The organism is Bacillus sp. SIMBA_154, assembly GCF_046536015.1.
Lineage (GTDB): Bacteria > Bacillota > Bacilli > Bacillales > Bacillaceae > Bacillus > Bacillus pumilus_P.
This window is the reverse complement of the sequence record NZ_JAWJBV010000002.1, coordinates 403,700-460,190: the sequence shown is the minus strand read 5'-3', so window position 1 is coordinate 460,190 and position 56,491 is coordinate 403,700. Positions and strand designations below refer to the sequence as shown.

Sequence of the window (56,491 nt, the reverse complement as noted above, 5' to 3'; positions counted from 1 at the left end):
CGTGTTGCTGTGTCAGATATAGATGAACAGGGACTTTCACTCTTAAAAAAACAGCATCCTCAGCTGCTGACGCTTCAAGCTGACGTTTCATCGTGGGAAAGTGTTCAGCAGATGATGTCAGCAGCTGCAAGGGAGCTAGGCGGCATTGATCATCTTGTGTATTCAGCAGGGATGACGAAATCACTTCCTTTTTTAGAAGTTGATTTTTCGCTTTGGAAAAAGACGCTGGCTGTAAATTTATATGGTCTTTTTTATTGCATTAAAGCCTCGGCACCCTATTTATGTGAGCGGCAAGAAGGCAGTATGGTCATTATTGGATCAGGATCTGCGATGACAGGATCTGGCGGCGGTATTCAGTACTACGCGTCCAAAGCAGGTGCTTTTGGCCTGATGCGTTCGCTCGTAAAGGAATTAGGCACACATCATGTGCGCATTAATGTGATTGCACCCCGCGTCATTGAATCTCAAATGCTTGATACCCTTTATCCTACTGAGGAGGAGAAAAGGCAGCTCCAATCGCTCATTCCTGTCGGGAGATTAGGAAAACCTGAGGATATCGCAGGACTCACTTTATTTCTCGCAAGTGACGAGGGAAGCTATTTGCACGGACAGATTATCCTGTTAGATGGCGGGAGAACGTATCAGCCGAAATATACCGAGGGAAAAAGAGCGGAGAGTTGATCGCTCTTTTTGTCATTTTCATAACAATTGTTCCAATTAGAAACGAATGTTTGGTATACTGGGAATCATAGTATATTAAAAGGATGATGTCACATGCTGAATTGGGAAGAAAGACGACAGCTCGTCAAGGTTGCTCATCTTTATTATACAGACGGGTGGACGCAGCAGGAAATTGCAAAAAAGCTAAATGTCTCAAGGCCAGTCATTTCAAAACTTCTACAAAAAGCAAAAGATGCGGGAATCGTTGAAGTGTACATTAAAGACGAAAGCATTCATACGGTGGAACTGGAAAAGCAGCTAGAAACGACCTTTCAATTAACAGATGCTGTCGTTGTCCCAAGTGTCGGGACAATGCCTGAGATGGTCAAGCGGGCAGTCGGTCAGGCAGGAGCCTATTATCTTTCTAAAAACATGAAAGATGCTGAGAAAATCGGCATTTCTTGGGGGACCACGCTTGCTGAGCTTGTGAAAGAATATCCGTTTGAACGAAGAAACGAAGTCAAAGTCATCCCTTTAGAGGGCGGGATGGGCAGGCAGGCAGTCGACATTCATGCCAATCAGCTGGCATATGAGCTGGCAAAGAAAATGAATGGCACGTGTTCCTATTTATATGCCCCGGCAATTTTAGAAACAGAAGAATTAAAAGAGCGGCTTATGGCAATGCAGGATATAGAAGCTGTGCTTGAAGAAGGCCGAAACGTGGATATTGCCCTCATCGGTATTGGTAACCCGCATAAAGGCTCTACTTTAAAAACAGTCGGTTATTTAAAAGAAGAGGATTTATCTGGTTTAAGACAATCAGGAGCTGTCGGTGATATTGGTTTTCGCTTCTTTGATGGTGAAGGTAAACCTGTCCAAGATGAACTGAACCAGAAAGTCATTGGATTATCGTTAGAACAATTAAAGAGCGTCGAAAAAGTCATTGCTGTAGTGGAAGGAACCCATAAAGCTGAAAGTATTTTAGGGGCTTTAAATGGCGGCTTCATTCAAGTGCTGGTGACAGACGAACAGACTGCGGCAGCCATTTTAAAGGAAGCATCAGTCCAATAAACGGCTGGCAGTGATCGTATTGTATAAAAAGAGCAACATCAAACGAGAAAGGAGCTGTGTATCTTGAAGCAAACCGAAATGGAAGCAAACCTACATTGTACTCGGTGCCAAGAAGAGACCCTCCACAGCATCGTTTATGTGAATGATCAGATGAAAAGCGTAGAGTGTACAGAGTGTCATCAGAAGATCAGTGTGAAAGTCGACATCATGAAGGAATTTTACAAAGAAGTTTACGAAAAAATTGCCACAAAGCCGAAGCGGGTGACGCAGGAATATAAGGCGAATCTGAATGGCTTTATCTCAAGGCTCCCAATTCGCGTTCTAAGTAAGCCATACCGGCTCATGAGATATTTAAACGAATCATACAAAGTGATCAAGCAATATAAAAAATAAAGCAGAGGCTATTTAGCGCTCTGCTTTATTTTTTGTCTTTTTCATATAATAATAAATAGGCAGTCCAGCCAATCCGATCAGCATGGAGAAAAGGCAGCTTTTCCAATCCGTGATCATCGTGCTGATTAAGACGAATAAAGAGCCAATAATCGCAATGATCGGTGTCAGCGGATAAAGTGGTACGCTATAAGCGCGCTTCATTCCGCTGTTTTGTTTTCTTAGCTTAAATACAGCGAAAAAGGCCATCACATAAAAGATATAAATCATGAAAATCGAAACCTCTGACAGCTTCTCAGGATTACTGACGATCATAAATACAATGGCGATCAAAATTTGCACAAATACAGCGACCCAAGGTGTTTGGAAGGTAGGATGTATACGTGAAATGGCTTTGGCGAAAGGAATTTGTTTTCGTTCTGCCATCGCAAAAATCACACGAGGGAATGAAAGAACCTTTCCGTTCAAGCAGCCAAAGATACTAATGATGATCCCAATGCTAATGATTTTACCGCCAATTGGACCAAAGAGCATCGTAGCAGCAGTACTTGTCGCATTTTCACCCAGCTGAACGATTTCATTAGCTGGTAATACGTGCAAAAGTGCCACATTAATAAAGAGATAACAGGCTGTGACAATTAAAATCCCGCCTGCCATCGCTCGAGGAAGCAGTTTCTCTGGGTTTTTCATTTCACCGCCAAGCGCTGCAAGCAAAATCCAGCCATCATAGGCAAACAACGTAGCCAAAACCGCTGCACCGAAGTTCATCTGAGCGATACTGTCGTTGACAGCCGTGAAGATGTTTTCATTTCCTTTCCATAAGCCAAACACAATAATAGCGGCAATCGGGACAAGCTTTCCGATCGTGGTTAGCCCTTGTACAAACCCACCGTATTTCGTTCCCATTATGTTGATGACACATAAAAATAGAACCGTAATAATGCCAATGGCTGTAGACCATAAAGAAGAAAGAGAAAATAAATTGGCTAATAATGAACCAAAATAAAGACCAAGAGCACCAATAATGGCAGGTCCGTAAATGATAATTTGCACCCAGCCGCATAAGTAGCCCCAAAATTCACCGTACACTTCTTCAAGATAAGCATACAAACCACCGGTTCGCGGGATTTGTGTACCAATTTCGGCGACAGTCAGTCCGCCTGCAAGGGTTAATATCCCGCCTAACAGCCAAGCAAATAATGCGATGTCGGAGCTTCCTGAATAGGAAAGGACGTTGCCTGGCTTCATAAAGACGCCTGACCCGATAATGGTCCCGATGACAAGAGATAGGGCAAAAAATAAGCCGATGTCTTGTTTTAACGCTGTTTGTTCTTTGTTCATTACACACGACCTCCTGCATCACTTTCGTACGTTACTGTGACATGTATTTTGTTCATTGTAATACGATTTTAGGAAAACAAGAATTAAAAAAATTTTCTGATTTTCGTATTTGTCTCTAAAAGTGTTTATTTATTGGAGATATTAGGGTGAATGTTGTGTTAAAAACGAACGATATAAGATTATTTTCGTTTTAATGTTAATTTAAAGGGCGAAAACCGAACATACAGTAAACGTGCAGCCAAACGGTGGACTTTTCTTGAAAAATGACCTATTTTATTCATAAGGATATTATCTTGAATTCGAGATATTTTGAAATAGGAGTGAAAATAATGAAAATAAATGGGATTCACCACGTATCTGCACTAACAGCCAATGCTCAGAAAAATGTTGATTTCTACCGCCGAATCCTTGGCTTGAAACTTGTGAAGAAAACAGTCAATCAGGATGACCCTTCTATGTATCACTTGTTTTATGGAGATGAGGTCGCCTCACCAGGAACGGAGCTCACATTCTTTGAAATTCCAATGCTGGCCAGACGTTTGGAAGGTACAAATGCCATCACACGCACAGGCCTTCTCGTTTCTTCTGAAGAAGCACTTTCATTTTGGGAAAAACGGTTTGAAGAAAAAGGCGTGCAGCAAGAAACAGCTTCCTTAAGAGGCGGCAGACCTGCCTTGCGATTTACAGATCCAGAAGGGCAGCAACTATTTTTGACAGTAGAACCGAACGGACATGAGGCAGGTTCACCGCCAGTACATGACGATATTCCTGCAGATTTTGCGATTAGAGGTTTAGGCCCAGTAGAATTAACAGTTGCAAAAGCAGAAAAAACGATCAGCGTCTTAACGGATATCCTTGGTTTCACTGAAAGGGCACGTGAACAATCAAATGACGGTGAGATCGTGACCATTTTTGAGTCAGGAAATGGCGGTGCTGGAACAGAAATTCATGTGATCGAAAAAACTGAAGGACCTTCTGAGCGTTCCGGCAGAGGAAGTGTGCATCACGTAGCCTTTCGCGCGGAGGATGCAGAGGAGCTGGAAAAATGGCATGACAAAATATCAAAAGCAGGCTTCACGAACTCTGGTGTTGTGGAACGCTTCTACTTCAAAGCACTTTACTTTAGAGAGCCAAATGGTATTTTGTTTGAAATTTCAACAGATGGCCCTGGGTTTACAGTAGATGAAGGAGTGGATGAGCTTGGTGATCAGCTAGCACTTCCACCATTTCTAGAGCACAAACGAGCAGAAATTGAACAACGATTAACCCCAATCCAGTCATGATCAAAAAGCAGCTCAAATTAATGGGCTGCTTTTTCGTTAGGAGCTTACTTCCTTTGATTCCGATTGCGTTAATGTGACCTGTTTTGTTTCTTCTTTTCCGTTTCGAATGAGTGTGATCTTCACCGCGTTTCCTACTTTTGCATTCGTGTAAAGCTCGTGTCGTAATTCACTGCCGGTTTTTACTTTCTTGCCATTGATGGCGGTAATGACATCCTCTGATTTTAATCCAGCTTTTGCAGCAGGTGAGCCGGCGGCGATATCTTTGACGTACACGCCTTTATCCAGCTGACTGCTTTTGAGTCCTAGTGTTTCTTTCTGATAAACATTTGGGACTTGTTCAAGATCCAGCATGCTAATGCCGATATAAGGACGCACAATTTTTCCTTTTGCGAGAAGCTGTTCGGCGATTGGTTTGACATCATTTATTGGGAGCGCGAATCCAATTCCTTCAACACCTGTTTCAGAGATTTTCATACTCGTGATTCCCACAACCTTTCCGTCTGTTGTTAAAAGCGGTCCGCCGCTGTTGCCGGGGTTAATGGCTGCATCTGTTTGAATGACATTAATGCTGCTCTCGCCAGCTGATGTATTCATAGAGACTGTTCGATCGACACCGCTGACAATTCCTTGCGTCACGGTTCTTGATAAATCTTCGCCAAGCGGGTTTCCGATCGCGATGACGGTTTCTCCAGCTCGAAGTGAAGAAGAATCGCCTAATGTCGCAGCCTTCATGACATTGCTGCTGCTAATTTCTACAACCGCTAGGTCAGTCAGCGGGTCTGCACCGACCAATTTTCCTTCAACGGTTTTGCCATCGTGCAAGGAGACCGTCAGTTTGTTTGCCCCTTCAATGACATGGTTGTTTGTTAAGACATAGGCTTTACTGCCAGATTTTTTAAAAATAACCCCAGAGCCTGTACCAGTCTCTTCCTCTTGACTGCTTTTGTTTTGATTTTGCTGTGATTCATCGAAAGGCGTATTGACATCGCCAAAACCCGCTGCCGTTTGACTTTGCGTTTGGTAGTTTGTTATGCCGACAATGGCTGGTGATACATTTTCGACCATGCTGGAGATGCTGCTTGATGAATTCGATGTTTGTACGGCTGTTGTTTTTGACGTATTGGCACTTGTAACATTAGTGGATACAGCTTCTGTTTTTGTGGACGATTCATTTGCTCTACTGCTTTCTGAGTGCTGAGCATATGGCGTGAGGACGTAGACACCTAATGCTAACGTGCCGCCTACAATGCCGCTTACGAACGGCTTAAACCAGCCACTCGGCTTCTTCTTCGGTTTTTGTGGTTGTTCGATTGTTTGTAATTCATAAGAAGGTTGTTTTTCATCTTTGTAATTTGTCATTCGGATCACTCTCTTTCATCAATTTTTACATGTATGTGTTCAAGGTGTTTTACGGTATGTGGTGGATACTGACTTTATCGTAAGAAAAAAATGTGGGATAAAAATGAAAACATTGTGGGAAATTGTTAAAATAAGTAGTGAATCTAAGCAAAATAGAGGAGATTAAACTGTGGAGACAATCGGAATCATTGGATATGGAAGCATGGCTGATATGATGGTACAAAAATGGCTGGAAAAAAGGGTGCTAGATGCCCGTCAGTTCATGATCCATACAAGAAGTGAAACGGAGCGGCTGCATCAGCTCAAAGAGAAGCACGATGATGTAAACATCTGCTCATTAGATGAACTCTCTGCGTCATGTGATGTTCTGTTTGTCTGTGTGCCGCCGCTTGCTGTACTTGACGTTCTGGATCAGCTGCACCCGGCAAAGAAAGCGATACATATTGTGTCAGTGGCAGCGGCTGTGACGTTAGATAAATTAACGCAGCATACGAATCAACCAGTATCCAGATACATCCCAACTTTGACTTCAGCCGTTGGGACGGGCGTATCGCTAGTTGCGCATGGTGTAACCGTAGGGGATGAAGAGAAAAAACGTTTGAACCGTCTGCTTTCAGCCTTTAGCATCGTCCGGGAAGTGGAGGAAGACCGGTTTGATGCGGCGAGTAATTTGACAAGCTCTTCTCCTGGTTTTATCGCTGCTATTTTTGAAGAAATGGCGAAAGCCGCTGTGAGAAATAGTGAGCTTTCCTTAGAGGAAGCATATGAATTTTTAACTTATGCGCTTTTAGGCACAGGCCAAGTCCTTGTAGAACACGGCCTCACATTCGCTGAAACGGTCAATAGGGTGGCGACAAAAGGCGGGATTACAGGAGAAGGCGCTGCGGTCATTCAAAAGCAGGCACCGCAGATGTTTGATGACTTATTTACACAAACCATGAAGAAATACGATCAGCTGAAATCGCAGATAGACGAAGCAAATAAACACCACTAAAGACATAGTTAGTGGTGTTTTATTTGTTAAAAAAATCCTTTACTTTCTATTCTTTTGACCTGTAGCAGATGAGTCTAAACTCCTTATTTTTAGAAAATGTATTGAAAAATCAAACAAGTTCTCATATAATTTTTTAGAAAATTTAGAAAAATATAAACAAATTTTAAGTTTAATTAAAGGGGGATGGGGATGAAGCTCTATGTATCTGTCGATATGGAGGGTATTACTGGTCTAGCTGATCATACATTTGTCGATGCCCGTCAGCACAATTATGAGCGGGGCAGAAAAATCATGACAGATGAAGTGAATGCCTGTGTAGAGGCTCTTCTTGGGCATGGTGCAACCGATATTTTGGTCAACGACAGTCATTCTAAAATGAATAATCTCTTGATCGAAGAACTGCATGAAGAGGCAGCCCTCATATCAGGCGATGTAAAACCTTATTCAATGGTTCAAGGATTAGATCAAACGTATGATGCAGCTGTTTTTTTAGGCTACCATGCGAGGGCATCAATGAAAGGTGTGATGTCCCACAGTATGATTTTTGGTGTCAGACATTTTTACATAAATGATCATCCAATTGGTGAAATGGGCTTTAATGCGTATGTCGCAGGCTATTATGGTGTTCCGGTGATCCTTGTATGCGGAGACGATCAAGCAGCACTTGAAGCAGAAAAGCTGTTGCCTGGCGTGAAAACAGTTGCAGTGAAAGAAACCATTTCAAGATCTGCTGTGAAATGCTTAACCCCAGCCAAAGTAAATAAACAAATCTCGCAGCAAGTGGAAGCTGCAATGAAACAGATTCATCAAATAAAGCCGCTGACGCCTCCTGATCAGCCGCTGCTCAAGATCGAGTTCGCCAATTATGGACAAGCCGAATGGGCGAATTTAATGCCGGGTACTGCCATCATAGAAGGGACGACGACGGTGACGTATCAAGCAAAAAATATATTAGAAGCCTACCAAGCGATGCTTGTCATGACAGAGCTTGCCGCACGTACAACATTTTGTTAAGCGAGGGGGAGACAGCAGATGGCCAGCTTTTTGCTCAGGCGTTTTATTGCAATGATTGCCACGATCTTAACCATTACGACTTTAACGTTTATTTTGATGAAGGTCATTCCAGGATCGCCCTTCAATGAAGAACGAAATACAAACGAAACCGTCCAGCGAAACCTCGAAAGCTACTATCACTTAGACGAACCACTTTATATTCAATATGTCATCTATTTAAAATCCATCGTTACCTTTGATTTTGGTCCTTCCATTAAAAAGCCCTCTGAAAGCGTCAATGATCTATTGGCGAGAGGCTTCCCAGTCTCATTAGAACTTGGTCTTATCTCAATTTTGATTGCTGTCATCTCTGGCATCTTGCTAGGGGTCATGGCTGCCCTCCGGCATAATGGTTTGATTGATTATATCGCCATGACCATTGCTGTTTTCGGAATATCCATTCCAAACTTTATCTTTGCTACCTTATTAATTCAGCAGCTTTCTGTGAATTTGAAGCTCTTCCCCACAGCGATGTGGACAAGTCCGATGCATATGGTGCTTCCTACAATCGCACTGGCTGTCGGTCCAATGGCTATTATTGCCCGGTTAACGAGATCGAGCATGATTGAAGTACTGACGCAGGACTATATTCGCACTGCCAAAGCGAAAGGACTTTCTCCTTTTAAAATTGTGTTTAAACATGCACTTCGGAATGCGCTTTTACCCGTTGTGACCATTCTTGGAACACTTGTCGCAAGTATTTTAACAGGAAGTTTTGTCATTGAAAAAATATTTGCCATTCCTGGAATGGGAAAATACTTTGTCGAGAGTATTAACAACCGTGATTATCCTGTGATCATGGGCACCACTGTTTTTTACAGCATCATCTTAATCACACTTCTTTTCATTGTAGATGTGGGGTATCGTCTGCTTGATCCAAGGATTCAGCTGCATCAGAAAGGAGGAAAGGCATGAGCGTACACCTTCAGCACGATCAACCAAACCGAAACCATGAAGTGCCGGATGAATGGTTTTCTCCTAGAGAGCAAAAGAAGACCGAAGCCCATGCCATTAAAAGACCCTCTCTTTCGTACTGGGCAGATACATGGAGACGGCTAAAGCAAAATAAGCTCGCGATGTTTAGTCTATCTGTGCTGATTTTTCTTTTTATGATGGCGGTCTTAGGTCCACTGCTTGCCCCAAATCATGTGACAGAGCAGCGGCTTTCGATGCAAAATCTACCGCCCTCGGCTGCTCACTGGTTTGGAACGGATGAGCTTGGACGAGATGTGTTCACGCGTACATGGTACGGAGCACGCATTTCGTTATTTGTGGGTGTGATGGCAGCCCTCATTGATTTTGCCATCGGCGTGATTTATGGCGGTATTGCTGGCTATAAGGGCGGGAGATATGACCATGTCATGATGCGAATCGTCGAGGTGCTTTATGGTCTTCCTTATTTACTCGTCGTCATTTTATTGATGGTGCTCATGGGGCCCGGGCTTGTCACCATTATTGTAGCGCTCACTGTCACAGGGTGGATTGGAATGGCGAGAATCGTGAGAGGTCAGGTTCTTCAGCTGAAAAGCCAGGAATATGTCCTTGCCTCGAAAACCTTTGGTGCAAAAAGCCTGCGAATCATCCGCCGGAACTTACTGCCGAATACGATGGGGCCGATTATCGTCCAGATGACTCTGACTGTGCCGACAGCGATATTTGCTGAAGCGTTCTTAAGCTTTCTCGGTTTAGGAATCCAGGCGCCATTTGCAAGCTGGGGCGTGATGGCCAATGATGCTCTGTCGACTGTCCTGTCAGATAATGGTCACTGGTGGCGTTTGTTCTTCCCTGCATTTTTTATTTCACTGACGATGTTTTGTTTTAACAATTTAGGTGATGGCTTGCAAGATGCGCTTGATCCAAAGATGAAGAGGTGATGGCGCTTTGAAAAAAGTTCTTCAAATGATCGATCTGCATGTCAGTTTTGGGACATATGGCGGATCGGTTCAAGCGGTACGCGGGGTGAATGTGGATGTGTATGAAAAAGAAACCCTTGCCATTGTTGGAGAATCAGGCTGCGGAAAAAGTGTGACGTCACAAAGTATCATGCGGCTTCTTCCGGCATACAGCGCTCATGTAGATCAGGGGGAAATTTGGTTTCGTGACCGTAACTTGCTTTCTTTATCTGAAAAAGAAATGTGCGCCATCCGTGGTGTCGATATCTCTATGATCTTCCAAGATCCGATGACCGCATTGAACCCGACTTTGACAATCGGTGATCAGCTGATGGAAGCAGCGAAGGAGCATCAGAAGCTGACAAAAAAAGAAGTGAAAGAAGCGGCTGTTCGAATGCTTGATTTGGTTGGCATTCCGCAGCCGAAGGAGAGACTAAAGCAATATCCACATCAGTTCAGCGGCGGAATGAGACAACGGCTCATGATTGCAATGGCACTGATTTGCGAGCCTAAGGTGCTGATCGCAGATGAACCGACAACCGCCCTAGATGTCACCATACAAGCGCAAATTTTAGAGCTATTTAAAGAGATTCAGAAGAAAACAGGTGTCACCATTATCTTAATCACACACGATTTAGGGGTTGTAGCTCAAGTCGCAGATCGAGTGGCTGTGATGTACGGAGGGAAAATCGTTGAGGTCGGCACAAGACGGGATATCTTTTACAGTCCGCAGCACCCGTACACAAAAGGACTGCTGCAATCCGTTCCAAGACTTGATATGAAAGATGAACTCATTCCAATTGAAGGAAGCCCGCCGGATTTATTTGCTCCACCGAAAGGCTGTCCGTATAAAGAGCGCTGCCCGGCAGCCATGAAAGTGTGTGATCATATCATGCCGCATGAAACGCAGCGTTCACCTACACATACAGTGCATTGCTGGCTCCAGGATGAACGAGCAAAACAAACGATTTTATCTGTAACACAAAGGGGGAGTTTCTCATGAGAAAAAAAGGTTGGATCGTCAGTGTATGTTTGTTAACAATCATGCTGCTCGCAGGATGTACAGCCAATGAGCAAGCAAGTAAAGGATCGTCAAGCAATAAGGGTGGAGAGAAAGTGTTAACCATAAATAACGAAAACGAACCGACGTCGTTTGATCCGCCGATTGGTTTTAATAATGTATCTTGGCAAGGGCTGAATAACTTAATGGAGGGGTTAACGAGACTGAATGAAAAGCACGAACCATCTCCTGCAATGGCAGAAAAATGGGAGATTTCAGAGAACGGGAAAACGTACACATTCCATTTAAGAGATGGTATCAAGTGGTCGAATGGTGATCCAGTCAAAGCGAGCGACTTTGAATATGCTTGGAAGCGGCTGTTAGATCCGAAAACAGGATCTTCTGCATCGTTCTTAGCATACATGATTGAAGGAGGCGAGGCATTTAACAGCGGCAAAGGAAAGAAAGAAGACGTGAAAGTCACCGCTGTAAATGACAAAACGCTTGAAGTCCAACTTGCGTACCCGCAGAAATCTTTCTTAAATATGACCGCAAATCCTGCCTTTTTCCCTGTGAATGAGAAGGTGGCAGGGAAAGATCCGAACTGGGCGAAGGATGCCAAAACCTTTGTCGGGAATGGACCGTTTAAGCTCACAGAGTGGAAGCATGACGAGAGCTTCACAATGGAAAAAAGTGAGACGTATTGGGACAAAAAAATGGTTAAGCTGGATCAAGTGAAATGGCTGATGATCAGTGATCGAAACACAGATTATCAAATGTATCAATCAGGAGATTTAGATACTGCCTTTGTCCCAGCAGAGCAAAGTGAAAATCTGCTGAAAAATAAAGATGTACAAATTGAAGATCAGGCCGGACTGTTCTTTTATCGTCTGAATGTGAATATGGAACCTTTTCAAAATAAGAACATTCGCAAAGCCTTTCAAATGGCGATCAACCCGCAAGATATCGTGGATTATGTGACGAAAAATGAAGAGAAGTCAGCACGCGCCTTCGTCTCGCCGGGGATTCTAGATTCAAAGGGTGAGGATTTCAGAGAAGCTGGCGGCGATCTTGTGAAAAATGATAAGAGTGAAGCTGCGAAGCTGTTAGAAAAAGGGCTGAAGGAAGAAAACTATTCGAAGCTGCCGCCCGTCACATTAACATATAGTACAAAGCCTGAGAACAAGAAAAAGGCGGAAGCCATTCAGCAGCAATTAAAAGAAGCGCTAGGTGTAGACGTGAAGCTTGCGAACATGGAAGCGAATGTGTTTGCAGAAGATCAAAAAGCACTGAAATTCCAATTCTCGCAAAGTTCATTTTTAGCAGATTATGCAGATCCGATCAATTTCCTAGAGAGCTTCCAAACAGGGAATGCGATGAACCGGACAGGGTGGTCAAATGACACCTATGATCAGCTGATCAAAAAGGCGAGCCAAGAAGCAAATGAACAAAAGAGAAACAGCATTCTGCATGATGCGGAGGCACTTCTCATTGAAGAAGCACCGATCATTCCGATACATTTTTATAACCAAGTACATCTACAAAAAGAAGGCGTGAAGGGCATTGTCCGTCACCCTGTTGGTTATATCGATTTGAAATGGGCGCAAGTAGATGGAGAGTAAAGTGTAGACAAACCCTCGCATTCGGTGCCGGTGCTCACGAATCTCAAATTCGTTCCGCTCCGGTACTCGTCCTTCCTAGACTTCAAGGGCTTTCTATCACGCTGAAAAGAAGACAAAGGGCTAAAATAAAGGTCATTTTAGCCCTTTGTCAACAATCTTGGACGCTTTGAAAAAAGCGTCTGTTCCTTTAATCGTTCATGTTATGAAGAAGATGCCCATAGATTGAAAGAAAAAGAGAAAGAGGGGATATGGCATGAACCAGCTGCCAGCGGCACTTCAAACAGGGGATACGGTGGGGATTATTGCACCAGCAAGCCCGCCTGATGAGCTGAAATTAGCAAAAGGGATTGCCTTTTTAGAAAGCCTTGGGCTGAAGGTGAAAAAAGGGAAGTATATTGACTGCCGGTATGGGTATTTAGCAGGCCGCGATCATAAGCGAGTAGAAGATCTTCATCGCATGTTTCAAGATCCAGAAGTGAAGGCCGTTATTTGTGCTTGCGGAGGATACGGGACTGGAAGAATTGCGGAAGCGATTGATTATGACCTCATTCGCCGGAACCCAAAAATCTTTTGGGGTTATAGTGATATTACGTTTTTACATACGGCCATCCAGCAGCAGACGGGTCTTGTGACCTTTCATGGCCCGATGCTTTCCTCTGATGTGGGATGTGAGGAGGTCCATCCGTATACGAAAGATACTTTTTTGCAGCTGTTCACTCCGAAGACCTTTACGTATGCGCATCACCTGTCACCACTTCAAACCTTCTATCACGGCACTGCCTCAGGCGAAATCACAGGAGGGAACCTTGCCCTGATCGTGACAACACTTGGTACACCGTTTGAGATCGATACGAAGGGGAAGCTTTTGTTCATTGAAGATATTGACGAAGAACCATATAAAATCGATCGAATGATGCAGCACCTTACATCTGCTGGCAAATTGGAGGATGCGGCTGGATTCATCATAGGGGATTTTCATCAATGTGAGCCAAAAAAGAAAGAGCATTCCTTAACGCTGGAAGAGCTATGGGAGACCTATATTGTGCCGCAAAAGAAACCTGCACTTGGCGGCTTTCGGATCGGTCATTCATCTCCGAACTTTGCCATCCCAATAGGCGTGCAGGCTGCACTAGATGCGACGGGGAAAAAACTGCATATTTCTCCAGGTGTCGCAGCGAAAGAGGCTATCAAATGAAAATCGTAGATGTTCGTACATGCAGAACGAGTGTACCGCTAAAGAAGCCGTTCAAAACCGCTTTAAGAACGGTGTATGACGCAGCATCTCTCATCGTGATCATCACATATGATCAAGGTGACATCAGCTACGGAGAAGCAGTCCCAACATCGGTGATTACAGGTGAAACGCTGGAAAGCATCGACTATGCCATCTGTGAAGTGATCAGGCCGATCTTGCTCGGGGCTTCATTGTCGCAATATGAACAAATCTTTTCAGCTATAGACCGTGTGCTCGCTTGCAACACAAGTGCAAAGGCTGCAATTGATATGGCGATTTATGATGGCTTAGCGAAACAGGCAGGGCTTCCACTTTATCAATACCTTGGCGGATATCGCGATCAGCTTGAAACCGATTATACAGTCAGTGTAAACCGGCCGCTAGAGATGGCAGAAGATGCGAAGCAATACGTAGCTGAAGGCTTTCATACTTTAAAGATAAAAGTAGGAAAAGATGACATAGACACTGATATTCAGCGCATCAAGCGGATTCGAGAAAAAGTCGGGCCGGATATTCAGATCAGGCTCGATGCAAACCAGGGCTGGACGTGGAAGGAAGCGATCGTGGCCATTCGAAAAATGGAGGCGCTGAATATCGAACTAGTTGAGCAGCCAGTGCCTAAAGAAGATATCGAAGGCCTGCGCCGGGTGACGGAAGCCACAGACACGTTGATTATGGCGGATGAAAGCATTTTCGGGTTCCATGATGCGATCAAGGTGCTTGAAACGAGAAGCTGTGATCTGATGAATTTAAAATTAATGAAATCAGGTGGTATAAAAGAAGCACTGAAAATCAATGGTTTAGCAGAAGCTTACGGCGTAAAGTGCATGGTTGGCAGTATGATTGAGAGCAAAATTGGCATTACAGCAGCCGCTCATCTCGCCGCAAGCCAGCCGAATATTACCCGCTACGACTTTGATGCCCCGCTTATGCTAAAAGAGGACTTAATAGACGGAGGAATCGTGTACAAAGGAAAAAATATATTCTTTCCACCACATCATGGGTTAGGCATTCAAGGAGTGAAAGGAGTCTCGTGATGATATATGAATCAAAGGTTCCAGTCGCGAATGTATGGACAGCGCCGCAGTCGCCAAGAGAAATTGATCGAAAGATTCTTCAGGGTTCCGTCAAAATCAAAGAGTGGATTAACCAGCAAACCTACGAAGAAAAATTGGCTTTATGTGAAGAAAATCTGATTCAATCGCAAGTGCTGCTCGGCGAACGAGTCATTGGATTAAAAGAGACAGACGGATGGATGAAAGTCGTCATCCCGCAGCAGGCAAGCCGGAAACATCCGCAAGGCTATCCTGGCTATATCCCTATTCAGCAATTAAAGCAAGTAACGGAGGAAGGTGCGCCAGCTACAACCCATGTCGTAGGTCAGAAAAAAGCCGTGTTATATCAAAAAGGGAAAGCGGATATGGAGGTTAGTTTTTTAACAGAGCTGGCAGCGGTTGAAGAAGCCAGTGATCACTTTCATGTTCTTACCCCAGTAGGAAGGAGAGAAATCAAAAAAGAGGATGTGCGTCCGGTTTCATTGCCTTTCACTATGACGGGTAAGGATGCCTTAGACATTGGAAAACAATTTATCGGGCTTTCGTATTTATGGGGCGGCATGAGCAGCTTTGGCTACGACTGTTCCGGTTTTGCTTACAGCATGTACAAAGCATGCGGATATCTTTTGCCAAGAGATGCAAGCGATCAAGCAGTTCAAGGAACCCCGGTCACATCAAGCCATTTAGAACCAGGTGATCTGATGTTTTTTGCAAATGAAAATGGAAAGGGAGCTGTTCGCCATGTTGGGATATATGCGGGGGATGGCCTCATGCTTCACTCGCCTAAAACCGGTAGACAAATTGAGCTTCTTTCCCTTTCTGGCACTTCATATGAGAGAGAATGGGCAGGTGCAAGGCGGTATTTGCCAAGCGAAAGGGGGAAGGTGTGATGGCAGTTGAACCACTTTTACAAGTCAACAATCTCAAAAAACATTTTCATCTATCCAAAGGAAAAACCTTAAAAGCATTAGACGGCGTCTCTTTTCAGCTGAAACAAGGTGAAACCTTTGGTCTCGTTGGTGAATCTGGCTGCGGGAAATCCACACTTGGGAAAGTGCTCATGCGGCTTTACGACCCGACAGATGGTGAAGCCTTGTATGAAGGGAAAAGTCTTCACCACCTGTCTAAAAGTGAAGCATTTGATTTCAATAGACAAATCCAAATGGTGTTTCAAGATCCGTATTCATCTTTAAACCCAAGGCTGTCAGTAAAAGATATTATGCTCGAACCGATGGAGATCCATAACCTTTATGGGAGTCAAAAGAAGAGGATTGCCCGCGTGAAAGAACTACTTGAAGCGGTAGGGCTAAGCTATGATTTCGCCACCCGCTATCCGCACGAATTTAGCGGAGGACAGAGGCAGAGAATAGGAATTGCAAGAGCACTTGCCTTAGCGCCAAAATTTATTGTGGCAGATGAGCCGATTTCTGCACTAGATGTATCCGTTCAAGCACAGGTCGTGAATGTGCTGAAAAAGCTGCAAAAAGAGGAAGGATTAACGTTTCTATTCATTGCGCATGATTTGTCTATGGTCAAATATATCAGCGATCGAATTGGTGTGATGTATTTAGGACATCTCGTGGAAATGACGAGCAGTGATGCTTTATATAAGACGCCGCTGCATCCGTATACACAGGCTCTGCTATCTGCTATCCCCATTCCAGATCCTGACGTGGAAGACAAGCGCAAAAGATTCATTTTAAAAGGAGAAATTCCAAGTCCAGTGAACCCGCCAAGCGGCTGTGTATTTCGAACAAGATGTCCTGCCGCCATGGACATCTGTGCTGAAAAAAAGCCAACATTACAAGCAGCAGAAGAAGGACATGAAGTCGCCTGTCATTTATACGATAGGAAATAACGCCATGCCATGGCATAGGACAAGCCGCATAAAAGCCAGCAAGTAGACAAACTGTAGCTGGCTTTTTTGTATTTATGAACGCCGAATAGGCAGTGTGCAGCATCTAAAAGAGCCGCCAGATTTAATGATTTCTGAAAAATCCACTTCAATGACGGTGTAGCCGTGAGCGGTTAATGCAGCATTTGTTTCTTGATTGATCGGTAAGCTGATCACTTTTTTCTTCCCAATGGATAGAACATTGGGTCCAAGTGTGAATTGCTCTTGTTCACTTATTTCAATCAGGTCATAATGCTTTTTGAGCAAGTGAAGATTCTTTTTGGTGAAGGCTTCAGGGTAAATCAATATCTCCTCATGAGAAAGAATATTCATCACACAATCGAGATGCAAAATGTGAGGAGGAAGATGAATGGGAATGATGTCGTGATCCGGCAGCTCTTTTTTTAGCTGATGGATAGCGGCTGGATTTGTTCTTTTGCTCGTTCCAACAAATACACGGGTCTGATCCACAAGCACATCGCCGCCTTCAATCGTTCCATCTGTCACGGTGACGGTTGTCCATCCCTTTGCCTGAGCCCACTCTTTTAAGGATTGTTCTTCTCCTTGCCGAACCGGAGCGGCCATGTTTGACACAAATAAGGTATGTCCAATCGTAAACCCAATATCCCGAGTGAAGACTTGTTCAGGAAAGCGGTCATTTGCAGGAAGCAGGGTAGGCCGTACATGATGGTGTTTTAACGTTTGAATCAGCTGCTTATGCTGAGCCACTGCTTTGATTTGAGAAATATTTTCTCTAGCAAAATGCTTTTGGGTTTCGTTGATGATTTGTTTGATTTCCATATAGATAGGGCTGCATAAGAGGACTTCTTGTAAAGCATCATATTCACTCATACAGTGCGGCGTTTTGTACACTTTCTCTGATTTCATAGAATCCATCAAATGGCCTCCTTGTTCGTAGATAGTTCTATTATTCCTCCTTCTAGTAAATGTTGAAACATTTCCGAAAGAAAATCTCTCATGTGAGACTAAAGCAAAAAGTTTAGACAAACCTAAAAGAATAGTGTTTAATAAAAAGCGTTCCGCATCAAAGAAATCAGCAAGAAGGGGCTATGATGATGAGTGAAGAAAATTTCAAGTATTGTAAAGAATCAAAAGTCGTTAAAACAAGCAGGGTATTCCCTCTCGATACGAATAACCATCAAACATTATTTGGCGGTAAATTAATGAGTTATATAGATGATATTGCCTCCATCTCGGCAGCAAGACACAGCCGATGTGAAACGGTCACGGCATCAATGGATTCAGTTGATTTTTTAGAGCCGATTGGACAAAAAGAGTCTGTATGCTTAGAGTCCTATGTCACATGGGTCGGCACATCTTCTATGGAAGTATTCGTCAAAGTCATCAAAGAAAACTTAATGTCTGGAGAGCGCAGACTCGCAGCGACTTCATTTCTTACCTTTGTCTCGTTAGATGAAAATGGGAAGCCAAAGAAAGTCCCACAAGTCATGCCGGAAACAGAGGAAGAAATCATGCTGCATCAAACAGCGAAGCAGCGAGCAGAGGAAAGAAAAAGCCGCCGAAAGCATAGTAAAGCATTGGCTGACGCACTTGGGACAGATAAACCATGGGCGTAAAAATCACCCTTTAAGCGGTGATTTTTTTCTATTATGGTATCTTGCATGACAAGGTAGTATGTGGTAAGATGAAGCTATCTTGTGGTGCAAGGTACTGAAATCGGAGGAATAATGATGACAACATCAACACAAATGCTAAAAGGAATTTTAGAAGGCTGCCTGCTGTCGATTATTTCTGAAGGTGATATTTATGGGTATGAAATGACGAAGAAGCTCGCGCATTATGGATTTGATCAAATTAGTGAAGGAAGTATTTATCCGATTCTGCTGCGTATGCAAAAAGAACAGCTGGTCAGCACGGTCACAAAAGCATCAGCAAGCGGGCCGAAAAGGAAATACTATACGCTCACTCTAGCGGGAGAACATGCGCTAACAGATTTTATTGCACGCTGGAATGAGCTGTCAGGAAATGTAGAGCGCTTATTACATAAAAGGAAGTGAGAATATGGTAACTAAAGAAACAAGACACATATTACTAGAGCTGAAACTCTATCTCATATCAAAGGGGAAAAATGAGGACGAAATTGACGAGGTCATGGATGAATTGACAACACACGCTGTCGAGGCTGAGAAAGATGGCAAATCAGGTGAGGATATATTTGGCGGAGATCCGCGGGGCTTTGCTGATGAACTGGCAAAAGAGCTTTCAAGACATTATAAAGACTGGGTTCCATTTGTCAGTGCCTTTTTGATTGGGTCGCTCTTTTACATGATTTTAGCAGACGCAGTCAGTCAAAGCTTATCGTATTCTTGGTACGCACTGATTGGTTACCCGCTCATTTTAGTGGCCAATGTCATCATAACGATTGTGATGTTTAGAGCGTCTGCCTTTCAAACAAGCCGCCGGGCATTTTTCTATTTTTGGATCTTAGGGATCTTTCAGCTGACGGCCATGATCACAGTGAAATTATTGGATCAAAAGCTCGGTACACCATTACTTGTGCTTACTTCAAGCCAAAGATGGGGCGTCATCCTTCTGATGTTGCTTTGTATCGTCGTATTTAATGCAATCTTAAAGGCGAATGTCGTTTCACTGATTCCGATTATTTTTTTCGGACCGCAGCTCATATTCGAATGGATTGGCTGGACGTCACCAAGTGTGCTTCTGCTCACAAGCCTGCTATCTGTTGTCATCTTAATATTGCTCACGCTAGTTGTCTTGCGGAGAACAAACAAGAAAAATGAAAATACCATGTAAAACAGAGCACATCCTATACGATGTGCCTCAGCGTGAAGACAAACCCTCGCATTCGGTGTCACTCCTGTGTGCCGGTGCTCACGAATGTCAAATTCGCTCCGCTTCGGTACTCGTCCTTCCTAGACTTCAAGGGTTTTCATATCACGCTGAAAAGAAGACAAAGAGATAAAATAATCTTTATTTTAGCCCTTTGTCAACAATCTGGAGCGCATCCTATATGATGTGCTTTTCTTTTTCTAAAAAAATGTAGAAATGGAATCATGTTTTTCATTACAATGGGAAGAGGACAAAAATGAAAAGGGGTTCTGTTTTTGGATATTGTATGGGGGTATATACTCGTTTTTGTATTGGCTGCTTTGCCTTTTTTTGAAGTGGTGGGTGTCGTTCCGCTGGCAATCTTAAGTGGACTGCATCCTGTGACATCAGCGGTGATTGGGTTCATCGGCAACTTTCTTACAGTCTTTCTTCTCATTGTCTTCGTTGACCGGTTTAAAGCATGGCGGTTGAAGAGAAAAGAAAATAAAAGTGATGAAAAAGGGGAGAAAAAGCAGCTGCGGGCCAGAAAAATTTGGGAACGTTATGGTCTTCCTGGTCTTGCACTTGTCGGTCCTTTTATCATTGGCAGTCATTTAGCGGCTTTTATGTGTATGAGCTTCGGTACGAAAAGAAAACAAGTGGCGGTGTGGATGACAGTCAGCTTAATGATGTGGACAGCACTAGCAGCTAGTTTAACCGGTGCGGGCTTTCAATACTTTGCCCCGGAATCAAATGGATTGTTTGGAGATATCTTTAGCAAGTAAGCGAGGGGAGGAGAATAGGTGAAAAATCAGACACGGACAGTGCTCGAAACAGAACGCCTTAGCCTTAGAACAATGAATGAGCATGATGCACCATTCTTATATGAAAAGTTGTTCCAAGATGAAGAAGTCATGAAGTATTATCCTTCTTTAAAGGATGAAAAACAGACGAAAGAGTGGATTGCCTGGAATCAAAAAAATGACCGCATGTACCATACCTCCCTGTGGGTCATTGAAGATAAAGAAACGAAGGAACCGCTTGGACAAAGCGGAATTGTGCTGCAAAACATTGAAGGACAAACTGAGCTTGAAATTGGCTATATGCTAAAAAGAGCGGCGTGGGGAAAGGGGTATGCTGTTGAGGCCGCACGAGGCTGTCTGACATACGGCTTTGAAGAAATGAAGGTCAGACGAATGGTAAGCTTAATTCGTCCTGAAAATGAAGCGTCAGTGAAGATCGCTTTAAAAATGGGCATGAAAAAAGAAAAAACCATTTCAAAATGGGATCAAATCATTGATGTATACAGCATCACCCGTGACGGAGAAATCGGCTCGCTTGAACAATAAAGAGAGCCGATTTTTCTTTTATACACGCTGTTCTAACTGAAGTAAATATTTCTTGCGTTCAATTCCTCCGCCATATCCGCCAAGCTCACCGCTTGTTTGAATCACACGGTGGCAGGGAATGATAATCGCCAATTGATTGGCACCATTTGCATTGCCAACCGCCCGAACCAAATGAGGATCGCCAAGCATGATGGCAAGATCTCGATACGATCTCGTTTCGCCTGGCGGAATGCGTAAGAGAAGATCCCACACCTTTTTCTGAAATGGGGTGCCATGTAAGGAAAATGGCACAGTAAACTGCGTGAGTTTTTTTTCAAAATATAAGGCCAATTCCTTTGCTAATTGCTGATGAACGTTTGTTTCTCCAACTAAAATACGGGCATGATGCTTCTTTCTCATGGTCTCAATTTCTTTTTCAAGCCCCCGCCTGTCCATAAATTCCAGTAAATACACATGTGTGGCATCTGTCACGCTGATCATCCGCCCGATCGGTGTGGAAATAAAGTTGGCATGCAGGATGTTGACCTGTGCTTTTTTAGGTGGATTCCCCATAATTTTCGTAAATGCATCATTGAAGGCACTAGAAGATTCATAGCCGAAGGTGACTTGCTGATCAATGACTTTTTTTCCGTTCAGAATTTCTTTAAAGGCAAGTCCCATACGGCGTGATCTAGCATATTGAACAAAGGTCATTCCGTAGATTTCTTTAAATTTCCTTCGCGCCGTTGCAGAGTGAATCCCTAATTGGCGAAAGTCTTCTTCTTTCCATCGTTTCTCAGGACTTTTTTCAACTGCTGAAACGAGTGTTTCGACTTCTTCTGGAATGCTGTTAGGGAATGTTAATGGTGTGCAGCGTTTGCACGGGCGATACCCTGCTAGCAGTGCTTCTTCTGCTGTAAAGAAAAACTCACAGTTTTCATATTTCGGTTTTCTGGCGGTACATGTGGCATGGCAGAAGATGCCGGTTGTTTTGATGCCAGCAAAAAATGTGCCGTCATATTGCGGATTTTTTTCAACAAGTGCTTGATAAAATGCATGTTTTTGTTCGTCGGTCATCATCATATGATCCACCCCTTGTTTTCCTATAAAATGATTGATTTTGTTATTCATGATTTCTCTACGGTCTGACACAGAACGAATCATTTGTACACACAAAGGCATGACCTTAATCGTTCATAAAATGGATCTTGTTTCATTATATCAGCCAAGTACTAAAAGCGGTTTTCGATATCATGACATCCGTTTGGTTCGAAGCTCGCAGCACGGTCTCATGATTTCCTCTTGCTATGATTTAGTATACTTCGGCTCACATCACTTTCTTTCGAAAAATGAACAAGTATATTTGATTGAGAAGGTAAAGCAGTAGACCGGCATACTGGGGTGTGATACAATTTTTTCATACAGAATCTGCTCTATGGCAGGTCTGCTTATGATGAATTGGTTTTCTAGGGTTCCGTGCGGCGACGCAGTCTGGACCGAGAGAAAACACATAGGGTCTTTAGAATAGACCATATGGACACGGAGGGATAAAAGCCCGGGAGGTTTGATCAAACGATCGATTTCCGGGCTTTTTTTGTTGCATGGAATCGGTAAGAAAGGAAGAGATCGGATGAAATGGGGAAATGTATTCATTGCGGCCATATTTGAAGTCGGCTGGGTGATGGGACTGAAATATGCCCACTCCCTCTTGGAATGGAGCGCAACCATCGTTTGTATTATCGTAAGCTTTTATTTACTCATGAAAGCAACGAATGTGCTGCCAGTTGGTACACTTTATGCCGTCTTTACCGGGCTTGGAACAGCAGGTACCGTCATCTTAGGCATGGTACTCGGTGAACCGGTTCAGCTTGTTAAATTACTGCTGATCATGATGCTTTTGTGCGGTGTATTAGGACTGAAACTGACAACAGGTGAAGAGAAAGGAGAGGCTGAATCTTGAGCTGGCTTTTACTCATTGGTGCAGGCATCTTAGAAATGCTTTGTGTCACCATGATGAATCAATTCCAGAAAGATCGACATCTGAAATGGATTTTATTCATTGCAGCTGGATTTTCGCTGTCCTTTCTGATGCTGTCTCTTGCGATGAATACAATTCCGATGGGAACAGCGTATGCCATTTGGACTGGAATTGGAGCTGCAGGAGGCGCCATTGTCGGCATGCTGTTTTACGGCGAGTCGAAAGAGGCGAAACGCATTTTCTTTATCGCACTGATATTGTCTGCGGCGGTAGGGCTAAAAATCATTGAATAAAAAAAGGCTGGCATCTGTTTGCCAGCCTCAGCGTGTAGACAAACCATCGCATTCGGTGTCAGTCCTGCGTGCCGGTGCTCACGAATGTCAAATTCGCTCCAGTACTCGTCCTTCCTAGACTGCAAAGGTTTTCTATCACGCTGAAAAGAAGACAAAGGGCTAAAATAAAGATCATTTTAGCCCTTTGTGTCACATTGAATGATGATTGGAATCGTTTTCATTTTTGCGGTAAAGCTGACTCACAAGCAGAAAACATACACCAAACGTGAGTAAAGGAATGAGTCTTTCTCCGGTCATAAAAAGATAAATGCCGGTAATTAGACATACGATGCCGAGCCAAAAGCTCACTTTACCAAATAAAGTCATGCTTTTCATCTCCATCACTCCTTTTGTGATAAAAGGTCTATTCATATTATATCACGCCTGATGCGGAATTGAATGAATATTCATAAAAAATGCGGCTCTCAATTGCTTTTTCTCTTTCCAGTCCAGTATAATATTTCATTAGAATGAAAACGTAAAAGAGGTCATGATACATGAGAACATTGATTACAGAGAAACTTGAATTACACAGACAAAAGCACGAGCAAAAAGGAAGATTACTTGTCAGCTGCCCGGATCAGCCCGGTATTGTGTCTGCTGTATCTACCTTTTTATTTGAGCGCGGAGCAAACATCATTGAATCCAGTCAATACACAACAGATCATGAAAGTGGTCGGTTCTTTTTAAGAATTGAATTTGATTGGAAAGACATCTCGGCTAATATTGCTCAGCTGAAAAACGGCTTTGAGCCAATTGCTGAATCATTTCAAATGACGTGGAGCATGTCACGCGCAAGTGAGCTCAAAAAGCTGGCGATCTTCGTGTCAAAAGAACTTCATTGCTTACATGAGCTTCTATGGGAATGGCAGAGCGGAAATTTAATGGCTGAAATTGCGGTTGTCATCAGCAATCATGAAACGGCAAAAGATACAGTAGAAGCGCTCGGGATTCCATTCCATCATGTGAAGGCAAATAAAGACATTCGCAAAGAAGCAGAAAAACAGCAGCTCGCATTATTAGAAGAGTACGATATTGATGTGGTTGTGCTTGCTAGATACATGCAAATTTTAACGCCTGCCTTTATTGAACAGCATCCGAACAAAATCATTAATATTCACCATTCCTTCCTGCCAGCGTTTATCGGTGCGAACCCATACAAACGGGCATATGAGCGGGGTGTCAAATTAATCGGTGCGACTTCTCACTATGTAACAAATGATTTAGACGAAGGGCCGATCATTGAACAGGATATTGAGCGGGTAGATCACCGGGATGATGCAGAGGCACTAAAGAATATTGGTCGTACGATTGAACGAAGTGTGCTTGCACGTGCTGTCAAATGGCATCTAGAAGATCGGATTATTGTTCATGAGAATAAAACGATCGTGTTTAATTGACCGCTTGACTTTTCTGAAGCAATTGGTGATAATATAAAAAAATTAATGAGCGTTGAAAAGGAATAGTAAGCAGGAACTGCTGTGTAAAGAGAGCAAATGACAGGCTGAAACATTTGCCGCAGACAGCTGCTGAACCTACCCTTTGAGCCTTAGAGGAAAAATCTAAGCGCAGGCCTGGCGTTACAGGAGTTGAGTGGAATAAGCACACGCATGCTTATTCAATGAAGGTGGTACCACGGAAAATCCCTTTTCGTCCTTTAATTAAGGAGAAAAAGGGATTTTTTTGTGCCTAAAGGTATAGCGGAGGGAATCAATGATGAAAAAGCAAAGGATCGTCATAAAAATTGGCAGCAGTTCATTAACAGAGCAAAAGGGAGCCATTGATGAACAAAAAATGTGGGATCATGTGAGAGCCATTGCAAAGCTAAAAGAGGCAGGACATGAAATCATTTTAATTTCGTCAGGGGCTGTTGCGGCGGGATTTGGCAGTTTAGGATATCCATCAAGACCTGTGACCTTAAAAGGAAAACAGGCTGCTGCTGCCGTTGGTCAAGGCTTATTAATGCAGAAATATACAGAGCTATTTTCACAGTTTCACATGACACCTGCACAAATGCTTTTAACACGTAATGACTTTTCAGATCGCACAAGATATCGAAATGCTTACGCAACGATGATGGAACTATTGGAAAGAAAAATTTTACCGATCATTAATGAAAATGATTCGGTTTCGATCGAGGAGCTTACCTTTGGTGATAATGACATGCTGTCGGCTCTTGTCAGTGGATTAATCCATGCAGATCAATTGATCATCTTAACTGACATTAACGGAATTTATGATGCAAATCCAAATGAGCATCCTGACGCGAAGCGGTTTGATGCATTGACACACATTTCAGATAAATTGTTTTCATATGCGAAGAGCACTGGTTCGAAGGTTGGAACAGGCGGGATGAAATCAAAGCTGTCTGCTGCACAAACCGCACTTTCACTTGGCGTCAAAGTCTTCATTGGCATGGGTACAGGGGAAGACAAGCTTCTTCACATTCTCGCAGGTCAAGGTGATGGAACGTATATCGGTGAACAAGACTTATCATCGGTCAATAACCGCCGTCAATGGATTCAATTCCACTCACCTGTCTCTGGGAAGATCATGATTGATGCGGGAGCGGAAGCGGCGATTTTGCACAACGGCAGAAGCCTTCTTCCGGCGGGTGTCATTGATGTCGCTGGTGATTTTTCTAAAGGAGAGGTCGTTGAAGTCGTCGGTCCGAACGGATTAGTTGGTAAGGGACAAACATTGTACGCATCTGATGAGCTTCTCGGCATTAAAGGAATGCGAAGTGATGAGCTTTCACATGAGAAGCCTGAGGTCATACACCGAGATCACTGGGTGCAGCATGTACAAAACTGAGGAGGGAATACGATGAATGAAGTTCTTGAAAAAGCAAAAAAGGCAAGTGCGGCCAAAGATCAGCTGCTATTAACAACGACTGAACAAAAGAATGCTGCTTTACACGCAATCGCAAAAGCTCTAAAAGCATCTTCAGCTTTTTTAATTGAGGAGAACGAAAAGGACGTTCAAGCAGCCGAGGAAAAGCAGTTCACCCCATCTGTCATCGACCGGATCACACTCACGGAAGAGAGAATTGAAGCAATCGCAGACGCTACGCTTCAACTGGTTCAGCTAAAAGACCCAATTGGTGAAACGTTAGAAACCATTCAAAAAGAAAATGGCCTTTGGATTGAAAAAGTACGTGTGCCTCTCGGAACGGTTGGGATGATTTATGAAGCAAGGCCGAACGTGACAGTAGATGCTGCGACCCTTTGTTTGAAAACTGGAAATGCTGTGATCCTTCGAGGAAGCTCATCAGCCATCCATAGTAATAAAGCGATTGTGAAGGTCATTCATGAAGCGCTTCATGCAACGGATATTCCAGTAAACAGTGTGCAATTGATTGAAGATACAGGCCGAGAAACGGCTAAAACGCTGTTCACCTTAAATGATTACCTAGATGTCCTCATTCCCCGCGGCGGGAAAAATTTAATCGATCTCGTTGTGAGAGAGTCTACCGTGCCAGTGCTTGAGACAGGCGCAGGGAACTGTCATATTTACATTGATGAAACAGCCAAAAAAGAGATGGCTGAACAGATTGTTCTGAATGCCAAAACCCAAAGACCATCTGTTTGTAATGCCATTGAGAGCATTGTCATTCATGAAACATGGGCAAAGGCACACGGCGCTTCGCTATTTGAAGCACTTCATACAAACGGGGTAGAGATCCGAGGCGATGAAGCTGTATGCGCACTTGCTCAGGGCGCAACACTTGCGACAACTGCTGACTTTGAAACGGAATTCTTAGCACCAATTGTCAGTATCAAAATCGTTCAGAACATAGAAGAAGCGATTCAACACATTCAAACATACAGCTCCAAGCACTCTGAAGCCATCATTACGGAAAATGATCAGCATGCGGCATTTTTCTTAACAGCCGTCGACGCTGCCGCTGTTTATCATAATGCCTCCACTCGATTTACAGATGGTTTTGAATTTGGCTATGGCGCAGAAATAGGCATTAGTACACAAAAACTGCACGCAAGAGGGCCGATGGGTCTGCCAGCCTTAACCTCTGAAAAATTTGTCATTCGTGGTCAAGGACAAATAAGAGAATAACGATGTCAAAAGAGAGTCTAGTCACTACAGGCTCTCTTTTTCCTTTCATTTTTGTATTTCTCAGGTCAAGTATGATAAAATATGGTAATGTTTTATATTTTGAGAAGATTGGAGAAGGCAACGTATGGCGAAAATCATTCCCTCTTCGGATATTGGAGTGAAAATCAACAAGTGGTATGAATTAATCCGCAGATTTGATTCAGAACAAGCAGAACAGTTAAAGCAGGAAATTCGCACCTCTCTTGATTCAATGGAAGAAGATCAGAATTTGCTTCTCTATTTTTCTTTAATGGAATTTAGGCATGAGGTCATGCTCGATTATTTAAAGCCATTAAAGGAAGGAAAGCTTCGCGCCAACTTTTCCGAGCTTTCGAAAGAAATAGATGAGCATCAAACGCATGTCACAGGCATGCTTGAATACTACTATCATTTCTTCAGAGGCATGTATGAATTCGGCCGGAGGCAATACATTGCTGCCATATCGTCTTATCAAAAGGCGGAGCACAAGCTTTCTTTTGTATTCGACGATATTGAACGTGCGGAATATCATTTTAAAATGTCAGAAATATATTATCACATGAAACAAACACATATTTCGATGCACCATGCCAAACTAGCGCTGGATGTCTATATTCAGCACGAACTATATGCGCTTCGTACCATTCAGTGTGAATTTATTGTAGCTGGTAATTATGATGATATGAGAAGGCATGAAAAGGCATTACCACATCTCGAAAGAGCACTTGCGAGATCAAGAGACTTTCAGAATGTGCGTTTTATTGCTTCCTCTTTGTTTAATATGGGCAACAGCTATTACAGAATGGGTGAATTGAACCGCGCACTCGACTTAATGAAAGAATCCATCTCATTATTTGATCAAAATCAATCCGATCATCTTCGTCGATCGATAGATCCTCTTTATACAGCCGCTCAGATATTATACAAACAAGGTAAAAACGAAGAAGCATTATACTACAGAGAAGAATGTATGAAACGAGCAGAAGCTCTGCAGGATGACATTCATATTCAAAAGACAATATTTCTAGAGGCGTTGTACTTGAGACAAGACGCTGAGCATATTAAACGAATTTTCCATTTTTTAGAGTCTGCTTATGCATATCCCGATATAGAGGAGCTAGCATTAGACACCGCAAAGTATTATAATGAAATAGAGGATTATGAAAAATCTTCCATGTTCTATGGGGAAGCGGAACATGCTCGAATCTATATTCAGAGAGGGGATTGTTTATATGAATTTTAAAAAATGGACAGTCGTCTGTACAAGCATCATGATCATGGCATTATGGGTGGCATCAGCTAGTGCCGCTCCGGATAACAGAAACCACACGTTAGAACAACCGAATCCGCAGCATGTCACCATTTAAAAGCCCTATGTAGAGGGCTTTTTTTATTGATTGACTGCCTTAAAAATGAGCCAGCGTGATATGTTCATAAAAATGAAACTTGTAGGAAAGCTTAATAAGAGTGTTTTTCATTGACTCTTGAAATTAGATTGTGTACAATTAAATTGTAGAAAATATTAATGAAGAGAAAGAGGGTTATATTCATGTCAGACGTTTTATTTACTGCAACGGTATCAGCTGTAGGAGGAAGAGAAGGAAAGGTTGTTTCAACAGATGGAGTACTAGAGCATGATGTGGCAATGCCTGGAACACCAAGAGCGAAAAAGCTTGAAAAAGCAACAAATCCAGAGCAATTATTCGCAGCAGGCTACTCTGCATGTTTTGATTCTGCCCTTCAAATGGTAGCGAGACAAGAGCGCATCCGTTTTGAAAGTGAAGTAACGGCACATGTGAGCTTAGTCAAAGACAGTTCAGATAGCGGTTTCAAACTAGGCGTTAAATTAGAAGTAAAAGGAACTGGAATCGAGCAATCAGCATTAGACGAACTGGTTCATAAAGCACACGGCGTATGTCCATATTCAAAAGCAACTCAAGGAAACATTGAAGTAGAACTAGTGGCTGTCGCACAATAATTGACATCATAAAAGGCTGAGGGATTGTTCCCTCAGCCTTTTGGTTGTGTTAATTTTTGCAAAAGCTCATGTAAAGAGGCGCGCAATGTTTTAAGCTCTTCTTCTGATCTGCCAGTTCCAGACAGCATACGAAATGGAATCGCAGTGGCCTTCTCTTTTAGCTGTACTCCATATTCAGTTAAACGAATTTGCACAGATCGCTCATCCTCTTTTGAACGCTCGCGGATGATGAGTCCGTTTTGCTCCATCCGTTTGAGCATGGGGGTGAGTGTACCGGAGTCTAAATACAGAAGCTCGCCCATTGTCTTCACATTTAACGTCCCATGCTCCCACAATAAAAGCAGTGCCAAATATTGCGGGTAGGTGATGTTTAACTCTTCTAATAACGGTTTATACTGCTTCGTCATCTCTCTTGAACTTGCATATAACAAGAAACAGAGCTGATTTTCCAGCTTCATATGTTCGAATTCATTTGTCATGTCAGTCACCAACTATTTTTTGTCATACTTATCATTGTATAAGATTTTCTTCCTTTTTAAAATAAATACAGACTAAAAATGAAAAATTCCTCAATGTGCGATAAATGTTTGAGAAATGAATAGAACGTGAAAGGTATAAATAGAAGAAGGAGGAGATGAAGATGAAACCATTATTCACAGCAAAAGTAAAGGCGCAGCATGGAAGAGCTGGGCATGTTCGTTCAGACGATGGTGTGCTTGATCATAACATTGTCATGCCAAACGCAAAGAAAGATGGAGAGACTGGCACGAATCCAGAGCAATTATTTGCAGCAGGCTATGCGGCCTGTTTCGGAGGAGCGCTTGAACAAGTAGCGAAGAAGCAAGGGGTAGAAATTGAATCAGAAGTAGAGGGACATGTTAGTCTTTTAAAAGATGAAAGCGATGGCGGCTTTAAACTTGGCGTGAAGCTGATTGTGTCCGCTAAAGGCCTTGACCATGACAAAGCAAAAGAGCTTGTCGAGGCTGCGCATCAATTCTGTCCATATTCAAAAGCAACAAGAGGGAACATTGAAGTGGAGCTTGAAGTGGCTGAATAATGAAAAGAAGACAAAGGGCTAAAATAAAGGTCATTTTAGCCCTTTGTCAACGATCTGACACCTGCTCTCAGCAGGTGTCTTTTTTTAATATTCTTTCTTTTTGTCGTATGTTTCCCAAGCTTCAAACGGTGCAAGGGTTTTTTGAAGAGTCAGCTGGTAAAATGGAATGTTTCTTGATTCGTATTCTTTGTTGATTTCTTCATAAATAAACGAGTCATCAAAACCAGAAGTCGCGGCATCCTGATGTCCAGCTGCAAAATACACGGCTTTTGGTCTAGCCCAGTAAATAGCGCCGAGGCACATCGGGCAAGGCTCACAGCTTGTATATAAAATACAATCTTCTAATTGGTATGTATGTAGAGCCTGGCACGCCTTTCGAATGGCTGTGACTTCTGCATGTGCAGTTGGATCATTATTCGTTGTGACATTGTTGCTTCCCTCTGCAATAATCTGACCATCCTTGACAATGACTGCTCCAAAAGGACCGCCAGTACCACTATTGACTCCTTCTACTGCAAGATCAATTGCGCGTTGTAAAAAAGCTTCGTGACTCATTGTCTACCTCCCTTTGTTCGACTGACTTCTCTAGTATAAACGAATCATGCTAGAAAAGGAATCATCCTAGTAGATGATCGAACAGGACAATACGCGCATAAAAAACCCCTGCCATGTTCAGCAGGGGAGAGAAATCAATTATGCATGCTGCGCCAGTTTTTTACGAGCCACTTCAGCAGCTGTGACCATATTTTTCAAAGCAGCAATGGTTTCAGGCTCTTGTCTTGTTTTTAGACCACAGTCAGGGTTGACCCAGAAGCGATCTGTCGGACAAACGTTCAGCGCATCATCAATGATTTTACTCATTTCTTCAACAGATGGAACGCGCGGGCTATGGATGTCATATACCCCAAGTCCAAGTCCTTTCAGATACGGATGTTTTTCTAAATAATCAAGGAATCCGCCATGACTGCGTGAGTGCTCAATCGTGATCACGTCTGCATCAAGGTCTTCGATGGTATCGACAATATCCTCGAAGTTACTGTAGCACATATGTGTATGAATTTGCGTTTCATTTTGAACAGAAGATGTTGATAAACGGAAGGACTCGGCTGCCCAGTTTAAATATTCTGCCCAATCACTTTCTTTGAGCGGAAGACCTTCTCTAAGCGCAGGCTCATCCACTTGAATAACCTCAATACCTGCTTTTTCTAACGCTTCTACCTCTTTACGCAAAGCGAATGCGATTTGGAAGGCAATGTCTTTCCGGGAGATATCTGTTCTTGGGAAAGACCAGTTTAAGATGGTGACAGGTCCTGTCAGCATTCCTTTGACCTTTTTCTCAGTTAAGCTTTGTGCGTAAACCGTTTCTTTCACTGTCATCGGCTCTGTAAATTCTACATCTCCATAAATGATTGGCGGCTTCACGCAGCGTGATCCATAGGATTGCACCCAAGCAAATTTCGTAAAGGCAAATCCGGCTAGCTTTTCACCGAAGTATTCAACCATGTCTGTACGTTCAAATTCTCCATGAACGAGAACATCCAGGCCAATCTCTTCTTGAATATCAATCCATCTTTGTGTTTCTTTCTTAATAAATTCATCATATTCAGCATCTGTCCACTCGTTTTTACGCCATTTTTGACGAGCACTTCGCACTTCAGCTGACTGCGGGAAGCTGCCAATTGTTGTCGTTGGCAGGAGCGGCAGTTCAAGAGATTCGTTTTGGATACGAAGGCGTTCTTCAAAGGCAACTGGACGTTTAAAATCTTTAGATGAAAGATTGTTGCGTTCGGCTGTTAGATCCGCATTTGTTCCTTTCGCGAATTCCTTTAAGGTAAGAAGCGCTTGTGCTGCTTCATTGATGTCTGCATCAATGGCAGCCGCTCCTTTTGTTAAGCCTTCTTTTAATCGTGTTAATTCAGCCAGCTTTTCAGTGGCATAAGAAAGTCCGTTTAATAGTTTTTCTTCAAGCTGTTCGCTTGGGTGTTTCGCAACTGGCACATGAAGCAAGCTGCTTGAGGGCTGTAGCCACACTTCTTTCGGTTGAACGTCAGCAATCACTTCAGAAATAAATGATAATCTTTCGCCAAGATCTGATCTCCAAATATTTCTTCCATCAATGATGCCTGCTGCTAAAATTTTATCTTTCGGGAAGCCATGCTTCTTCACTTGATCAAGGTTGCGACCTTGATCATGGACAAAATCAAGACCGATGGCTTCAACAGGATAAGAGACAAGCTCTTCATAGGCATCCACTGAATCAAAGTATGTTTGAAGAAGAATGTTTAAGGCAGGTACGGCTTCTTTGATTGTTTGATAGATTTCTTTTACTGCTGTCACGTCTTCACTTGAAGCGGTGACAAGTGCAGGCTCATCAATTTGAACCCATTTGACGCCGGCTTCTTGAAGCTCTTTTAAAACTTGAGTATAAAGCGGCACTAGACGCTGCTCGATCTCTTTCACTTCATTTGCTTCATAGCCTTTAGAGAGAGAGACAAATGTATAAAGTCCAAGTACAACAGGTTTTGTTTCAACGCCAAACGCCTTTTTTACCTTTTCGTAAGCTTCAAGCGGTTTGTTGTGTGTGAGTTTGAATTCGGTGCTTTTTTCGTATTCTGGAACGATGTAGTGATAGTTTGTATTAAACCATTTTGTCATTTCACTTGAGACAGCATCTTTTGTTCCTCTTGCCATCGCAAAGTATGTATCTAGCGGGTCTTTCAAGCTGCGGAAGCGCTCTGGAATCCAATTGAACATAACAGCAGTATCCAGCACGTGATCATAGAAGGTGAAGTCTCCAGAAGGAACAACATCAATTTGTTGGTCAATTTGTGTTTTAATGGCGGTTAAAAATTGTTCATCCAGTGTGCTTAAGAGGGTTTCACGGTCCGTTTGACCCTTCCAATAAGACTCAAGTGTTTTTTTCCATTCTCTGTTTAAACCAATTCGCGGAAAACCTAGATTACTTGTTTTAACAATTGTCAATTCCAATTCCTCCTCTAAATTTAAAAAGACATCTACACTCATGATCAAGATTGATGAGGGCAAATGTCTGGTTTAAAAAGACAAAATGTGTGTGCGAAATCAAGCGTGAGCATAACTGACGCTTTTCCGACATCTCCTATCAACCGTAGGGGGTTTGATGTGATAGAGCGGCTGGTATCCTGGCTGGTGAATCTACAAGCTTTTCATCCTTCCCATCCTCATGACAGTGGATCAAAAAGAAAAGCTCTCCTCACTTACAGTGGCGGGACCGCGCCGGATTTTCACCGGTCTTCCCAATTAAAATTCGACGTGGCATCGAATTACCGACTCTCAAACTATGAATTTATTGTGTTCGATTATATAACGTTCACTTCATTTCGTCAAAGTAAATTTTGAATAATTTTAATTAAAAAAATCCTGAGAAAATTCGATCTATTCTCAGGACCTATATTTAAGTTATAGAGATAAAAGGTCTGCTTCCAATGTTTTTTCTAAAAGTACTTCAGGCGCAGTTAAATATAAAAATCCGTTCCCTACAAGGGTTTTCGATTGTTTCAGCGGAAGGGTTCTTCTCACAAGCTGAGCATAGACCTCAGGCTCTGTCAGCTTGCGCTGGAACGCTTCTTCCTCGGCATTTTTAATAATGGCCAGTGCACCGCTCACGTGAGGGGCAGCCATTGAAGTACCTGTCAGTCTGCCGTATTTATGGTTAGGGAGAGTGGATAAAATGTCTTCTCCTGGGGCGACGAGGTCGATTTCTTTATTGGCATTGGAAAATTCAGAGGATTCTCTTGCAAGGGAGACAGAGCCGACGGCAATCACCTCATTGTATGCAGCTGGATAGGAGAACTCTTCCGTACGCTCGTCCCCGTCACCTTCATTTCCTGCTGCGCAGACAACAAGCACACCGCTTTTCACCGCATTTTGAATGGCTTCCTGCAGGGCTGGCTCATTGCTTGGACCACCGAGAGACATGGAGATAATATCAGCCTTCTGCTCAGCGGCATAGTTGATGCCATTAATGATCCATTCGTATTTCCCGCTGCCATTTTCACCGCCTAGGACTTTCACGATCAGCAGCTTGGCTTCAGGGGCAACACCTAAAATGCCGCCATTTTGATCCGTTGCTGCAATCGTTCCTGCTACATGGGTGCCATGTCCGTTGTAGTCTTTCACATTATCCGCATCTCCGTTATCATCATCGGTAAAGTTCTTTCCTCCGATAATCTGATCTTTTAAGTCGGGATGCTCCGTGTCGCAACCTGTATCAAGGACAGCAATGGTTATGCCTTTTCCTTTGAAGCCACTTGACCAAAGTTCGGGTGCTTTAATCTCCTGAATACTTTCCGGCGTCTCTTTCGCTTCCATCACATTGGCTTTTACTTCATACGGAATTAAGCGAATGTCACCTTTCATAAGAAAGCCCTCCTTATTTTGTTTTCAAAGTAGATTCAGGCTGCGTAATGTTATTGTATAAAACAAACCTTTGATCGGAAAGGGTCAATTGTAATAATTTTTCAAATAATCAATCTATTATTAAATGTGCAGTTCTCCTCGCTTCTTGCCGAAAGAGGTCACCTTTTGAGGAAAACTCTTGATATCATATGAAAAAGAAGGAAATGCTGCATAGTGTGTTTGCACCTGTACAGAGCAAAATGGGTGGAAAGAACTAAAAAGGGCAGACTGAAAAAAACATCGAAATCAAGCGATAGATGAGATGAAAAGAGAAGAAGGCATATATGAAATGTTTTTGTTCGAAAATAAATTCCTCTTTCATGAAAAATAAGATATGAAGATTGTGACTGTTCCAAATGTGAAAGGCAACATATAATAATGGAAAGACAAGCCTGCCTTTTAGATAGGAGAGATAGAGATGAACAAAGGGAAGATACTCGTGATCGAAGATGAAAAGAAAATTGCAAGGGTGCTGTCACTTGAACTTGAATATGAAGGATATGAGGTTACAGTCAAAGATACAGGCATGAACGGACTCCAGGCTCTTGAAGAAGATAGCTTCGATTTAGTGCTGCTTGACGTCATGCTGCCAGAATTAAGCGGCCTTGAGGTGCTTAGAAGGGTTCGAAAGACAAATACAGCCACGCCCATTATTTTGATTACAGCAAGAGGGAGTGTTCCTGATAAGGTAAGCGGCCTTGATCTTGGGGCAAATGATTATATTACAAAGCCTTTTGACATAGAGGAATTATTAGCGCGAATTCGTGCGCAGCTGAGATTCAATATAAATGCGCAAGAAGAAAAGGAGACAGAGCTGAGCATAGCAGATCTGACCGTCAATGAGAAAACAAGAGACATACAAAGGGGCGGGCAAATGCTTGAGCTCACACCGAGAGAATATGATCTGCTTGTCCACTTGCTAAAGCATCAGCAGCAAGTGCTCACAAGGGATCAGCTTTTAACAGCCGTTTGGGGCTTTGATTACTTCGGTGACACAAACGTGGTGGATGTCTATATTCGCTATTTAAGGAAAAAAGTCGACTACCCATTTGAAAAACAGCTGATTCACACAGTGAGAGGTGTGGGTTATGTGATGAAAGGATAAAGAATGAGATTAAAAAATAAAATCCAGCTTTATACGTCGTTGTCTTTGTTTTTAATGGTGCTGCTGATTCATACAGCCATTTATTTTATTTTTTCGATAACTTTGACGCAAAAAGATATGTCCCGGCTGTCTGAGGTGGCTGAAAATATTGCCATTGCTTTGAAAAAATCAGAAGAAGAGGGTCTTCCATCTTCGGAGCTGCTGAAAGCCTATTTGCCCCAAAATGGGATGATTCGTGTTGTGACAGAAACGGGTAAATCAAAGCTGACTGTCACAAAGGAATCAACGTTTAGTTCACTGCCTTTTACATATGAATCTGGTCAGACAGCAGAAATTAAAGAATACAACAAGCATATGATTGCGTTCGCTGCGATTCCGGTTATTTGGACAAATGGCGAGATTGTATCGCTACAAGTATATGAAGAAATTGAAAATACGGAAGAGAATTTAGCGTTATTAAAAATGATTTTAATCGCTGCAGGCGTTTTATTTATTGTGCTTTCCTATTTTGCAGGCCGCATTTTAACCAAACAAATCGTCCGCCCTATTAGTAGAATGACCAATACAATGAAGGCAAGTATGAAAGAGAAGGCGTTTAAGCGAATCAAACTAGCAGGCGATTCAAAGGATGAATTGTATCAAATGGGACAAACCTTTAATGAAATGTCAGAAATACTCGAGAAACATTATGAGAAAGAGCAGCAATTCTTGCATGATGCCTCTCATGAATTGAAGACACCGATTACCGTCATTTTGAGCTACAGTCATTTATTAAAGCGCTGGGGACAGACACGTCCAGAGGTTGTAGAAGAATCATCTCAAGCGATTCATGATGAAGCGAAAAAAATGAAAAGGCTGACAGATCAATTATTAACACTTGCGAAAAATGGTCAGCCGCTTTACTTGGACATGAAGCCAGTTGATCTTGGTCATTTATGCAAGCAGGTATGTCATACACTTGAAGTCGCAACCAATCGAACCATTGACTCTGATGTGCAAACAGATCAGCCGCTCGTCGCTGAGGGGGACGAAGAGAAAATCAAACAGCTTTTGACCATCTTGATTGATAATGCGGTTAAATATAGTGCAGAGCCAGTTGGTGTGACCTGCGGGAGAGCAGGAGTCAAGCCGTTTATTTCAGTCATTGATAAAGGAATTGGCATAAAAGAAGAGGATCTGCCGAAAATCTTTGACCGCTTTTTCCGTGTGGATGAAGCGAGAAACAGTGAGACGGGCGGAACCGGACTCGGCCTTTCAATTGCAAAGCAAATTGCTGAAGAGCACGGGGCCGAACTGAAGGTAGACAGTCGTATAGGCGAAGGGACAACCATGACCATTCTTTTTCAGAAATAAATAGGTCTTTTCTCATCGATTTCTCATTTCCTCCTTATAAAATAGGAAATAGGAAGGAGGCGCTGCATGTCTAGAAAAACGAAAATGGTACTTGCGCTCGCAGGATGTCTCGTCATTCTTGCGGCCTTTGCAATGCTTATGATTCAAACCATTGATCAAAAATTATTAAGTGAAGCCGAAATCAAAAAAATCATCGCAAAAGACTACAATGGAACCATTACAAATATTGATTTAATCAATCATAAACAGGACTATACATTGACGCTGGAAAATTCAAATGGCATTTATCAAATCATTGCATCTTCCGCAAACGGTCAAATGAAAGAAATCAAACAGTTAAAAAGCTATCAAAAGCCAAATGAAAAAAATGCTGCACTGCAAGCAGAAGAAGCGGCCGTTAAAAAAGTGAACGGAACCGTGATCCAAAAGAAAGAGAAGTCAGATCGTTTTATCTTTACGATCCAATCAAAAAAAGAATTATATCAAGTGGATGTCGATAAACAAACCTTTAAGGTGATAGAAGCAGAAAAGAAAAAAACAACATCTAAAGAAAAGAAGGTGACGAAAATAACGGTGGAAGAAGCCATTCAAATCGCCGTAAAAGAAGTCGGAGGGACAGTGGATGATGCAGATCTTGAAACGTTTAGCGGCATGCTCGTGTTTGAGGTGGAGCTAGATTTGCCTGATGGTAGAGAGGCAGAGGTGCTTGTGAACGCGTATACAGGAGACATTGAAGGCATTACGTATGAAAACTAATCCTTTTCTCATGATATTCTCATGTTTCTTTCCTTCCTTTATCATCTTGTTTTATTAAGATAAAGGAGAAATCAAACAGAGGAGGAAATGAACATGATGAAAAAAGTACTAGTAGCTACAGCATTAACAGGAACTCTTGTCGCAGGTGGTTTCACACTTCAAGCGCAAAATACAAATCAAACAGCAAACGCAGAGCAAGTGGTGCAAAAGAAATCATCGTTTGTCTCAAAGAAACAAGCTGAAAAAGTAGCGCTAAAAGTGGTGAAAGGCTATGTGGATGATGTGGACCTTGAGCGTAAAAAAGGAAAATGGGTGTATGAGGTCGAGATTAAAAAAGGCGGCTTTGAATATAAAGTATATGTCGATGCAAAAACAGGAAAAGCGCTTAATGATCCAGTGAAAGAAAAGAAACAAAATGTGAAAATCACAAAAAAGCAGGCTGAAAAAATTGCCCTTGCAAAAGTAAAAGGCTCAGTCACAGATTCAGATTTAGATAAAGAAAATGGTGTGTACATTTATGAAATTGAAATCACTACACCAGGCGGCGAGGAAGTTGATTTTGAGATTTCCGCTAAAACAGGCAAAATCCTGAAGCAAGAATGGGATGATTAAGCAATGATCGAACCTTACACTTTCATGTGTAAGGTTTTTTCATTAGGACAAACTACGGGAAAGGAGGCGAGAGAATATGAAGAAGAAAGAAGAAGAGCAGACAATGGATCATGCGGAATATGTTCCGCACCCTGATGGAGAAGGATATGCTTTGTTTTTGCATGATTCCTTTCATCTCCTCTCCCAAGAGGATATGAATCAGCCGGAAGAGGAATAAAAGACATGAAAGGGCGATGGTCAACTTGTCTATCGCTCTTTTTTTTGAAAAGTAAGCGAATACATGAGTTGACTTGGCATCTTGCTTATTGACATCATTCCACTTTTTCTGTAATCTCATTGTGTTAACAATATGAGACTTCGTTAGGTGAGGCTCCTGTATGGAGATACGCTGCTGCCCAAAAATGTCCAAAGACGCCAATGGGTCAACAGAAATCATCGACATAAGGTGATTTTTAATGCAGCTGGATTTTATCCTATGCCATACAGTGCTAAAGCTCTACGATTGAAGGAGCAAGTGTTTATTTTGCTATGCTTACAAAGCGCCTTCATTCGGTTGAAGGTGCTTTTTTATAAGAAAAGGAGGTGTGGGGATGGATCATCCCGATTCGCGACACATAGAGAGTATGTCAAAAGATCAAATTGAGACATCAGATAGAGGAGATCCTGACCCCTGCACATTCTAAGGGATCCGGGTATCTCCTGACCTTGGGGAGGTAACAGCAATGATACAGAACATTACGTACGATGAACTCATTTTAAGAATCATTATTTTATTAAGAGATGGCAAACGCAAAGAATTTAAAAACATTATGGAAGAGCTTCAGCCGTATGATATGGCCTATTTATTTAAAGAGCTTCCAGAAAAACACCGCGGCCGCTTTCTCAGTTTTTTAACAGTCGATGATGTAACGGAAATGATGGGTGAGCTTGAGCGGGAATATCAAGAGATCGTTCTTGAAAAAGTAGGGAAAGACAAAGCTGCCTTCGTTACAAACAAAATGGATAATGATGACTTAGCCAACTTGTTCGATGAAATGGATGATGACCTAAAAGATCAGCTTTTATCAAACATGGAAGCAGAGGAATCAAAGGCCGTCCAGCTTCTCATGAATTACCCTGCTGAGACAGCAGGCCGAATCATGACCAACCGTTATGTATGGATACCTCAGCATTATACGGTTCAGGATGCGGTTGTGAAGCTGAAAAGCTTTGCTGAAATTGCAGAATCGATCAACTACTTATATGTGATCAATGATCAAAAACAGCTTGTAGGTGTCCTCTCATACCGTGATCTTATTTTAGGTGAACCGGATGAAAAAGTGCAGGATCTCATGTTTACAAGAGTCATTGCCGTCGGAGCATTTCAAGACCAGGAAGAAATCGCAAAGCTGATTGAACGGTATGACTTTCTTGCCATTCCTGTTGTGGAAGAGAACAATGTCCTTGTCGGAATTGTCACAGTCGATGATATCATTGATGTCGTCATTCAAGAGGCGGGCGAAGACTATGAGAAGTTTGCTGCCTCTGGTAAAGATATTACGTTTGACACGCCGTCATTTGTTGCGGCATACCGCCGTCTTCCTTGGCTGATTTTACTATTATTTATTGGACTGATTTCAGGCAGTATATTAAATTATTTTGAAGATACCCTTCAGCAAGTTGTTGCTCTTGCTTTCTTCATGCCGATGATTGCAGGTATGACAGGGAATACTGGTACACAGTCTCTTGCAGTCGTCATTAGAGGGCTTTCAAAAGAAGAATTAACGAAAAAAACCATTATGCGCCTTATTTTTAGAGAGCTGAGAACAAGTATTTACATTGGCATTGTCTGTTCAATCATTATTACAGTTGTCGCGATGGTTTGGCAGGGCAATATGATTTTAGGATTTGTCGTTGGTTCCTCACTCCTTGCGACACTCATTATTGGAACAATGGCAGGTACTGTCGTGCCCATTATTTTACACAGATTAAACGTGGACCCGGCTATTGCATCTGGACCGCTGATTACAACATTGAATGATATTTTATCACTGCTTATCTATTTTGGGATTGCCACAGCGTTCCTTCATACACTGATGTAGCAAAAAGACTGTAAAACGTGTCGTTTTACAGTCTTTTTTGAATAAAGATTGCATATAGCGCTTTCATCCTTTACATTTTAAGGAGAAGGTGGGAGAGAAGCATGAAGAAGTTCTTATTCATTTTGATGTGTATTCTTTTGCTTAGTGCATGTCAAAGGGAAGACGAAGGGAAAGACAGGCGGCTTGTTGCTGCAGAGCACATGCTTGAAGCGATCGCTGAAGGGAATAAAAGAAAAATGGAGAACATCTATGTCGAAGGTGCGGTCCCAAGTCCGAATGATATTCTGACATTAAAAAAAGAATGGGGCATTGAGAAGCTTTCCTATCAAGACTTTCAGCTGGAAGAAGCAAGCATTCATGTCTTTCATGCGAATTATAAAGATGCTCAAACTGGAGAGAAAAAGGCACTTGCCCTTCGGGTAAAGGAAGATCCTGAAAGAGGTGTCCTCATTGACTTTGTAGGGGTTGTCGAAGGAGATGAAGCGTCGTCTAAATAAAAAGAATCGTTCAAAAGAGCGATTCTTTTTTGTTTATCGATTTTTGTACCGGAAGTGTGCGTTGATCTGGCCTTCCAGCATTTTTTTCTTAAATTGCCCGCTTTTTAACGCCTGTTCTTTTTTCTTCATATCTTTTAAAATTTCGGCTGTCTGCACACCATCTTCCCGTTTATTGGCGATGTCCATTAAACGTTCTACATCAGAAAAAGAATATTTCCGCGTGCCTCTTGTTGAGCGCTGGGGGTAGATGAGTTTACGTTCCTCATAATATCGGATTTGCCTGACAGAAAGCCCTGTTAATTCACTGACAATCCCGATTGAAATGACTTTTTTATCTTTATAAGATACATCTTCCTGCGTCATATACTCACCCCTGCAAGTCTTTTCTTTATATTATATAGAACGACAAGTAAAAAAACCTAACGTTTGTTAGAAAATATAACACAAAAACGAAAAAAATGAAAAAATCATGGGAGGAAACTTAACACTAAGCGTGCAAAGCATCTCACGAGCACATATAATAATGGTGAATTGAAATAGGAGGAGGAGCATATGATGGAGCAAACACAGATCATCCGTATGGCAAAAGAAATCATCGCTTTAGATGTGAAGAGGGACGAATTGCTTGAGCAATTCATGCAGGCTGCGGGTCAGAATGCACATGCTCTTCTAAGAGCCGTACAAAATGATTTGTATAAAAGGTCTTCATAAGCACCCGATCCATATCAATTGATAGGAGGGGATATTCGGTGCGGCGTATATTAAAAGAAGCTTTAGCGAAAGAAAGACGTTATTATACGAAGCAGCTGTGTTCGTTAGGGGTTTACAGCCCTGACACGGCCAAAAACATGACAATTAGTGACTTAAAAAAAGAGTATCATTTCTTTTTCAACAAAACAGAGCGCAATCTGTGAAAATCCCTTTAAATGTGCGCAAGTCACATAGAGGGTTCTTTTTTTGCGTGTTCAATATTATTTCAATATTGAATTTTGTAGAATTTTGACGAATTAGTTGCAAGAAAACATAGAGTCTTTACAGATTATGTTAAAATTTGTCGTAACTTGATGGTTTGCTAAAAAAGCTTTTTTTCGAGATGATTGTGAAAAATAAGAAGGATTTTAAAAGTTTATATCGAAATCTTATACATAACACGAATGGAGTCAATTATGTGGTTGAAAGGGTTTTCAAAACGTACTTCTATTTTTTACGAAAGGCTCCAACTGCACCGCAAGAAAGCCTTGAAGTTAAAAAAATATTATAAGAGGTAGATATGTGATGAGACTATCGTTTAATGAAGAAGAAGTAGAACGTTCAATGACGCTTTACAAGGTTTTTGCAAGAGCATTTAAAAGCGTTTCAGAACACAGTATTAGAGACAGCAAAGAGCATGGATTTAATCCAACTGAATTTGCCGTTCTTGAATTGCTGTACACAAGAGGTGCTCAAAAGCTTCAGCAAATCGGCTCAAGACTCCTGCTTGTCAGCGGGAATGTCACGTACGTAATTGACAAGTTAGAACGAAATGGTTTCATTGAAAGAGAACAGGACCCAAAGGACAAACGGTCGGTTTATGCCCATTTAACAGATAAAGGGCGCAGTTATCTTGATAAGATTTACCCGATCCATTCTCTTCGTATTGCGCGGGCGTTTTCTGGTCTGACGCGTGAAGAACAAGAGCAATTGATTAGTCTGCTGAAAAAAGCGGGCATTCACAGTCAGCATTTATTATTTAGATAAAACGAAAAGGTGCCATCGTTGGCACCTTTTTTTATGTGTCCAGCTCATGTGCAGGATAGGCGATGAATTTCTCAATATCGCTTGCTGGAAGGGGTTTTGCATAATAAAAGCCTTGTAAGTCGTCACAGCCCTGCGCAGATAACAGCTGCGCCTGTGCGAAGGTTTCAACGCCTTCTGCAATGACTTCGAGAGATAATTGGTGGCCCATCGCTATAATGGCACCTGTGATCTGTTCAGACTTTGAATCACTTAGAATATCCTCAATGAAGGATTTGTCAATTTTTAGTCTATGAATTGGCAAATCCTTTAAATAGCTTAAGGAGCTGTGACCTGTACCGAAATCATCAATACTAATGCGAACCCCAAGCTGCTTAAGTGACATAAGCACCTGTTTTGATTGCTTAATGTTGTCCATTGTCATACTTTCTGTGACTTCAAGTTCGAGCAGTGACGGCTTAAGGTCGTATTTTTTCAGTGTCAGCTTGATCAAATCAATTAAGTCCTCAGCATTGAACTGTTTAGCAGATAAATTGACGGCCACAGGAATCTTGAAACCATTGTCATACCAAATTTTTGCCTGCTTACACGCGGTATCAATGACCCATCTACCTATATCAATGATAAGGCCTGATTCCTCGGCTAGTTCAATAAAAGCCTCAGGTGACTTTAAGGAGCCGTCTGGTGCTTTCATTCTTAAAAGAGCTTCAACCCCTGTCATTTTTCTTGTTTTGGCACTGACTTGAGGCTGATAGTGAAGCACAAACTGCTCTCTTTGAATGGCATCTCTTAACTCCAGCTCTCGATTTAGCCTGTCTTCACTCGATTTTTCCATTGATTCGGTGAAGAACTCATAACGGCTTTGCTTATGTTTTTTGGATAAATACATCGCCATATCGGCTTTTCTCATCAGTTCCATCCCATCTTTGCCATTTTGCGGGGAGATGGCGATTCCAATACTGATCGATGTAATGAGCTGATGATTCTGGATGAAAAAAGGGCGTTCAAATTGACGGATGATATTTTTAGAAAGCTGTTCAATTTTATATGTATCATGCTCCAAGTGTGGGAAAATCATTAAAAATTCATCTCCGCCAAGTCTAGCAATAAAGCCATTGTCCGGTAAACATTGCGTCAGTCTGTTTGCAGCGGCTTTGAGCAGTAAGTCCCCTATGTTATGACCAAGTGCATCATTAATAATTTTAAAACGATTCAGGTCAAGAAAAAGAACAGCCGTTGATGTCCTTGTCTCTCCTTGAGTGGATAAAACATCATTTAAATGATTGATACCGTGACGCCGATTAGGAAGCTCAGTTAATGCATCATAATGTGCCATCACATGAATTTCTTTTTCTGCAATCCGCTGCTGCGTTAAATCCTTTAAAACAAGATAAATGCTGTCAAGTGTATTGTTGACATGAACAGGTATGTAAGTGACATGGTAATAATAAAAACGATCTGCTGCTTTCAGTTCTGCTTCACGTGTGATGGCCTTCTTTGATTGGTAAATAAATTCTTCCCACATCTCAGTCGGCATCACGTATCGGCTGACATCATCACCAATCCAGGAATTGCACACTTTTAAAATTTGCTTACCTGAGTCATTAGCAGAAAGTACCTTTCGATCGACAGATAACACGATAATGCCATCGATATTATGTTTGATGAGTGATTGGAATCGCTGCTCATTTTCCTTTAGCTTATCTGACTGCTTCATGATTCGGTGATCAATAAAAGCGCCGAAAATCATCAGCGTTTGGACAATAAGAGTCATCAAACCAATGAAAATGGATAGACTGAATGGCGACATTTCAAGAGAACCACCCGCAGCGACCTGTCCCTCTGAATGAAAAAACATGGTAGAAGCAGCCATTCCGGTATAGTGCATACCAGCAATAGCAAAACCCATCACGAGTGCGCCAGCTATTTTTAACAGATGATCTTCCTGTCTTTTCTCAGATCGATGGAGCCGAAAAAAGAGATTTAACGAAAAGTAAGAAGCTAGCGCAGCAAGGAAAAACGAAAGGAAAAAGAGGACTGGATCATAGCTAATTGAAACATTGGCCATTGATTCCATTCCGAGATAATGCATGCTGCAAATAGCCGATCCCATAGTGATTGAACTAATCAGCAGTCGTCTTGTGGAAAGCTGCTGCTGAATGCAAATCGAAAAAGCGATCAAAGAACCGATAAAGGATGCCAAAATCGATAAAATCAGTAAAGGGGTTTCGTATGTGATGCCAGAATGCATGTGAAATGCCGTCATACCGATAAAATGCATCGACCATATCCCCATCCCCATGATCATTGCACCAATGATCAGCCATCCCTTTTTCTTTGCGCCGCTTGACTGTATCACTCGGCTGGCTAAATGAAGAGCTGAGTAGGAGGCGACAGCGGCGACAGCGACTGACAGAAAGACAAGCCATCCGTTGTAACTTCCTGTTAAATGTGTCATGTGAGAAAACCTCCTGTATCCAAAAACAGACATATATTTAATATATCGGATCGATTGTCCCTTGTGTTCACTTTTCATTCACTTAAAAAGGACAATCAGCATTTTTTTCGTTCATTTTTTATAGTAAAATCAAATTTTAATGTAAAAAAACGATGAAAAGTGAATCGTTTCTTCGGTTTTATTCGTTTAATAAGTGGCACGGTTCTAAAAGTGATAGGGCCTGTCAAACTGATTATGTGTGAAAGGGATTGATGAACATCGAAGATTTTATTATTTCTTTAGCTGATGCCTTTAAGAATTTGTCGTACTTTGGCATCTTCCTCGCATTATGCATTGAATTTGTTCCTGCTGAAGTGGTTTTGCCTCTCGCGGGTTACTGGGTCTCAGAAGGGGACATGGCCTTCATCGGTGTTGTGGCTGCAGGATCGATTGGCGGCGTGGCTGGCCCTTTGACCTTGTACTGGTTAGGACGTTACGGCGGCAGACCCTTTTTAAATAAATATGGGAAATACTTTTTTGTAAAACCTGAGTCGCTTGATAAATCGGATGCTTTCTTTGAAAAGCATGGCGGTTTTGTCGCGTTTAGCGGCCGGTTTATTCCAGGAGTGAGAACCCTTATTTCCATTCCATGCGGTATTGCCAAGATGAATGTGTGGGTATTTTGCCTGTATACGTTTTTGGCCATTACGCCGATTACGTTTGTGTATGTGTATCTAGGATTTATGCTTGGGGAGAACTGGAAAGAGGTTGGCGCCATTTTAGATCCATATCTTTTACCGATTGGGATCGGTGTTGTGTTATTGTTCGTTCTTTACGTATGGTTTAAGCGAAGAAAGAGAAAAACAGAAACGCCAACTGCTTAATCACGGTATTGGGATGCACGTAACCTGTTGACAATCCAGTATCTATTGATTAATATATAAGTAATCTAAATATTCTTAATCCCACCAAAGGGGAGTAGCGTCCGGTATTACCGGAAACAAAGTCGTCATTACATGGACTTACGTTCCATCGGCTTTGTTGGCATGATTCTACATATCACATGTCTAGCAAGACCTTTGCCATTTCAGGCAAAGGTCTTTTTTGCATTCATAAGCCTTTGTCTGTTGTGGGACAATAGATAAAAAAACAAGGAGGAATGATGATGGATGCAGCAATTATTTTAGAATACGGGTGGGTTCTTCTCGTATTGATTGGATTAGAAGGGATTTTAGCAGCTGATAATGCGCTAGTCATGGCCGTGATGGTCAAACACCTTCCTGAAAAGCAAAGAAAAAAGGCATTGTTTTACGGACTTGCGGGTGCGTTTGTCATGCGATTTGGTTCTTTATTTCTTATTTCGTTTTTAGTGGACGTGTGGCAAGTTCAAGCAATTGGCGCAATTTATCTTCTTTATATTTCCATTCACCATATTTTGAAATCTCATGTATTTAAGAAAAAGGAATCAGAAATAAACATGAAGCAAAGCGGCTTCTGGGCAACAGTTGTGAAAGTAGAGCTTGCCGATATTGCTTTTGCAGTAGACTCTATTTTAGCAGCCGTCGCTTTAGCGGTGACACTTCCAAACACAAATCTTCCGCAAATCGGTGGACTTGATGGCGGTCAATTTATCGTTATTCTTTTAGGCGGTATCATCGGTCTAATCATCATGCGATTTGCAGCAACTGTCTTTGTGAAGCTGTTGAAAACAAGACCAAGCCTAGAAACAGCAGCATTTGTCATTGTCGGATGGGTTGGCGTGAAGCTCACGCTTTATACACTTTCACATCCTGCCATTGGAGTCGTGTCCTCTCATTTCATTCATTCAACATTATGGAAAATCATTTTCTGGACGGTGCTTCTCGCGATTGCAGCATTTGGCTGGTTTTTATCAAGTCCATCCAGAAAGGGCGGGCAAGAAAGCAAGGAAAAACAAGAAGTGCGCCTAGAAGAGTAGGTTTTTTGAAAGAAATATCATTTCATTTTCATAACACGTATATTACAAAAAAGGGGGAGACACCCCCTTATTTCTTTGCTTTTAGACGAAACGTTGTAAAGTAGATAATGAAATACGTGTCATAATTGAGTAACAGGAAATGAATTCCTCATTTCTTCCTTTGCGCTTCCCTCATAAATTAGCTATCATAAATGAGTAATATAGGGAGAACTGAGGTGAAACCATTGCTTAGCCTTTCGTTTAAAAAAGGAAAGAAAAAGCAAACATTAGAGCAGTCGGCTATCAGTATCCAACAAGGTGATAGCAATCTGCAAAATGCATTAATAGAGCAATACAAACCATTTGTCGCTAAGACGGTTTCATCCGTTTGTAAACGATATATAGATGAAAAAGATGATGAATTCAGCATAGGCTTAATTGCCTTTAATGAAGCGATAGAAAAATACTCTGCTGAAAAAGGAAACTCACTCCTTGCTTTTGCGGAATTAATTATTAAAAGAAAAGTGATCGACTATATTCGAAAAGAAGCAAGAAATGCGCCAACGGTTCAAATGGACCTTCAAGAAAGTGAGAATGGCGAATACTCTCAAAGCATGATTGAAGCAGAGCTTTCTGCAAAAGAATATAGGCGTTTAATTGAACAAGAACACAGAAGAGAAGAGATTGAACATTTTAAAGAACGATTGAAAGTATACGGCCTCACGTTTCAAGAGTTGCTTGAGCATTCACCAAAGCATGCAGATGCCAGGCAAAATGCAATTAAAGTGGCCCATACACTTGTTGAACACGATGAGCTAAGAACCATTTTATTTCAGAAAAAACAATTGCCAGTCAAACAGCTGGAAAAGCTAGTGGAAGTTAGCCGCAAAACGATTGAGAGAAATAGAAAATATATCATTGCGATGGCGATCATTATGACGGGTGATTATGTGTATTTGAAAGATTACCTTAAAGGGGTGCTTAATTCATGAGAAGAGGCATTATAGTAGAGAAAAACAAAAAATATGTCACGCTGCTGACCCCTGATGGACAATTTCTGCGGACAAAGTACGAACAGCAAAACTATGAAATCGGGCAAGAAGTGACATTTCCGAATGAATCACGTCTCGAAAGAAAAAGAGCCGGTTTTTTTGACCTGCTCCGTTTACGTCCGTTAAATGCAGGAATTCTATCAATCGCAGCTATTATTGTCGTGATTTTCACTATGATGCCATCTTTCTCAAGTCAAAGAGCATATGCATATATGACGATTGACATTAACCCAAGCTTTGAGCTAAAGCTGGATCACAATTATCAAGTGATCGGTGTCACACCGCTGAATAAAGATGCGAAACAAGTACTCGCCAGTATGAAAGATTTGGAAAAAACCGACATGACCAAAGTGGTGCAGGAAATCATAGACGATTGTGATAAAAAGGGATACGTGAACCATTCTAAAAGCATTTATATTTCAACTGTTTATGAAAACAAGCAGGATCATACATATAAAACAAACGTAAAAAGCAAAATTAACACCATCTCTGGTGAATATCAAAAGCGCGATTACAAGCTTGAAACTGTGGAGGGTGACCTGGAAACAAGAGAGAAAGCACAAAAGGCAGGCATCTCAACAGGAACATATATTAGAAATCAAGAAATGCAAGACAAAGAACAAGAAGACATCAAAAAGAATGAAGACGCAGATGGTGATGCTGTCAAAGAAGAAGAGCCAAAGAAAGATGATGAAGATCAAGCAGACAAAGACGAACAAGAAGAAGTAAAGACAGACGATAGTGAAGAGGTGCAGCCTGATCAAGAGGCTCCTGAAGGCGAAGACAAAGAGCAGCAGGAAGTAGAGAGGGAAGAGCAAGGTTCTGTTCAAACGCCTCACCAAACAAAACCTGATGATGAAAACAAAGACAAACAGATCAAAGAGGAAAAGGATCGCTCTTTCGATAAAGAGCAAAAAAAAAATCACTCAACTGACCCTGATGGTCATGCTGAAAAGCACGCAAAAAAAAACGACAGGGATCAGAAACGACCGCCCGGTGAACGAAAAAGAGAACATGCAAAGCAAAAAGGAAAAGATGTGCCGCCTTCTTATCGCGAGAAAAGGCATGAGCACACATATGAACAATAAAAAACGCCAGAATTACTCCGGCGTATTTCACCATGTCATTATTTAGATTGATTGCCCATTTGTGATTGAGCCTGTTGAACGAGTCTTTTTGTGATTTCGCCGCCAACAGAGCCGTTTGAACGTGCGACTGTATCTGAACCGAGAGTCACGCCAAATTCTTGAGCGATCTCGTATTTAAATTGATCTAATGCTTGTTCTACTCCAGGAACAAGAAGTTGATTTCGGTTTGCCATGATCATATTCCTCCTTTCACCTCATGTTTGTTGCGCCTTCTTATTTTGAAAAAAACTGCCTGCAATTATGCTGGCAATTGCTGCACAAAAAAACCGAGGTGATAAAGGTCACCTCGGCTCTGATTTAAGCTTTTTCAGCTGCAGCGTATTAAACATCATTTCTTGTGCGGTGCTTTGCAAGTGAGAAGTGAAAACAGAGAAGACTGTAGAACTGATAATGCCTTTAATCAAGTGCCATTGCGGCTTCGACAATTCTGTAAACCCTTCACGGAGCTTGTCTGTCTGCTCCTCTGTCATTTCTCGTAAATTCGTTTCATTTAATGGAAAATGTGTATGATGATAAATAAAATCAAGGACATGCGCATATGCTTCATAAAAGCGGATGGGGCTAATAATATCATCCGTTCGATCTGTGATTGTGTTTAATAAGGCAGATAAGATCATGCGAATGGAATCAAAATCAAATACTGATTTTAAATCCCTGACAATTAATAAAATAACGACCTGATCAATGGAGTACTTTTTGCCAAGCTCTGGATGGCCGATCATATCCTTAATATCACGTTTGATCCAGTTTTGAATCGCAGTCGATTTAAGTGAAGTCAGCTCACACAAGTTACCAAGCTCAACAATTTCATTCGTTGAAAGTCCGTGCTCCGATTTTTGCTTCCGCCGTTCGAGCTTCTCAAAAAACGAAGGGATTTTTATTTCAACATATTTATGTTCCTTATCGCTTTTTACAGATGAATTCAAAAGCTGAAGCGGAGTCAGATCTCCCTCTCCTTTTAGAGAATACAGAAGTCTTGTCATGTCAATTCTCGTTAATTTAAAAGTCACCATGTTCCACCTCATTTTGTACGTCAAAAACGTGATTATTGATCTAATTCAACATCATAATCTCTTTTTGATGAAAATGCAAAATAAACTAAAATTGGAACGGAGCGTCACAATTTGTTCACTATTCATCGGTTACAAGTAGCGTGATCATTGAAATGGCAGGGCTTAAGCCGTTATGATAAACATAGAAAACGATTCCTTTTCCTTGCAATTTGAGACGTTTATTTTTATAATTTTATTAATAAGTTCATTTGAACTTAATATGACAGCGGAGGTTATGTATGGGTAAAAGAATTTTTCTGTTTATATTAACGAACATTCTTGTTATCACTACGATTGGTATTGTACTGTCGGTTATTAGTGCAGCAACTGGTGTTGGTTCTTATATAGGAGCAGACGGAAGACTTAATATCATGTATCTTCTTGTATTCAGTGCAGTTGTTGGTTTTGTTGGCTCGTTTATGTCATTAGCAATGTCTCGCTGGATGGCAAAAATGATGATGGGTGTGCGCGTGTTAAACCCTGAAAAGGATACGCTAACATATGATGAGCAGCAGCTTGTTGACCGTGTTCACAGATTATCTAGAGCAGCAGGCCTTTCTAAAATGCCTGAGGTTGGTATTTATCAATCATCTGAAGTAAATGCTTTTGCGACAGGTCCTTCTAAGAGAAGATCACTTGTTGCTGTATCGACTGGATTGCTGCATGAAATGGATGATGCAGCGGTTGAAGGTGTTATTGCTCACGAAGTCGCTCACGTTGCGAACGGTGACATGGTGACAATGACGCTGCTACAAGGGATCGTCAACACGTTCGTTGTTTTCCTTTCAAGAATTGCGGCATGGATCGCAAGTCGTTTCGTTCCACGTGAAGAGCTTGTGCCGATTGTCCACTTTATTGCTGTAATTGTCTTCCAAATTATTTTCTCTATCCTAGGAAGCCTTGTCGTGTTTGCCTATTCTAGACATCGTGAATTCCATGCAGACCGTGGCGGTGCTGACCTTGCAGGAAAAGACAAAATGATTCATGCACTTCGTTCTCTTGAGGCGTATACGTCAAGAATCAAAGATGATGATCAAACAGCAGTCGCGACACTAAAAATCAGTGGTAAAAGAAAAGCTTCTCTTTTCTCGACACACCCTGATTTAAACGAAAGAATCAGAAGGTTAGAAGCAAAATAAGAAAGACCAAAAAGACATTCTGTGATAGGATGTCTTTTTCTTTTTGATGAAAAAGAAAATAAAGCATAAAATATCTTTAAAATCATGTCTCTTTTCATTACAATGATAAGTATTGAAAAATGAAAGTTAAAAGAAGGAATAACAATGAACCCAATAAAAAAGCTAATTGACCGGCTATCGGCTTTTCAGCTGATTGCCCTTTATTATTTTCTCGCTGTCACAGTCTCATTTGTTCTTTTAAGTTTGCCAGTTGCTCATCAAGAGGGAGTAAAGTGGACATTTATTGATGCCCTATTTACAGCTGTGAGTGCTGTAAGTGTCACAGGTCTGACCGTTGTCGATATTTCACAAACATTTAGCGTCACAGGTATGTGGATTCTTGCGTTTGTTCTGCAAATCGGTGGAATCGGAATTATGACCCTCGGCACCTTCGTATGGATCGTTATGAGGAAAAGGATTGGCATTAAAGAAAGAAAACTCATTATGGCAGACCAAAACCAAAGCAATTTATCAGGAATTGTGAAACTAATGAAGCAGGTCTTATATTTAATTTTGCTGATTGAGTTTGTCGGCGGTTTGATTTTAAGTATGTATTTTCTCAAATATTACGACGTGCAAGGGGCTTTTTTACATGGCTTTTTCTCAAGTATTAGTGCGACAACCAATGGAGGCTTTGATATTACAGGGAATTCGTTGATCCCTTACAAAGGTGACTATTTTGTACAATTTATTACGATTCTGCTTATCATTTTTGGAGCCATTGGCTTTCCGGTGCTGGTTGAAGTAAAGGACTATTTATTTAATCAAGACCGGAAGCATGCATCGTTTTCTCTGTTTACAAAAATCACAACGATCACGTTTGGCAGCCTAGTCGTTGTTGGCGCAATCGGGATATATGCACTTGAAGCAGGTTTTACCTTTCTAGGGAAGAGCTGGCACGAAATTTTGTTTTATTCTTTGTTCCAATCAACGGCTACAAGAAGTGGTGGGCTTTCGACATTAGACATTACTCAATTAACAGAGCCGACGCTGTTATTTTTATGTTTGCTCATGTTTATCGGGGCTTCTCCAAGCTCGGTGGGAGGCGGAATTCGGACAACTACGTTTGCCCTTAATTTACTCGCCCTGTTTCATTTTGCACGGGGAAATAAGTCCATCAAAATTTTCAAAAGAGAGCTTCACCAAGCGGATGTTAATAAATCCCTCATGGTGACGATGATGGCCTTTATCTTGGTATTTGGTGCTACATTCCTGTTAACCTTATCAGAACATAATACACTTCTTGAAAATTTATTTGAAGTTTGTTCTGCTTTCGGAACAACCGGTTTGTCACTAGGGATTACCTCTGACCTCACTGTATTTGGTAAGTGTATTATCATGATGGTCATGTTTATCGGCCGGATTGGGATTCCAAGCTTCTTATATTTAATTGGCCGGAGAGAAAGTGAAGCGAATTATCATTACCCGAAAGAGCGCGTTATTATTGGCTAAACAGCATTCCCTGTGAATGCTGTTTTTTGATTTCCATTATATAACTGGCTAATTCACGCGAGATGTTCGCAATCTATAGGTAAGAGGTGAACGAGACGTGCTGGATGTAATATGGAAAGCAATTGTCATGCTGCTAGTTGGTACCTTGCTGCTGAGAATAGCAGGGCCTAAATCCATTAGTCAATTAACTGTACAACAAACGGTCATCATGATTTCAATCGGATCGATTATTATCCAACCCTTTATTGAGCATAATTTACTTGAAACGATTTATGCCGCCGCTACATTTATTATTGCACTCGTCATCATGGAAAAATTGTCTATCCAATCTGATTTCTTTGAAAAATTGGTGTCAGGGAAATCTGTGGTCATTTTGCAGGATGGAGAAATGCTTGATCACAAGCTGAAGAAAACGAGGCTCACAAGGGATGAATTCAAAATGCGCTTAAAGCAGCAAGGCATCACGGACATCAGCAGTCTTAAAAAAGCTACGTTAGAAGCTAATGGGCAAATTGGCTATGAATTAAAACCTGAGGAAAAACCAGTAACGGTTAAGCAAATGAAAGAGCTGTTTGAACAATTAAGAGAAGAACTAAACATACCAAAAAAGGAATGATTTCAAATGAAAAGAAAAGCAGCGAAAAATGAAGCACTCACAAACAATATGACGCCAACTGAAAGCATGGTACATGACCAAGGTCAAACACAATATGACGAACAATCAAAAGATCGTCAGGCAAACCGAAATTCTCACCAAGGTAAACAAGGGGGAGCATCTCGTGACTAAAAAACATGTGAAGAGCAAGGATATCAAAGACCATAAAAAACCGATGAACCCAGACATCTTAGAAGAGGAATTTGGCAGTGAGCTTGGAGATGTGAACAGTAGCAAATGGATTGATACCCTCATGAAGCCAAAAAAGGATGCTGAATGTAAGAACCAGAAATAGAAAAAACGATCCTCTTGGGATCGTTTCAGCGGTGTAGACAAACCCTCGCATTCTTTGTCAGGTCTGCGCGCCGGTGCTCACGAATGTCAAATTCGCTCCGCGCCGGTGCTCATCCTTCCTAGACTTCAAAGGTTTTCTATCACGCTGAAAAGAAGACAAAGGGCTAAAATAAACATCATTTTAGCCCTTTGTCAACAATCTGAAACGATCCTCGTGGGATCGTTTTTTATTTGATATAGCTGCTTTGTCTGCCAGTGATCGTTCGCATGAGATTGGTCATTTTGAGCTCAATCACTGGCTGTGCAACGGTTTTGACAAATGTACTAGATAGGGTAAAGGTTAAGAGGATGGTTAGCAGCAATAAAATCAGTACACTTGATGTATTTAGTGCCCAATCATCAAACCACGTTGTTCTGAGCAGCTTGATGACAAAGCCATGCAATAAATAGACATATAATGTTCTCGTGCCCCATTTTGTAAAGAAGAAACGGCGTGTTGGGACTAATGCAAAGAAGCTAAACGTAGCGCCAAAGGCAAGCAAATACCATGCCATTCGTTTCATAGCCGCAATCAGTCCTTCATCTCCAAGAGAAGAGTATGATTGTGACCCAAATAAGAAGGAATAATCGAATTCATAGAAATAGCAAAACATGAACACGCCCATCAATACAAGAAATGCTGTTATTTTCCCTTTGCTTGTTCGGATGAATTCAAAGTGCTGCTTCTTTAAATAAAAGCCAGCCAAAAACATGGGCAAAAAGACAAACGTACGCGATAAGCTGAGCGTATTGCTAATGCTGTCCACGTAACCGACAAGTAATGCAATCGATAAACTGACGATCATCGCCCAGTGGAACGGCAGTTTGGAAAAAGGAATGAGCAGCAAATTCCAAAAGAATAAACTAATTAAAAACCATAAAGACCATTGCGGATCAATTGGATTTAAATTGGACATACTTTGATCCTGCAAGAGATAATAGTACACAGAATAGATTACCTGGAAAATTAAATATGGAATGATCAGCTTAACGGCGACTTTTTTCATAAAACCAGGCTTTCTAAACCCTTTTGCAAAGAAGCCAGAAACCAAGATAAAGGCCGGCATATGAAATGTATAAATAAACTTGTATAAGTAGAGCAGCCAATCATTATCATGGATGAATGATCGTAACAAATGACCAAAAACAACTAGAAAAATCAGAAGAAATTTCGCATTATCAAAATAATTATCTCGTGAAGATGCCATAACATCACCTTTCCTGCTTCATTTCAAACATAAACGTTCTATGTCCACTGTTCCCTCATTTGCCCCATTTTAAAGTACATTTTGGCTCATTTCGCTATTTGATTTGAAATTGTAGAATGGTTGTAAAAGAAGCGTAAGAAAAAAGATTCATTATACAATCGTGTCATCCGCATGAAATAAATTAAACAGTCTTCGTGTGAAAAGTTATCTTTTTTTATGAGTCGAATGAAGGAACAATGAAAAAATTGTAGAAATATTGTAGAGGAACGAGGCTGGAAAAGGAGTGTAAGAGAATGACTGAAACGCTCGATGGCAAGCGATTAATCCCCGTGGGAGATATCAGAAAATTAGAAAAAGAGAACGAATATTTGCGAACTGAGTTGATGCAGCAAAAAATGCTGTTAAATAAGACGTTAGATGCCATTTTCATATTTGATCAGCACCTCAACATTATCCAAGCCAACGAAGCGACATGCAGGCTTGTACAGACACCGAAAGAAGACCTCCTCAATAAATCCGTTCTAGATTTCCTATACGGCATCCCGAAAGATAAAATTGAATGCTCACTCGAGATTTTTTTTCGAAAAGGTACATTAAAAAGAGAAATCTCCATCCAGCTTGAAAATGGCGAGACAAAATACATTGAATTTGTCGCAGAACATGACGCCTTGAATCAACAATATATTGTGGTGATGCGAGATATTTCTTCAAAGAAAATCTTAGAACGAGAACGCTCCATGAATGAGCAGCTGTTCAAAGATTTGTTTGACCGAGCGATTGATGGTATGGTCATTTTTGATCAGGATGGCTGCATGATCGACGCCAATCACTCTTTTTGTCAGAGCTTTGAGCTTCAAAAGACAGATTTAGCAGATCGTTATTTAAATGAATTTGTCGAAGAAGAAAATCTTCCAGCTTTGCAGCACCTTTTAACGTCATTAAAAGAAACAGGGAAGGCAAAGGGAGAGCTTCCCGTTACCCTTCAATCTGGTCAGCACAAATTATTCGAACTGACCATTACATCAAATGTTATGAGCGGTT

The 56,491-nt window shown here is 41.7% G+C and carries 62 protein-coding genes, 4 riboswitches and 1 other annotated feature (2 of these 67 cut by a window edge); of the genes, 48 read left to right on the top strand and 14 right to left on the bottom strand.

What is annotated here, in order from left to right:
• The 3 genes from R0K30_RS05790 to R0K30_RS05780 all read left to right on the top strand — a co-directional run.
• Positions 1–681, top strand: partial view of an SDR family NAD(P)-dependent oxidoreductase gene (locus R0K30_RS05790; protein WP_410609670.1) — the 3' portion only. The gene continues 105 nt to the left of window position 1, outside the view; the window shows 681 of its 786 coding nt (coding positions 106–786); its start codon lies off the left edge, out of view; its stop codon occupies positions 679–681.
• A gap of 93 nt (positions 682–774) precedes the next feature.
• On the top strand, positions 775–1,731 hold the full coding sequence (locus R0K30_RS05785) for a sugar-binding transcriptional regulator (RefSeq protein ID WP_099727500.1): 957 nt from the start codon (positions 775–777) through the stop codon (positions 1,729–1,731).
• 63 nt (positions 1,732–1,794) lie between these two features.
• Positions 1,795–2,124 carry a bh protein gene (locus R0K30_RS05780; protein ID WP_230031120.1) on the top strand — a complete coding sequence of 110 codons (330 nt, stop codon included), beginning with the start codon at positions 1,795–1,797 and terminating at the stop codon, positions 2,122–2,124.
• A gap of 12 nt (positions 2,125–2,136) precedes the next feature.
• Here R0K30_RS05780 and R0K30_RS05775 read toward each other — a convergent pair whose 3' ends face one another.
• A complete protein-coding gene (locus R0K30_RS05775; RefSeq protein ID WP_410609560.1) occupies positions 2,137–3,462 on the bottom strand; it encodes an APC family permease in 1,326 nt (441 codons plus the stop codon).
• A 329-nt stretch (positions 3,463–3,791) separates the two neighbouring features.
• Between R0K30_RS05775 and R0K30_RS05770 the strand changes: the two genes are divergently transcribed.
• Entirely contained in the window at positions 3,792–4,745 is a 954-nt protein-coding gene (locus R0K30_RS05770; RefSeq protein ID WP_099727497.1) for a ring-cleaving dioxygenase, read from the top strand.
• 36 nt (positions 4,746–4,781) lie between these two features.
• On the opposite strand, the gene R0K30_RS05765 is transcribed toward R0K30_RS05770, so the two are convergent.
• Positions 4,782–6,104 carry a S1C family serine protease gene (locus R0K30_RS05765; RefSeq protein WP_410609558.1) on the bottom strand — a complete coding sequence of 441 codons (1,323 nt, stop codon included), beginning with the start codon at positions 6,102–6,104 and terminating at the stop codon, positions 4,782–4,784.
• Between the two features lie 169 nt (positions 6,105–6,273).
• Between R0K30_RS05765 and proG the strand changes: the two genes are divergently transcribed.
• The 10 genes from proG to R0K30_RS05715 all read left to right on the top strand — a co-directional run bounded on the left by proG (position 6,274) and on the right by R0K30_RS05715 (position 16,812).
• Positions 6,274–7,098, top strand: a complete 825-nt coding sequence (gene proG, locus R0K30_RS05760; protein WP_230031123.1) for a pyrroline-5-carboxylate reductase ProG — start codon at positions 6,274–6,276, stop codon at positions 7,096–7,098.
• A 189-nt stretch (positions 7,099–7,287) separates the two neighbouring features.
• Positions 7,288–8,112, top strand: a complete 825-nt coding sequence (locus R0K30_RS05755; protein WP_099727494.1) for a M55 family metallopeptidase — start codon at positions 7,288–7,290, stop codon at positions 8,110–8,112.
• A gap of 18 nt (positions 8,113–8,130) precedes the next feature.
• A complete protein-coding gene (locus tag R0K30_RS05750) occupies positions 8,131–9,066 on the top strand; it encodes an ABC transporter permease (RefSeq protein WP_367307724.1) in 936 nt (311 codons plus the stop codon).
• Entirely contained in the window at positions 9,063–10,025 is a 963-nt protein-coding gene (locus R0K30_RS05745; protein ID WP_410609555.1) for an ABC transporter permease, read from the top strand. The genes R0K30_RS05750 and R0K30_RS05745 overlap by 4 nt, the downstream gene beginning before the upstream one ends.
• Positions 10,026–10,032: 7 nt before the next feature.
• A complete protein-coding gene (locus R0K30_RS05740) occupies positions 10,033–11,046 on the top strand; it encodes an ABC transporter ATP-binding protein (protein WP_410609553.1) in 1,014 nt (337 codons plus the stop codon).
• Positions 11,043–12,665 (top strand): peptide ABC transporter substrate-binding protein, encoded by a 1,623-nt coding sequence (locus tag R0K30_RS05735; protein WP_410609551.1) that lies wholly within the window; start codon positions 11,043–11,045, stop codon positions 12,663–12,665. Before R0K30_RS05740 ends, R0K30_RS05735 begins: the two co-directional genes overlap by 4 nt.
• A gap of 253 nt (positions 12,666–12,918) precedes the next feature.
• Positions 12,919–13,860 carry a S66 peptidase family protein gene (locus tag R0K30_RS05730; RefSeq protein ID WP_099727489.1) on the top strand — a complete coding sequence of 314 codons (942 nt, stop codon included), beginning with the start codon at positions 12,919–12,921 and terminating at the stop codon, positions 13,858–13,860.
• A complete protein-coding gene (locus tag R0K30_RS05725; RefSeq protein WP_230031127.1) occupies positions 13,857–14,936 on the top strand; it encodes a mandelate racemase/muconate lactonizing enzyme family protein in 1,080 nt (359 codons plus the stop codon). Before R0K30_RS05730 ends, R0K30_RS05725 begins: the two co-directional genes overlap by 4 nt.
• Positions 14,936–15,844 (top strand): C40 family peptidase, encoded by a 909-nt coding sequence (locus tag R0K30_RS05720; RefSeq protein WP_410609548.1) that lies wholly within the window; start codon positions 14,936–14,938, stop codon positions 15,842–15,844. The genes R0K30_RS05725 and R0K30_RS05720 overlap by 1 nt, the downstream gene beginning before the upstream one ends.
• A complete protein-coding gene (locus tag R0K30_RS05715) occupies positions 15,844–16,812 on the top strand; it encodes an ABC transporter ATP-binding protein (RefSeq protein WP_249705151.1) in 969 nt (322 codons plus the stop codon). The genes R0K30_RS05720 and R0K30_RS05715 overlap by 1 nt, the downstream gene beginning before the upstream one ends.
• A 72-nt stretch (positions 16,813–16,884) precedes the next feature.
• On the opposite strand, the gene R0K30_RS05710 is transcribed toward R0K30_RS05715, so the two are convergent.
• Positions 16,885–17,745 (bottom strand): dimethylarginine dimethylaminohydrolase family protein, encoded by an 861-nt coding sequence (locus R0K30_RS05710; RefSeq protein ID WP_410609546.1) that lies wholly within the window; start codon positions 17,743–17,745, stop codon positions 16,885–16,887.
• Between the two features lie 179 nt (positions 17,746–17,924).
• Here R0K30_RS05710 and R0K30_RS05705 point away from each other — a divergent pair, with 179 nt between their 5' ends.
• From R0K30_RS05705 to R0K30_RS05685, 5 genes are all read left to right on the top strand, one after another.
• Complete coding sequence (locus R0K30_RS05705; RefSeq protein ID WP_034322378.1) at positions 17,925–18,446, top strand: acyl-CoA thioesterase; 522 nt, start codon at positions 17,925–17,927, stop codon at positions 18,444–18,446.
• 114 nt (positions 18,447–18,560) lie between these two features.
• Complete coding sequence (locus R0K30_RS05700) at positions 18,561–18,887, top strand: PadR family transcriptional regulator (RefSeq protein WP_410609543.1); 327 nt, start codon at positions 18,561–18,563, stop codon at positions 18,885–18,887.
• A 4-nt stretch (positions 18,888–18,891) separates the two neighbouring features.
• Positions 18,892–19,644: an HAAS domain-containing protein gene (locus R0K30_RS05695; protein ID WP_410609541.1), complete on the top strand. Its 753-nt coding sequence runs from the start codon at positions 18,892–18,894 to the stop codon at positions 19,642–19,644.
• A 311-nt stretch (positions 19,645–19,955) separates the two neighbouring features.
• Positions 19,956–20,444: a small multi-drug export protein gene (locus tag R0K30_RS05690; RefSeq protein WP_249705154.1), complete on the top strand. Its 489-nt coding sequence runs from the start codon at positions 19,956–19,958 to the stop codon at positions 20,442–20,444.
• A gap of 18 nt (positions 20,445–20,462) precedes the next feature.
• On the top strand, positions 20,463–21,008 hold the full coding sequence (locus R0K30_RS05685; protein ID WP_230031130.1) for a GNAT family N-acetyltransferase: 546 nt from the start codon (positions 20,463–20,465) through the stop codon (positions 21,006–21,008).
• Positions 21,009–21,026: 18 nt separating this feature from the next.
• Here R0K30_RS05685 and R0K30_RS05680 read toward each other — a convergent pair whose 3' ends face one another.
• Positions 21,027–22,070: a bifunctional transcriptional activator/DNA repair enzyme AdaA gene (locus R0K30_RS05680; protein WP_230031131.1), complete on the bottom strand. Its 1,044-nt coding sequence runs from the start codon at positions 22,068–22,070 to the stop codon at positions 21,027–21,029.
• 372 nt (positions 22,071–22,442) lie between these two features.
• Positions 22,443–22,551: riboswitch (guanidine-I (ykkC/yxkD leader) on the top strand.
• Positions 22,552–22,617: 66 nt separating this feature from the next.
• Between R0K30_RS05680 and R0K30_RS05675 the strand changes: the two genes are divergently transcribed.
• Together R0K30_RS05675 and R0K30_RS05670 are read left to right on the top strand one after the other, a co-directional pair.
• Positions 22,618–22,947, top strand: a complete 330-nt coding sequence (locus tag R0K30_RS05675) for a DMT family transporter (RefSeq protein ID WP_099727479.1) — start codon at positions 22,618–22,620, stop codon at positions 22,945–22,947.
• Positions 22,944–23,258, top strand: coding sequence for a DMT family transporter (locus tag R0K30_RS05670; RefSeq protein ID WP_099727478.1), 315 nt, complete (start codon positions 22,944–22,946; stop codon positions 23,256–23,258). Before R0K30_RS05675 ends, R0K30_RS05670 begins: the two co-directional genes overlap by 4 nt.
• A 189-nt stretch (positions 23,259–23,447) precedes the next feature.
• On the opposite strand, the gene R0K30_RS05665 is transcribed toward R0K30_RS05670, so the two are convergent.
• The gene (locus R0K30_RS05665; RefSeq protein ID WP_024719622.1) at positions 23,448–23,633 is read right to left on the bottom strand and encodes a hypothetical protein; all 186 of its coding nucleotides are present in this window, start codon (positions 23,631–23,633) and stop codon (positions 23,448–23,450) included.
• A gap of 161 nt (positions 23,634–23,794) precedes the next feature.
• On the opposite strand from R0K30_RS05665, the gene purU reads away from it, so the two are divergent.
• The 6 genes from purU to R0K30_RS05635 all read left to right on the top strand — a co-directional run bounded on the left by purU (position 23,795) and on the right by R0K30_RS05635 (position 29,367).
• Complete coding sequence (gene purU, locus R0K30_RS05660; protein WP_099727477.1) at positions 23,795–24,697, top strand: formyltetrahydrofolate deformylase; 903 nt, start codon at positions 23,795–23,797, stop codon at positions 24,695–24,697.
• A 43-nt stretch (positions 24,698–24,740) separates the two neighbouring features.
• Positions 24,741–24,958: a binding site (T-box leader), on the top strand.
• 55 nt (positions 24,959–25,013) lie between these two features.
• Entirely contained in the window at positions 25,014–26,111 is a 1,098-nt protein-coding gene (gene proB / locus R0K30_RS05655) for a glutamate 5-kinase (RefSeq protein WP_230031132.1), read from the top strand.
• A 12-nt stretch (positions 26,112–26,123) separates the two neighbouring features.
• On the top strand, positions 26,124–27,371 hold the full coding sequence (locus R0K30_RS05650) for a glutamate-5-semialdehyde dehydrogenase (RefSeq protein WP_410609536.1): 1,248 nt from the start codon (positions 26,124–26,126) through the stop codon (positions 27,369–27,371).
• Positions 27,372–27,495: 124 nt separating this feature from the next.
• Positions 27,496–28,632, top strand: coding sequence for a response regulator aspartate phosphatase (locus R0K30_RS05645; RefSeq protein ID WP_410609534.1), 1,137 nt, complete (start codon positions 27,496–27,498; stop codon positions 28,630–28,632).
• Entirely contained in the window at positions 28,622–28,756 is a 135-nt protein-coding gene (locus R0K30_RS05640; RefSeq protein WP_099727473.1) for a phosphatase, read from the top strand. Before R0K30_RS05645 ends, R0K30_RS05640 begins: the two co-directional genes overlap by 11 nt.
• Positions 28,757–28,938: 182 nt before the next feature.
• Positions 28,939–29,367 carry an organic hydroperoxide resistance protein gene (locus R0K30_RS05635; RefSeq protein ID WP_327925388.1) on the top strand — a complete coding sequence of 143 codons (429 nt, stop codon included), beginning with the start codon at positions 28,939–28,941 and terminating at the stop codon, positions 29,365–29,367.
• A 32-nt stretch (positions 29,368–29,399) separates the two neighbouring features.
• On the opposite strand, the gene R0K30_RS05630 is transcribed toward R0K30_RS05635, so the two are convergent.
• Complete coding sequence (locus R0K30_RS05630; protein ID WP_099727472.1) at positions 29,400–29,846, bottom strand: MarR family winged helix-turn-helix transcriptional regulator; 447 nt, start codon at positions 29,844–29,846, stop codon at positions 29,400–29,402.
• Between the two features lie 161 nt (positions 29,847–30,007).
• Between R0K30_RS05630 and ohrB the strand changes: the two genes are divergently transcribed.
• On the top strand, positions 30,008–30,424 hold the full coding sequence (ohrB, locus tag R0K30_RS05625) for an organic hydroperoxide resistance protein OhrB (protein ID WP_099727471.1): 417 nt from the start codon (positions 30,008–30,010) through the stop codon (positions 30,422–30,424).
• A gap of 84 nt (positions 30,425–30,508) precedes the next feature.
• Here the strand turns inward: ohrB and guaD are convergent, their stop codons facing one another.
• The 3 genes from guaD to R0K30_RS05610 all read right to left on the bottom strand — a co-directional run bounded on the left by guaD (position 30,509) and on the right by R0K30_RS05610 (position 34,822).
• On the bottom strand, positions 30,509–30,979 hold the full coding sequence (guaD, locus tag R0K30_RS05620; RefSeq protein ID WP_230031134.1) for a guanine deaminase: 471 nt from the start codon (positions 30,977–30,979) through the stop codon (positions 30,509–30,511).
• Positions 30,980–31,117: 138 nt separating this feature from the next.
• A complete protein-coding gene (gene metE, locus R0K30_RS05615; RefSeq protein WP_230031135.1) occupies positions 31,118–33,406 on the bottom strand; it encodes a 5-methyltetrahydropteroyltriglutamate--homocysteine S-methyltransferase in 2,289 nt (762 codons plus the stop codon).
• 152 nt (positions 33,407–33,558) lie between these two features.
• Positions 33,559–33,750, bottom strand: a riboswitch (cobalamin riboswitch).
• 112 nt (positions 33,751–33,862) lie between these two features.
• Positions 33,863–34,822 carry a S8 family peptidase gene (locus R0K30_RS05610; RefSeq protein WP_099727468.1) on the bottom strand — a complete coding sequence of 320 codons (960 nt, stop codon included), beginning with the start codon at positions 34,820–34,822 and terminating at the stop codon, positions 33,863–33,865.
• Between the two features lie 457 nt (positions 34,823–35,279).
• On the opposite strand from R0K30_RS05610, the gene R0K30_RS05605 reads away from it, so the two are divergent.
• From R0K30_RS05605 to R0K30_RS05575, 7 genes are all read left to right on the top strand, one after another.
• Positions 35,280–35,966 (top strand): response regulator transcription factor, encoded by a 687-nt coding sequence (locus R0K30_RS05605; protein WP_099727467.1) that lies wholly within the window; start codon positions 35,280–35,282, stop codon positions 35,964–35,966.
• 3 nt (positions 35,967–35,969) lie between these two features.
• Positions 35,970–37,319 (top strand): sensor histidine kinase, encoded by a 1,350-nt coding sequence (locus tag R0K30_RS05600; RefSeq protein WP_410609529.1) that lies wholly within the window; start codon positions 35,970–35,972, stop codon positions 37,317–37,319.
• A 66-nt stretch (positions 37,320–37,385) separates the two neighbouring features.
• Complete coding sequence (locus R0K30_RS05595) at positions 37,386–38,075, top strand: PepSY domain-containing protein (RefSeq protein WP_410609527.1); 690 nt, start codon at positions 37,386–37,388, stop codon at positions 38,073–38,075.
• A gap of 93 nt (positions 38,076–38,168) precedes the next feature.
• Positions 38,169–38,687, top strand: a complete 519-nt coding sequence (locus R0K30_RS05590; RefSeq protein ID WP_410609525.1) for a PepSY domain-containing protein — start codon at positions 38,169–38,171, stop codon at positions 38,685–38,687.
• A 76-nt stretch (positions 38,688–38,763) separates the two neighbouring features.
• Positions 38,764–38,904 (top strand): hypothetical protein, encoded by a 141-nt coding sequence (locus tag R0K30_RS05585; RefSeq protein ID WP_003212346.1) that lies wholly within the window; start codon positions 38,764–38,766, stop codon positions 38,902–38,904.
• A 132-nt stretch (positions 38,905–39,036) separates the two neighbouring features.
• A riboswitch (M-box (ykoK) riboswitch) is annotated at positions 39,037–39,201 on the top strand.
• 208 nt (positions 39,202–39,409) lie between these two features.
• Complete coding sequence (gene mgtE, locus R0K30_RS05580) at positions 39,410–40,768, top strand: magnesium transporter (RefSeq protein ID WP_230031140.1); 1,359 nt, start codon at positions 39,410–39,412, stop codon at positions 40,766–40,768.
• Positions 40,769–40,869: 101 nt separating this feature from the next.
• Positions 40,870–41,265: a metal ABC transporter substrate-binding protein gene (locus R0K30_RS05575; protein ID WP_099727462.1), complete on the top strand. Its 396-nt coding sequence runs from the start codon at positions 40,870–40,872 to the stop codon at positions 41,263–41,265.
• 33 nt (positions 41,266–41,298) lie between these two features.
• On the opposite strand, the gene R0K30_RS05570 is transcribed toward R0K30_RS05575, so the two are convergent.
• Positions 41,299–41,628: a MerR family transcriptional regulator gene (locus R0K30_RS05570; RefSeq protein WP_008361347.1), complete on the bottom strand. Its 330-nt coding sequence runs from the start codon at positions 41,626–41,628 to the stop codon at positions 41,299–41,301.
• Positions 41,629–41,820: 192 nt separating this feature from the next.
• Here R0K30_RS05570 and R0K30_RS05565 point away from each other — a divergent pair, with 192 nt between their 5' ends.
• The 3 genes from R0K30_RS05565 to R0K30_RS05555 all read left to right on the top strand — a co-directional run bounded on the left by R0K30_RS05565 (position 41,821) and on the right by R0K30_RS05555 (position 43,002).
• Positions 41,821–41,976, top strand: coding sequence for a hypothetical protein (locus R0K30_RS05565; RefSeq protein WP_099727520.1), 156 nt, complete (start codon positions 41,821–41,823; stop codon positions 41,974–41,976).
• Positions 41,977–42,014: 38 nt separating this feature from the next.
• A complete protein-coding gene (locus tag R0K30_RS05560) occupies positions 42,015–42,179 on the top strand; it encodes a stress protein (RefSeq protein ID WP_099727461.1) in 165 nt (54 codons plus the stop codon).
• Between the two features lie 358 nt (positions 42,180–42,537).
• A complete protein-coding gene (locus R0K30_RS05555) occupies positions 42,538–43,002 on the top strand; it encodes a MarR family winged helix-turn-helix transcriptional regulator (protein ID WP_095408317.1) in 465 nt (154 codons plus the stop codon).
• Positions 43,003–43,033: 31 nt separating this feature from the next.
• Here the strand turns inward: R0K30_RS05555 and R0K30_RS05550 are convergent, their stop codons facing one another.
• Positions 43,034–45,457, bottom strand: a complete 2,424-nt coding sequence (locus R0K30_RS05550) for an EAL domain-containing protein (RefSeq protein WP_099727460.1) — start codon at positions 45,455–45,457, stop codon at positions 43,034–43,036.
• 251 nt (positions 45,458–45,708) lie between these two features.
• On the opposite strand from R0K30_RS05550, the gene R0K30_RS05545 reads away from it, so the two are divergent.
• From R0K30_RS05545 to R0K30_RS05530, 4 genes are all read left to right on the top strand, one after another.
• Positions 45,709–46,320: a DedA family protein gene (locus R0K30_RS05545; protein ID WP_370461126.1), complete on the top strand. Its 612-nt coding sequence runs from the start codon at positions 45,709–45,711 to the stop codon at positions 46,318–46,320.
• Positions 46,321–46,397: 77 nt separating this feature from the next.
• Positions 46,398–46,568, top strand: a riboswitch (yybP-ykoY riboswitch).
• A gap of 33 nt (positions 46,569–46,601) precedes the next feature.
• Positions 46,602–47,393: a TerC family protein gene (locus R0K30_RS05540; RefSeq protein ID WP_410609521.1), complete on the top strand. Its 792-nt coding sequence runs from the start codon at positions 46,602–46,604 to the stop codon at positions 47,391–47,393.
• A 215-nt stretch (positions 47,394–47,608) separates the two neighbouring features.
• On the top strand, positions 47,609–48,364 hold the full coding sequence (gene sigI / locus R0K30_RS05535) for an RNA polymerase sigma factor SigI (protein ID WP_099727457.1): 756 nt from the start codon (positions 47,609–47,611) through the stop codon (positions 48,362–48,364).
• Positions 48,361–49,512, top strand: a complete 1,152-nt coding sequence (locus R0K30_RS05530; RefSeq protein WP_249705230.1) for an anti-sigma factor domain-containing protein — start codon at positions 48,361–48,363, stop codon at positions 49,510–49,512. Before sigI ends, R0K30_RS05530 begins: the two co-directional genes overlap by 4 nt.
• Before the next feature lie 38 nt (positions 49,513–49,550).
• On the opposite strand, the gene R0K30_RS05525 is transcribed toward R0K30_RS05530, so the two are convergent.
• Both R0K30_RS05525 and R0K30_RS05520 read right to left on the bottom strand, forming a co-directional pair.
• Entirely contained in the window at positions 49,551–49,745 is a 195-nt protein-coding gene (locus tag R0K30_RS05525) for an alpha/beta-type small acid-soluble spore protein (protein WP_099727455.1), read from the bottom strand.
• A 108-nt stretch (positions 49,746–49,853) separates the two neighbouring features.
• Positions 49,854–50,585: a DUF1836 domain-containing protein gene (locus R0K30_RS05520; RefSeq protein ID WP_410609518.1), complete on the bottom strand. Its 732-nt coding sequence runs from the start codon at positions 50,583–50,585 to the stop codon at positions 49,854–49,856.
• Positions 50,586–50,863: 278 nt separating this feature from the next.
• Between R0K30_RS05520 and htpX the strand changes: the two genes are divergently transcribed.
• From htpX to R0K30_RS05495, 5 genes are all read left to right on the top strand, one after another.
• Positions 50,864–51,763, top strand: a complete 900-nt coding sequence (gene htpX / locus R0K30_RS05515; protein ID WP_099727453.1) for a protease HtpX — start codon at positions 50,864–50,866, stop codon at positions 51,761–51,763.
• Positions 51,764–51,907: 144 nt separating this feature from the next.
• Positions 51,908–53,254 (top strand): TrkH family potassium uptake protein, encoded by a 1,347-nt coding sequence (locus R0K30_RS05510; protein WP_099727452.1) that lies wholly within the window; start codon positions 51,908–51,910, stop codon positions 53,252–53,254.
• Between the two features lie 97 nt (positions 53,255–53,351).
• Entirely contained in the window at positions 53,352–53,870 is a 519-nt protein-coding gene (locus R0K30_RS05505; protein WP_099727451.1) for a DUF421 domain-containing protein, read from the top strand.
• A gap of 6 nt (positions 53,871–53,876) precedes the next feature.
• A complete protein-coding gene (locus tag R0K30_RS05500) occupies positions 53,877–54,041 on the top strand; it encodes a hypothetical protein (protein ID WP_099727450.1) in 165 nt (54 codons plus the stop codon).
• Positions 54,034–54,204 carry a hypothetical protein gene (locus R0K30_RS05495; protein ID WP_180275515.1) on the top strand — a complete coding sequence of 57 codons (171 nt, stop codon included), beginning with the start codon at positions 54,034–54,036 and terminating at the stop codon, positions 54,202–54,204. Before R0K30_RS05500 ends, R0K30_RS05495 begins: the two co-directional genes overlap by 8 nt.
• Before the next feature lie 226 nt (positions 54,205–54,430).
• Here the strand turns inward: R0K30_RS05495 and R0K30_RS05490 are convergent, their stop codons facing one another.
• A complete protein-coding gene (locus tag R0K30_RS05490; protein WP_410609514.1) occupies positions 54,431–55,450 on the bottom strand; it encodes an acyltransferase family protein in 1,020 nt (339 codons plus the stop codon).
• Between the two features lie 293 nt (positions 55,451–55,743).
• Between R0K30_RS05490 and R0K30_RS05485 the strand changes: the two genes are divergently transcribed.
• Positions 55,744–56,491 carry the 5' portion of a PAS domain S-box protein gene (locus tag R0K30_RS05485; RefSeq protein WP_327925511.1) on the top strand. Its footprint extends 1,463 nt past the window's final position, so 748 of the gene's 2,211 nt are visible here — the first part of the coding sequence; it begins with the start codon at positions 55,744–55,746; the stop codon falls past the right edge of the window.

Coding starts and splice junctions, on each gene's coding strand:
- R0K30_RS05785 (WP_099727500.1), top strand. CDS start 775: ATGCTGAATTGGGAAGAAAGACGACAGCTCGTCAAGGTTGCTCATCTT.
- R0K30_RS05775 (WP_410609560.1), bottom strand. CDS start 3,462: ATGAACAAAGAACAAACAGCGTTAAAACAAGACATCGGCTTATTTTTT.
- R0K30_RS05770 (WP_099727497.1), top strand. CDS start 3,792: ATGAAAATAAATGGGATTCACCACGTATCTGCACTAACAGCCAATGCT.
- R0K30_RS05765 (WP_410609558.1), bottom strand. CDS start 6,104: ATGACAAATTACAAAGATGAAAAACAACCTTCTTATGAATTACAAACA.
- R0K30_RS05755 (WP_099727494.1), top strand. CDS start 7,288: ATGAAGCTCTATGTATCTGTCGATATGGAGGGTATTACTGGTCTAGCT.
- R0K30_RS05750 (WP_367307724.1), top strand. CDS start 8,131: ATGGCCAGCTTTTTGCTCAGGCGTTTTATTGCAATGATTGCCACGATC.
- R0K30_RS05745 (WP_410609555.1), top strand. CDS start 9,063: ATGAGCGTACACCTTCAGCACGATCAACCAAACCGAAACCATGAAGTG.
- R0K30_RS05735 (WP_410609551.1), top strand. CDS start 11,043: ATGAGAAAAAAAGGTTGGATCGTCAGTGTATGTTTGTTAACAATCATG.
- R0K30_RS05730 (WP_099727489.1), top strand. CDS start 12,919: ATGAACCAGCTGCCAGCGGCACTTCAAACAGGGGATACGGTGGGGATT.
- R0K30_RS05725 (WP_230031127.1), top strand. CDS start 13,857: ATGAAAATCGTAGATGTTCGTACATGCAGAACGAGTGTACCGCTAAAG.
- R0K30_RS05720 (WP_410609548.1), top strand. CDS start 14,936: ATGATATATGAATCAAAGGTTCCAGTCGCGAATGTATGGACAGCGCCG.
- R0K30_RS05715 (WP_249705151.1), top strand. CDS start 15,844: ATGGCAGTTGAACCACTTTTACAAGTCAACAATCTCAAAAAACATTTT.
- R0K30_RS05710 (WP_410609546.1), bottom strand. CDS start 17,745: ATGGATTCTATGAAATCAGAGAAAGTGTACAAAACGCCGCACTGTATG.
- R0K30_RS05705 (WP_034322378.1), top strand. CDS start 17,925: ATGAGTGAAGAAAATTTCAAGTATTGTAAAGAATCAAAAGTCGTTAAA.
- R0K30_RS05700 (WP_410609543.1), top strand. CDS start 18,561: ATGACAACATCAACACAAATGCTAAAAGGAATTTTAGAAGGCTGCCTG.
- R0K30_RS05695 (WP_410609541.1), top strand. CDS start 18,892: ATGGTAACTAAAGAAACAAGACACATATTACTAGAGCTGAAACTCTAT.
- R0K30_RS05680 (WP_230031131.1), bottom strand. CDS start 22,070: ATGATGATGACCGACGAACAAAAACATGCATTTTATCAAGCACTTGTT.
- R0K30_RS05675 (WP_099727479.1), top strand. CDS start 22,618: ATGAAATGGGGAAATGTATTCATTGCGGCCATATTTGAAGTCGGCTGG.
- R0K30_RS05665 (WP_024719622.1), bottom strand. CDS start 23,633: ATGAAAAGCATGACTTTATTTGGTAAAGTGAGCTTTTGGCTCGGCATC.
- purU (WP_099727477.1), top strand. CDS start 23,795: ATGAGAACATTGATTACAGAGAAACTTGAATTACACAGACAAAAGCAC.
- proB (WP_230031132.1), top strand. CDS start 25,014: ATGAAAAAGCAAAGGATCGTCATAAAAATTGGCAGCAGTTCATTAACA.
- R0K30_RS05650 (WP_410609536.1), top strand. CDS start 26,124: ATGAATGAAGTTCTTGAAAAAGCAAAAAAGGCAAGTGCGGCCAAAGAT.
- R0K30_RS05645 (WP_410609534.1), top strand. CDS start 27,496: ATGGCGAAAATCATTCCCTCTTCGGATATTGGAGTGAAAATCAACAAG.
- R0K30_RS05640 (WP_099727473.1), top strand. CDS start 28,622: ATGAATTTTAAAAAATGGACAGTCGTCTGTACAAGCATCATGATCATG.
- R0K30_RS05635 (WP_327925388.1), top strand. CDS start 28,939: ATGTCAGACGTTTTATTTACTGCAACGGTATCAGCTGTAGGAGGAAGA.
- R0K30_RS05630 (WP_099727472.1), bottom strand. CDS start 29,846: ATGACAAATGAATTCGAACATATGAAGCTGGAAAATCAGCTCTGTTTC.
- ohrB (WP_099727471.1), top strand. CDS start 30,008: ATGAAACCATTATTCACAGCAAAAGTAAAGGCGCAGCATGGAAGAGCT.
- guaD (WP_230031134.1), bottom strand. CDS start 30,979: ATGAGTCACGAAGCTTTTTTACAACGCGCAATTGATCTTGCAGTAGAA.
- R0K30_RS05610 (WP_099727468.1), bottom strand. CDS start 34,822: ATGAAAGGTGACATTCGCTTAATTCCGTATGAAGTAAAAGCCAATGTG.
- R0K30_RS05605 (WP_099727467.1), top strand. CDS start 35,280: ATGAACAAAGGGAAGATACTCGTGATCGAAGATGAAAAGAAAATTGCA.
- R0K30_RS05600 (WP_410609529.1), top strand. CDS start 35,970: ATGAGATTAAAAAATAAAATCCAGCTTTATACGTCGTTGTCTTTGTTT.
- R0K30_RS05595 (WP_410609527.1), top strand. CDS start 37,386: ATGTCTAGAAAAACGAAAATGGTACTTGCGCTCGCAGGATGTCTCGTC.
- R0K30_RS05590 (WP_410609525.1), top strand. CDS start 38,169: ATGATGAAAAAAGTACTAGTAGCTACAGCATTAACAGGAACTCTTGTC.
- R0K30_RS05585 (WP_003212346.1), top strand. CDS start 38,764: ATGAAGAAGAAAGAAGAAGAGCAGACAATGGATCATGCGGAATATGTT.
- mgtE (WP_230031140.1), top strand. CDS start 39,410: ATGATACAGAACATTACGTACGATGAACTCATTTTAAGAATCATTATT.
- R0K30_RS05575 (WP_099727462.1), top strand. CDS start 40,870: ATGAAGAAGTTCTTATTCATTTTGATGTGTATTCTTTTGCTTAGTGCA.
- R0K30_RS05570 (WP_008361347.1), bottom strand. CDS start 41,628: ATGACGCAGGAAGATGTATCTTATAAAGATAAAAAAGTCATTTCAATC.
- R0K30_RS05565 (WP_099727520.1), top strand. CDS start 41,821: ATGGAGCAAACACAGATCATCCGTATGGCAAAAGAAATCATCGCTTTA.
- R0K30_RS05550 (WP_099727460.1), bottom strand. CDS start 45,457: ATGACACATTTAACAGGAAGTTACAACGGATGGCTTGTCTTTCTGTCA.
- R0K30_RS05545 (WP_370461126.1), top strand. CDS start 45,709: ATGAACATCGAAGATTTTATTATTTCTTTAGCTGATGCCTTTAAGAAT.
- R0K30_RS05540 (WP_410609521.1), top strand. CDS start 46,602: ATGGATGCAGCAATTATTTTAGAATACGGGTGGGTTCTTCTCGTATTG.
- R0K30_RS05530 (WP_249705230.1), top strand. CDS start 48,361: ATGAGAAGAGGCATTATAGTAGAGAAAAACAAAAAATATGTCACGCTG.
- R0K30_RS05525 (WP_099727455.1), bottom strand. CDS start 49,745: ATGGCAAACCGAAATCAACTTCTTGTTCCTGGAGTAGAACAAGCATTA.
- R0K30_RS05520 (WP_410609518.1), bottom strand. CDS start 50,585: ATGGTGACTTTTAAATTAACGAGAATTGACATGACAAGACTTCTGTAT.
- htpX (WP_099727453.1), top strand. CDS start 50,864: ATGGGTAAAAGAATTTTTCTGTTTATATTAACGAACATTCTTGTTATC.
- R0K30_RS05510 (WP_099727452.1), top strand. CDS start 51,908: ATGAACCCAATAAAAAAGCTAATTGACCGGCTATCGGCTTTTCAGCTG.
- R0K30_RS05500 (WP_099727450.1), top strand. CDS start 53,877: ATGAAAAGAAAAGCAGCGAAAAATGAAGCACTCACAAACAATATGACG.
- R0K30_RS05490 (WP_410609514.1), bottom strand. CDS start 55,450: ATGGCATCTTCACGAGATAATTATTTTGATAATGCGAAATTTCTTCTG.